The sequence below is a fragment of the Nitratireductor sp. ZSWI3 genome (genome assembly GCF_024655565.1).
In the GTDB taxonomy this organism is placed as follows: domain Bacteria; phylum Pseudomonadota; class Alphaproteobacteria; order Rhizobiales; family Rhizobiaceae; genus Nitratireductor.
In genome coordinates, this window is record NZ_JANKOF010000023.1 from 1 (window position 1) to 56,037 (window position 56,037).

General features: G+C 63.8%; 53 protein-coding genes and 1 tRNA gene. 31 read left to right on the top strand and 23 right to left on the bottom strand.

From position 1 onward, the window contains the following. A partial coding sequence (locus tag NUU27_RS09700; protein ID WP_257761898.1) for a flagellar biosynthetic protein FliO occupies positions 1-504 on the bottom strand: 504 nt, incomplete at its 3' end. A 234-nt stretch (positions 505-738) separates the two neighbouring features. On the opposite strand from NUU27_RS09700, the gene cckA reads away from it, so the two are divergent. Further along, positions 739-3,321: a cell cycle histidine kinase CckA gene (cckA, locus tag NUU27_RS09705; protein WP_257761899.1), complete on the top strand. Its 2,583-nt coding sequence runs from the start codon at positions 739-741 to the stop codon at positions 3,319-3,321. Positions 3,322-3,386: 65 nt separating this feature from the next. On the opposite strand, the gene pncB is transcribed toward cckA, so the two are convergent. Further along, positions 3,387-4,691 carry a nicotinate phosphoribosyltransferase gene (gene pncB, locus NUU27_RS09710; RefSeq protein ID WP_257761900.1) on the bottom strand — a complete coding sequence of 435 codons (1,305 nt, stop codon included), beginning with the start codon at positions 4,689-4,691 and terminating at the stop codon, positions 3,387-3,389. A gap of 229 nt (positions 4,692-4,920) precedes the next feature. Here pncB and NUU27_RS09715 point away from each other — a divergent pair, with 229 nt between their 5' ends. Beyond that, positions 4,921-5,262, top strand: coding sequence for a hypothetical protein (locus NUU27_RS09715; protein WP_257761901.1), 342 nt, complete (start codon positions 4,921-4,923; stop codon positions 5,260-5,262). 28 nt (positions 5,263-5,290) lie between these two features. On the opposite strand, the gene NUU27_RS09720 is transcribed toward NUU27_RS09715, so the two are convergent. Both NUU27_RS09720 and NUU27_RS09725 read right to left on the bottom strand, forming a co-directional pair. Next, on the bottom strand, positions 5,291-6,823 hold the full coding sequence (locus NUU27_RS09720; protein WP_257761902.1) for an acyl-CoA carboxylase subunit beta: 1,533 nt from the start codon (positions 6,821-6,823) through the stop codon (positions 5,291-5,293). Positions 6,824-7,016: 193 nt separating this feature from the next. Next, a complete protein-coding gene (locus NUU27_RS09725) occupies positions 7,017-7,457 on the bottom strand; it encodes a VOC family protein (protein ID WP_257761903.1) in 441 nt (146 codons plus the stop codon). A gap of 226 nt (positions 7,458-7,683) precedes the next feature. Here NUU27_RS09725 and NUU27_RS09730 point away from each other — a divergent pair, with 226 nt between their 5' ends. The 4 genes from NUU27_RS09730 to NUU27_RS09745 all read left to right on the top strand — a co-directional run bounded on the left by NUU27_RS09730 (position 7,684) and on the right by NUU27_RS09745 (position 10,483). After that, positions 7,684-8,280 carry a cold-shock protein gene (locus NUU27_RS09730; protein ID WP_257761948.1) on the top strand — a complete coding sequence of 199 codons (597 nt, stop codon included), beginning with the start codon at positions 7,684-7,686 and terminating at the stop codon, positions 8,278-8,280. A gap of 91 nt (positions 8,281-8,371) precedes the next feature. Then, positions 8,372-8,827 carry a DUF192 domain-containing protein gene (locus NUU27_RS09735; RefSeq protein ID WP_257761904.1) on the top strand — a complete coding sequence of 152 codons (456 nt, stop codon included), beginning with the start codon at positions 8,372-8,374 and terminating at the stop codon, positions 8,825-8,827. A gap of 35 nt (positions 8,828-8,862) precedes the next feature. Continuing rightward, positions 8,863-9,627 carry an alpha/beta fold hydrolase gene (locus tag NUU27_RS09740; RefSeq protein ID WP_257761905.1) on the top strand — a complete coding sequence of 255 codons (765 nt, stop codon included), beginning with the start codon at positions 8,863-8,865 and terminating at the stop codon, positions 9,625-9,627. After that, positions 9,617-10,483 (top strand): alpha/beta fold hydrolase, encoded by an 867-nt coding sequence (locus NUU27_RS09745; protein ID WP_374566281.1) that lies wholly within the window; start codon positions 9,617-9,619, stop codon positions 10,481-10,483. The genes NUU27_RS09740 and NUU27_RS09745 overlap by 11 nt, the downstream gene beginning before the upstream one ends. Before the next feature lie 3 nt (positions 10,484-10,486). Here NUU27_RS09745 and NUU27_RS09750 read toward each other — a convergent pair whose 3' ends face one another. Continuing rightward, positions 10,487-11,287, bottom strand: coding sequence for an enoyl-CoA hydratase/isomerase family protein (locus NUU27_RS09750; RefSeq protein WP_257761907.1), 801 nt, complete (start codon positions 11,285-11,287; stop codon positions 10,487-10,489). A 108-nt stretch (positions 11,288-11,395) separates the two neighbouring features. Here NUU27_RS09750 and cysE point away from each other — a divergent pair, with 108 nt between their 5' ends. Further along, positions 11,396-12,238 (top strand): serine O-acetyltransferase, encoded by an 843-nt coding sequence (gene cysE, locus NUU27_RS09755; RefSeq protein WP_257761908.1) that lies wholly within the window; start codon positions 11,396-11,398, stop codon positions 12,236-12,238. 155 nt (positions 12,239-12,393) lie between these two features. Continuing rightward, positions 12,394-12,600 carry a DUF3126 family protein gene (locus tag NUU27_RS09760; RefSeq protein WP_257761909.1) on the top strand — a complete coding sequence of 69 codons (207 nt, stop codon included), beginning with the start codon at positions 12,394-12,396 and terminating at the stop codon, positions 12,598-12,600. Positions 12,601-12,767: 167 nt separating this feature from the next. Here NUU27_RS09760 and NUU27_RS09765 read toward each other — a convergent pair whose 3' ends face one another. After that, the gene (locus tag NUU27_RS09765) at positions 12,768-13,478 is read right to left on the bottom strand and encodes a hypothetical protein (protein WP_257761910.1); all 711 of its coding nucleotides are present in this window, start codon (positions 13,476-13,478) and stop codon (positions 12,768-12,770) included. 262 nt (positions 13,479-13,740) lie between these two features. Between NUU27_RS09765 and NUU27_RS09770 the strand changes: the two genes are divergently transcribed. After that, positions 13,741-14,271: a gamma carbonic anhydrase family protein gene (locus NUU27_RS09770; RefSeq protein ID WP_257761911.1), complete on the top strand. Its 531-nt coding sequence runs from the start codon at positions 13,741-13,743 to the stop codon at positions 14,269-14,271. 287 nt (positions 14,272-14,558) lie between these two features. Here NUU27_RS09770 and NUU27_RS09775 read toward each other — a convergent pair whose 3' ends face one another. Beyond that, on the bottom strand, positions 14,559-15,173 hold the full coding sequence (locus NUU27_RS09775; RefSeq protein ID WP_257761912.1) for a transglutaminase-like cysteine peptidase: 615 nt from the start codon (positions 15,171-15,173) through the stop codon (positions 14,559-14,561). Between the two features lie 231 nt (positions 15,174-15,404). On the opposite strand from NUU27_RS09775, the gene NUU27_RS25480 reads away from it, so the two are divergent. Next, on the top strand, positions 15,405-15,905 hold the full coding sequence (locus tag NUU27_RS25480; RefSeq protein WP_308219958.1) for a class I SAM-dependent methyltransferase: 501 nt from the start codon (positions 15,405-15,407) through the stop codon (positions 15,903-15,905). Next, positions 15,906-16,169, top strand: a complete 264-nt coding sequence (locus NUU27_RS25485; protein ID WP_308219959.1) for a hypothetical protein — start codon at positions 15,906-15,908, stop codon at positions 16,167-16,169. Between the two features lie 15 nt (positions 16,170-16,184). Here the strand turns inward: NUU27_RS25485 and NUU27_RS09785 are convergent, their stop codons facing one another. Together NUU27_RS09785 and NUU27_RS09790 are read right to left on the bottom strand one after the other, a co-directional pair. Continuing rightward, the gene (locus NUU27_RS09785) at positions 16,185-16,802 is read right to left on the bottom strand and encodes a PilZ domain-containing protein (RefSeq protein ID WP_257761913.1); all 618 of its coding nucleotides are present in this window, start codon (positions 16,800-16,802) and stop codon (positions 16,185-16,187) included. Positions 16,803-16,898: 96 nt separating this feature from the next. Then, entirely contained in the window at positions 16,899-17,537 is a 639-nt protein-coding gene (locus NUU27_RS09790) for a PAS domain-containing protein (RefSeq protein ID WP_257761914.1), read from the bottom strand. Positions 17,538-17,845: 308 nt separating this feature from the next. Between NUU27_RS09790 and NUU27_RS09795 the strand changes: the two genes are divergently transcribed. Then, on the top strand, positions 17,846-18,586 hold the full coding sequence (locus NUU27_RS09795) for a rhomboid family intramembrane serine protease (protein ID WP_257761949.1): 741 nt from the start codon (positions 17,846-17,848) through the stop codon (positions 18,584-18,586). 78 nt (positions 18,587-18,664) lie between these two features. Further along, positions 18,665-19,096, top strand: a complete 432-nt coding sequence (locus NUU27_RS09800; RefSeq protein ID WP_257761915.1) for a CBS domain-containing protein — start codon at positions 18,665-18,667, stop codon at positions 19,094-19,096. 39 nt (positions 19,097-19,135) lie between these two features. Here NUU27_RS09800 and NUU27_RS09805 read toward each other — a convergent pair whose 3' ends face one another. Next, positions 19,136-19,393 (bottom strand): YjhX family toxin, encoded by a 258-nt coding sequence (locus tag NUU27_RS09805; RefSeq protein ID WP_257761916.1) that lies wholly within the window; start codon positions 19,391-19,393, stop codon positions 19,136-19,138. A 273-nt stretch (positions 19,394-19,666) separates the two neighbouring features. On the opposite strand from NUU27_RS09805, the gene gatB reads away from it, so the two are divergent. From gatB to NUU27_RS09830, 5 genes are all read left to right on the top strand, one after another. Beyond that, a complete protein-coding gene (gatB, locus tag NUU27_RS09810; RefSeq protein ID WP_257761917.1) occupies positions 19,667-21,169 on the top strand; it encodes an Asp-tRNA(Asn)/Glu-tRNA(Gln) amidotransferase subunit GatB in 1,503 nt (500 codons plus the stop codon). Beyond that, on the top strand, positions 21,162-21,668 hold the full coding sequence (locus NUU27_RS09815) for an N-acetyltransferase (RefSeq protein ID WP_257761918.1): 507 nt from the start codon (positions 21,162-21,164) through the stop codon (positions 21,666-21,668). Before gatB ends, NUU27_RS09815 begins: the two co-directional genes overlap by 8 nt. Further along, positions 21,659-22,132, top strand: a complete 474-nt coding sequence (locus NUU27_RS09820; RefSeq protein WP_374566310.1) for a GNAT family N-acetyltransferase — start codon at positions 21,659-21,661, stop codon at positions 22,130-22,132. Before NUU27_RS09815 ends, NUU27_RS09820 begins: the two co-directional genes overlap by 10 nt. Before the next feature lie 102 nt (positions 22,133-22,234). Then, positions 22,235-22,633: an NADH:ubiquinone oxidoreductase subunit NDUFA12 gene (locus NUU27_RS09825; RefSeq protein ID WP_257761920.1), complete on the top strand. Its 399-nt coding sequence runs from the start codon at positions 22,235-22,237 to the stop codon at positions 22,631-22,633. A 252-nt stretch (positions 22,634-22,885) separates the two neighbouring features. Then, complete coding sequence (locus tag NUU27_RS09830; protein WP_257761950.1) at positions 22,886-23,287, top strand: DUF2155 domain-containing protein; 402 nt, start codon at positions 22,886-22,888, stop codon at positions 23,285-23,287. A gap of 114 nt (positions 23,288-23,401) precedes the next feature. Here the strand turns inward: NUU27_RS09830 and aat are convergent, their stop codons facing one another. The 7 genes from aat to NUU27_RS09865 all read right to left on the bottom strand — a co-directional run bounded on the left by aat (position 23,402) and on the right by NUU27_RS09865 (position 31,613). Beyond that, positions 23,402-24,019 (bottom strand): leucyl/phenylalanyl-tRNA--protein transferase, encoded by a 618-nt coding sequence (gene aat / locus NUU27_RS09835; protein WP_257761921.1) that lies wholly within the window; start codon positions 24,017-24,019, stop codon positions 23,402-23,404. Between the two features lie 44 nt (positions 24,020-24,063). Continuing rightward, positions 24,064-25,407 (bottom strand): acetyl-CoA carboxylase biotin carboxylase subunit, encoded by a 1,344-nt coding sequence (gene accC, locus NUU27_RS09840; RefSeq protein WP_257761922.1) that lies wholly within the window; start codon positions 25,405-25,407, stop codon positions 24,064-24,066. A gap of 16 nt (positions 25,408-25,423) precedes the next feature. Beyond that, positions 25,424-25,897, bottom strand: coding sequence for an acetyl-CoA carboxylase biotin carboxyl carrier protein (gene accB / locus NUU27_RS09845; protein WP_257761923.1), 474 nt, complete (start codon positions 25,895-25,897; stop codon positions 25,424-25,426). Positions 25,898-25,918: 21 nt separating this feature from the next. Next, positions 25,919-26,362 carry a type II 3-dehydroquinate dehydratase gene (gene aroQ / locus NUU27_RS09850; protein ID WP_257761924.1) on the bottom strand — a complete coding sequence of 148 codons (444 nt, stop codon included), beginning with the start codon at positions 26,360-26,362 and terminating at the stop codon, positions 25,919-25,921. 141 nt (positions 26,363-26,503) lie between these two features. Next, entirely contained in the window at positions 26,504-27,295 is a 792-nt protein-coding gene (locus NUU27_RS09855; protein WP_257761925.1) for a DsbA family protein, read from the bottom strand. Between the two features lie 63 nt (positions 27,296-27,358). Then, a complete protein-coding gene (locus NUU27_RS09860; RefSeq protein ID WP_257761926.1) occupies positions 27,359-28,756 on the bottom strand; it encodes a M48 family metalloprotease in 1,398 nt (465 codons plus the stop codon). Positions 28,757-28,937: 181 nt separating this feature from the next. Further along, the gene (locus NUU27_RS09865) at positions 28,938-31,613 is read right to left on the bottom strand and encodes a ribonuclease E/G (protein WP_257761927.1); all 2,676 of its coding nucleotides are present in this window, start codon (positions 31,611-31,613) and stop codon (positions 28,938-28,940) included. A 646-nt stretch (positions 31,614-32,259) separates the two neighbouring features. Here NUU27_RS09865 and NUU27_RS09870 point away from each other — a divergent pair. From NUU27_RS09870 to prfB, 3 genes are all read left to right on the top strand, one after another. Beyond that, complete coding sequence (locus tag NUU27_RS09870; protein ID WP_374566295.1) at positions 32,260-33,468, top strand: N-acetylmuramoyl-L-alanine amidase; 1,209 nt, start codon at positions 32,260-32,262, stop codon at positions 33,466-33,468. 424 nt (positions 33,469-33,892) lie between these two features. Further along, positions 33,893-36,349 (top strand): penicillin-binding protein 1A, encoded by a 2,457-nt coding sequence (locus NUU27_RS09875; RefSeq protein ID WP_257761929.1) that lies wholly within the window; start codon positions 33,893-33,895, stop codon positions 36,347-36,349. Between the two features lie 114 nt (positions 36,350-36,463). Beyond that, positions 36,464-37,595, top strand: a protein-coding gene (prfB, locus tag NUU27_RS09880) for a peptide chain release factor 2 (RefSeq protein WP_257761930.1) whose coding sequence is annotated in 2 segments (ribosomal slippage) — positions 36,464-36,532 and positions 36,534-37,595 — 1,131 coding nt in all. Because the reading frame shifts where the segments join, the coding sequence is not laid out codon by codon here. 72 nt (positions 37,596-37,667) lie between these two features. On the opposite strand, the gene NUU27_RS09885 is transcribed toward prfB, so the two are convergent. Next, the gene (locus tag NUU27_RS09885) at positions 37,668-38,975 is read right to left on the bottom strand and encodes a M23 family metallopeptidase (RefSeq protein ID WP_257761931.1); all 1,308 of its coding nucleotides are present in this window, start codon (positions 38,973-38,975) and stop codon (positions 37,668-37,670) included. A 187-nt stretch (positions 38,976-39,162) separates the two neighbouring features. Continuing rightward, positions 39,163-39,642, bottom strand: coding sequence for a peroxiredoxin (locus NUU27_RS09890; RefSeq protein ID WP_257761932.1), 480 nt, complete (start codon positions 39,640-39,642; stop codon positions 39,163-39,165). A 215-nt stretch (positions 39,643-39,857) separates the two neighbouring features. On the opposite strand from NUU27_RS09890, the gene NUU27_RS09895 reads away from it, so the two are divergent. Beyond that, positions 39,858-43,106 carry a DUF3971 domain-containing protein gene (locus NUU27_RS09895; protein WP_257761933.1) on the top strand — a complete coding sequence of 1,083 codons (3,249 nt, stop codon included), beginning with the start codon at positions 39,858-39,860 and terminating at the stop codon, positions 43,104-43,106. A gap of 137 nt (positions 43,107-43,243) precedes the next feature. On the opposite strand, the gene tyrS is transcribed toward NUU27_RS09895, so the two are convergent. Together tyrS and NUU27_RS09905 are read right to left on the bottom strand one after the other, a co-directional pair. Continuing rightward, a complete protein-coding gene (gene tyrS, locus NUU27_RS09900) occupies positions 43,244-44,497 on the bottom strand; it encodes a tyrosine--tRNA ligase (protein WP_257761934.1) in 1,254 nt (417 codons plus the stop codon). A gap of 79 nt (positions 44,498-44,576) precedes the next feature. Further along, positions 44,577-45,251, bottom strand: coding sequence for an alpha/beta hydrolase (locus NUU27_RS09905; RefSeq protein WP_257761935.1), 675 nt, complete (start codon positions 45,249-45,251; stop codon positions 44,577-44,579). 263 nt (positions 45,252-45,514) lie between these two features. On the opposite strand from NUU27_RS09905, the gene NUU27_RS09910 reads away from it, so the two are divergent. The 8 genes from NUU27_RS09910 to NUU27_RS09945 all read left to right on the top strand — a co-directional run bounded on the left by NUU27_RS09910 (position 45,515) and on the right by NUU27_RS09945 (position 53,103). Further along, complete coding sequence (locus tag NUU27_RS09910) at positions 45,515-46,678, top strand: cysteine desulfurase family protein (protein ID WP_257761936.1); 1,164 nt, start codon at positions 45,515-45,517, stop codon at positions 46,676-46,678. A gap of 289 nt (positions 46,679-46,967) precedes the next feature. After that, positions 46,968-48,491, top strand: coding sequence for a Fe-S cluster assembly protein SufB (gene sufB, locus NUU27_RS09915; RefSeq protein ID WP_257761937.1), 1,524 nt, complete (start codon positions 46,968-46,970; stop codon positions 48,489-48,491). Between the two features lie 27 nt (positions 48,492-48,518). Beyond that, entirely contained in the window at positions 48,519-49,274 is a 756-nt protein-coding gene (gene sufC / locus NUU27_RS09920) for a Fe-S cluster assembly ATPase SufC (RefSeq protein ID WP_257761938.1), read from the top strand. Between the two features lie 10 nt (positions 49,275-49,284). Further along, positions 49,285-50,553, top strand: coding sequence for a Fe-S cluster assembly protein SufD (sufD, locus tag NUU27_RS09925; RefSeq protein WP_257761939.1), 1,269 nt, complete (start codon positions 49,285-49,287; stop codon positions 50,551-50,553). 81 nt (positions 50,554-50,634) lie between these two features. Then, positions 50,635-51,876 (top strand): cysteine desulfurase, encoded by a 1,242-nt coding sequence (locus tag NUU27_RS09930; protein WP_257761940.1) that lies wholly within the window; start codon positions 50,635-50,637, stop codon positions 51,874-51,876. A 5-nt stretch (positions 51,877-51,881) separates the two neighbouring features. After that, positions 51,882-52,274, top strand: a complete 393-nt coding sequence (locus NUU27_RS09935) for an SUF system Fe-S cluster assembly protein (protein WP_257761941.1) — start codon at positions 51,882-51,884, stop codon at positions 52,272-52,274. Positions 52,275-52,384: 110 nt separating this feature from the next. Further along, positions 52,385-52,765, top strand: a complete 381-nt coding sequence (gene sufA, locus NUU27_RS09940; RefSeq protein WP_257761942.1) for a Fe-S cluster assembly scaffold SufA — start codon at positions 52,385-52,387, stop codon at positions 52,763-52,765. Between the two features lie 11 nt (positions 52,766-52,776). Continuing rightward, positions 52,777-53,103, top strand: a complete 327-nt coding sequence (locus NUU27_RS09945) for a TfoX/Sxy family protein (RefSeq protein ID WP_257761943.1) — start codon at positions 52,777-52,779, stop codon at positions 53,101-53,103. A 210-nt stretch (positions 53,104-53,313) separates the two neighbouring features. On the opposite strand, the gene NUU27_RS09950 is transcribed toward NUU27_RS09945, so the two are convergent. Together NUU27_RS09950 and NUU27_RS09955 are read right to left on the bottom strand one after the other, a co-directional pair. Next, positions 53,314-54,771 carry a DEAD/DEAH box helicase gene (locus NUU27_RS09950; protein ID WP_257761944.1) on the bottom strand — a complete coding sequence of 486 codons (1,458 nt, stop codon included), beginning with the start codon at positions 54,769-54,771 and terminating at the stop codon, positions 53,314-53,316. 143 nt (positions 54,772-54,914) lie between these two features. After that, the gene (locus tag NUU27_RS09955) at positions 54,915-55,688 is read right to left on the bottom strand and encodes an NAD kinase (RefSeq protein ID WP_257761945.1); all 774 of its coding nucleotides are present in this window, start codon (positions 55,686-55,688) and stop codon (positions 54,915-54,917) included. Between the two features lie 162 nt (positions 55,689-55,850). On the opposite strand from NUU27_RS09955, the gene NUU27_RS09960 reads away from it, so the two are divergent. Then, positions 55,851-55,926, top strand: a tRNA-Thr gene (locus tag NUU27_RS09960). Positions 55,927-56,037 lie beyond the last annotated feature (111 nt).

Here is a 56,037-nt window from a genome sequence, read left to right on the forward strand (position 1 = left end):
CCACGCCTCGGGAGCGCGGTCCGGCGGCACCTGCGGCTCGGCGGCCGGTGGCGCAGCGGGGCGTGCCGGTGCCGGACGTGGTTGCGGCTCGGCAGGCCTTGCCGGTCTCGGTCCGGCCGCCGGCGCCGCAGTCGGCGCGGGCACGGCGGGTGCCTTCCTTTCGGCCTTTTCGGCCGGCGAATGGGCCGAAGCCTGCTCCGCCGGCTCGAACGCCCGAATGTTGCTCTCGACCACCACGTCGCTTGGCCCGCCGATGAGGATCAGATGTTCGACATCGTCACGGCGCACGAGCACCAGGCGCCGGTGATTGTCGACGGGTGTCGCATCGGTCACGGCCAGACGTGGCTGGCGGCCACGCGCGCCGGAAATGAAGGTCCCCGGGGTCATTCCCCGGGTGATGCGCAGGATAACCCAGAGCAGAATTGCAACTGCGACAAGAACAACAACCCAGAACGCCGCCTCAGCATATGCCTCCCCGAAGATGTCGACCAGCAGACCGCGCATTGAATCGCTCCAAAAAAAGCTCAATCCCGACACAGTAGGCGCAGTGTCACGGGGCGGCAACCCGCCTGAGCCGCTTATCCCTTAACCGTCTTTGCCATTTCGCGCACAATCAAGGCCGATTTGCCGTTGGATTACCGGTGTCCGCTTGCAGATGGCGGGTGCCCTGATATATCCGGAACGGATCGGGTCTGCGCAAGAACCCGGCGACGATTGGGCTCGACAGACGGGAAACGCATGGCCAAGCAAACTGGCGGAGAGATCCACGCGGCACCTATCATTGACCAGAGCTCGCGTCCCGGAGCCATCACGCGGCTCATCATCTTCATCGCGGTTCTGACCGTATCGGCAATCGCGTTCTCGGTTTTCCGCGACAGGCTGGGGGACCCGTTCCTGCTCGGCATTCTGGGAATGCTGGCGATGATCGGCGTCGGGTTCCTGTTCGCCACGGCGATCGGCTTCGTCCAGGTGGCGCCTCGCTCGGCGGGTAGCGAGCTGTCGCGGGCGTTCGTCGATTCCATGGAGGAAGGCCTCGTCGTCGCCGATGCGAAAGGGCGCATCCTTTATGCCAATAACGCTTATGCCCAGATGACCGGCGCAACCTCGGTCGCCGACGTCAAGACGGTCGACAGCCTGCTCTCCGACAATCCGGAGGCCGCGCCGATCGTCGAGCGGCTGGCGGCAGGCCTGCGCGACGGGCGGGCGGGCGATGGCGAGTTTCGCCTGGCGCGGTCGATCCGGCCCGGTGCCGAGCTTGGTGCCCGCTGGTACCGGGCCTGGGCGCGCATCTTCAAGCTGCCGGGCCACCGCCAGCCCGTATCGGCATGGCAGATCGCCGACATTTCCACGGAGCGCGCCGAACAGGAGCGCTTCTTCCTCGATTTGCAGAAGGCGATCGATCATCTGGATCACGCGCCGGCCGGCTTCTTCGCCGCCGATCCGGACGGGCGCGTCACCTACATCAACGCGACGCTCGCGGAGTGGCTGGGGATCGATCTTGCCAATTTCGTGCCGGGCGCAGTGCGGCTGCCGCAGATCGTCGCCGGCGACGGCATGGCGCTCATCAACGCGGTCAAGGCCGAGCCGGGCACGGCGCGCAACGCGGTGATCGATCTCGACCTGTCGACCATGGAGGGGGAGGTCCTGCCCGTGCGTTTCATGCACCGGGTGACGTCGAGCCGCGACGGATCGGCGGCCCCGACGCGGACCATCGTCCTCAACCGCAGCCACGGCGAGGACGCCTCGGCGGATCTGCGTGCGTCGGAAGTCCGCTTCACCCGCTTCTTCAACTCCACGCCGATGGCCATTGCCTCGGTGGATCACGAAGGGCGGATCCTGCGCACCAACGCGCCGTTCCTGTCGCTGTTCTCGCGCGTCGTCGACAGCGGCGCCGTCGAGCGGCACATCAGGCTCGACACGGTCATCCACGAGCGGGACCGCGAGGCCTTCGCCCTGGCGCTGGAGCGCGCCAAGCAGCGGCAGGCTGAGATCGCGCCCATCGATACGGTCCTGCCCGACGACGCGGAGCGGCATGTGCGCTTCTATGTCAGCCCGGTGGTCGACCATGCGGGCGGCGAGGGCGCCGAGGAGGCGGCCATCGTCTATGCCGTCGAGACCACCGAGCAGAAGGCTCTCGAGGCGCAGATGGCGCAGAGCCAGAAGATGCAGGCGGTGGGCCAGCTGGCCGGCGGTATCGCGCACGATTTCAACAACGTGCTGACCGCCATCATCATGGCGTCCGATCTGCTCCTGACCAACCATCGCCCGTCCGATCCGTCGTTCCCGGACATCATGAACATCAAGCAAAACGCAAACCGGGCGGCTTCACTGGTGCGGCAACTGCTCGCGTTCTCGCGGCGCCAGACGCTCAGGCCGGAGGTGCTCAACCTGACGGATGTGCTGGCGGATCTGCGCATGCTGCTGGCGCGGCTGGTCGGCAACGACATCGGGCTGACGGTCGAGCACGGCCGCGACCTGTGGCCGGTGAAGGCGGATATCGGCCAGTTCGAGCAGGTGATCGTCAATCTGGCGGTGAACGCGCGTGACGCGATGCCCGACGGCGGCGCGTTGACGGTCAGGACCAGAAACGTCGCGTCCGATGAATGCGCCGGGTTCCCCTACCGCGAGCTCACCGCCGCGGACTATGTCGTCGTCGAGGTGGAGGACACCGGCAGCGGTATCGAGCCGGAAACGATCAAGAAGATCTTCGAGCCGTTCTTCACGACGAAGGAAGTGGGCAAGGGGACCGGCCTCGGCCTGTCGATGGTGTATGGCATCGTCAAGCAGACGGGCGGCTTCATCTTCTGCGATTCCGAGGTGGGCAAGGGCACGACGTTCCGCATCTTCCTGCCGCGCCACATCCCGACGGAAGCCGAGAAGGCCGCCGAGACCAACGGCGCGGCCGAGGAGCAGGCGCGCCGGGCCAAGGAAGAAAGCCGCGACCTTTCCGGCTCCGCGCGCGTGCTTCTCGTCGAGGACGAGGATGCGGTCCGCATGGGCAGCGTGCGCGCGCTCTCATCGCGCGGCTATGAGGTGCATGAGGCAAGTTCGGGCGCCGAGGCGCTGGAGGTCTTCAACGCCCTCGACGGCAAGGTCGATATCGTCGTCTCGGACGTCGTCATGCCGGAAATGGATGGGCCGACCCTGCTTGGCGAATTGCGGAAGATGCAGCCCGACATCAAGTTCATCTTCGTGTCGGGCTATGCCGAGGATGCCTTCGCCAAGAACCTTCCCGAGGATGCGCAGTTCGGCTTCCTGCCAAAACCCTTCTCGCTCAAGCAGTTGGCGACAGTCGTCAAGGAAATGCTGGAAGCCGACTGACGGTTTCAGACTGGTTTTCCGCATTTATGCGGACGTCAGGTGATTCCACCTGACTGCAAAATGCTCTAGACGGAAACGGCGCGGCGCACCCGGTTTTCGGCCCCGAAAATCTTCAGGTAGCGCTCGATCTCGGCAGGGTCGCCGGTGGCCTTCTCGGGATTGTCGGATAGTTTCACGGCCGGCCTTCCGTTCGCTTCGCTGACCTTGCAGACAAGCGAGATGGCTTTCAGGCCATCGATCTCGCGCGGCGCGCAGTCCTCGAAATCATTGGTCAGGTTGGTGCCCCAGCCGAACGCCATCCGCACCTTGCCGTCGAAGTGGCGGTAGGTGCGTTCAATCGTGTCGACGTCGAGGCCGTCGGAGAAGATCAGCAGCTTGTCGCGCGGATCCTTGCCGTGCCGGCGCCAGAACTTCATGATCCGTTCGCCGCCCTCGATGGGCGGGGCGCTGTCGGGCCGGAAGCCGGTCCAGTCCGCCACCCAGGGCGGCGCATCGCGCAGGAACGATTCCGTACCGAAGGAGTCCGGCAGGACGATCAGCAGGTTGCCGCCGTAATAGCTTTGCCAGTCCTGCAGCACCCGATAGGGCGCCTCGCGCAATTCAGCCTCGGTGTCGGCGAGCGCCGCCAGCACCATCGGCAACTCGTGAGCGTTGGTGCCGAGTGCCTCCAGGTCGGTGTCCATGGCCAACAGGACGTTCGACGTACCGGTGAAGGCGTCCCCGATGCCCTCCTTGAGCGCCTCAACGCACCAGCGCTGCCAGAGAAACGAATGCCTGCGGCGGGTGCCGAAGTCGGAAATCCTGATGTCCGGGAGCTTCTTCAGGCGCTCCACCTTCGACCAGACCTTGGCCTTGGCGCGCGCGTAGAGAACATCGAGCGCGAAGGGGCCGAGCGAGCGCATGGCGGCCCTCGAGCGCAGCTCATTGATGATGGCGAGCGCCGGAATCTCCCACATCGTGGTTTCCATCCAGCGGCCGTGGAAATGCAGCTCGTACTGTCCGCCGCGGCGCGTCAGCTCGTATTCGGGAAGGCGAAAATCGGCCAGCCAGTTCAGGAACTCCGGCTGGAAAATCTGCTTGCGGCCGTAGAACGTGTTACCGGCGAGCCAGATCATCTCCTTCTTGCCGAAGCGGATGGCGCGGGCATGGTCGAGTTGTTCCCGCAACTCGCCCTCATCGATCTCCTCGGCCAGAAGAACCTTCTTGTTCCGGTTGATCAGCGAGAAGGTCGCATCGACCTTGGGATAGAGACCCCAGATCATCTGCAGCATGAGGAGCTTGTAGAAATCCGTGTCGAGCAGGCTGCGGCAGATCGGATCGAGCTTCCAGGTGTGGTTGTATACGCGTCGCGCGATATCCGTCTTCGGCATGTCTCGGGTCGATCCTGCAGGTTGCGCCGCAGCGCTTGTTTCAGGAGAGGCAGACGACACCGGGAGAGGGGCGTTTGTCAATGAGGTAGCAAGGGGAGGCAGCAAGGGGAGGCAGCAAGGGAACGCAGCAACGGCGAAGGGAGCGCTTTAAATTGCGTTAACGCGCTTAACGTTCCGTTAACCATTCGGGCGAACACTCTTCAACGGGAGGAGATCCGAGGAGACGATCATGTCCAGCTCAGGGTCCGTTCCACTGTTTCGGGCGTTTGCGGGCGCCCTGGTTCTCACAATCTTCCTGTCCGGCCAGCATCAGACGGCCTTGGCCCACGAAGCCGCGTCGGGATGGCGTTATCCCTATGCCTGCTGTTCGGACCGGGATTGCCGCGAGGTGAAGGATGCGGCCGTTTCGGAGATACCGGAAGGCTATCTGATCGAGGTCACCGGCGAGATCATCGGTTATGCCGATGATCGGGTGAAGAATTCGCCGGACGGCGTCTTTCACTGGTGCTCGGTCGCGGGAAAGGACGATTCCCGGACGATCTGCCTGTTCGTGCCGCCGCGCAGCTACTGAGGTTGCCCTGGTTCGGCTTGCCGGCCGGTCACAACGGGATGTTGTCGTGCTTCTTCCAGGGATTCTGCAGATCCTTGTTGCGAAGCATGCGCAGAGCCCGCGCGACGCGCTGACGGGTGGAATGCGGCATGATCACCTCGTCCACATAACCGCGCTCGGCGGCCACGAAGGGCGACAGAAAACGGTCTTCATACATTTTGGTGTGCGCGGCGATCTTCTGCGGATCGTCGATGTCCTTGCGGAAGATGATCTCCACCGCGCCCTTGGCGCCCATCACGGCGATCTGCGCCGACGGCCAGGCGTAGTTTATGTCGCCGCGCAGGTGCTTCGAGGCCATCACGTCGTAGGCGCCGCCAAAGGCCTTGCGGGTGATGACGGTGATTTTCGGCACGGTCGCTTCCGCATAGGCGAAAAGCAGCTTCGCGCCGTGCTTGATCAGGCCGCCATACTCCTGAGCCGTGCCGGGCAGGAAACCGGGCACGTCCACGAAGGTCACGAGCGGGATGTTGAAGCAGTCGCAGAAGCGGACGAAGCGGGCGGCCTTGCGCGAGGCGTCGGAATCCAGCACGCCGGCCAGCACCATCGGCTGGTTGGCGACGAAGCCCACCGTCCGGCCTTCGATGCGGCCGAAGCCAGTGACGATGTTCCTGGCGAATGAAGACTGGATCTCGAAGAAATCCGCCTCGTCGCAGGTTTTCAGGATCAGTTCCTTGATGTCGTAGGGCTTGTTCGCATTGTCGGGCACGAGCCGGTCGAGCGAAAAATCCTTGTCGGCGACGGACTGATAGCACTCCACCTCCGGAATCTCGGTCGTGTTGGAGGTGGGCAGGAAGTCGATCAGCCGGCGCATCTGCAGGAGCGCCTCGATGTCGTTGTCATAGGCGCCGTCGGCGATCGAAGACTTCACCGTGTGGACCGAAGCGCCGCCGAGCTCCTCCGCCGTCACCGTCTCGTTGGTGACCGTCTTCACCACATCCGGTCCGGTGACGAACATGTAGGAGGTGTCGCGCACCATGAAGATGAAATCCGTCATCGCCGGCGAATAGACGTCGCCGCCGGCGCAAGGCCCCATGATGACCGAAATCTGCGGGATGACGCCCGAGGCCAGAACGTTGCGCTGGAAGATCTCGGCATAGCCGCCCAGCGCCGCCACGCCCTCCTGGATGCGGGCGCCGCCGGCATCGTAGAAGCCGATGATCGGCGCCCGGTTCTTCAGCGCCATTTCCTGGACCTTGACGACCTTTTCGGCATGGGCTTCGGACAGGGAGCCGCCGAAAACCGTAAAATCCTTGGCGAACACGAACACGGTGCGCCCGTTGACCGTTCCCCAACCGGTCACCACGCCGTCGCCGGCGATGCGCGTCTTCTCCATGCCGAAATCCGTCGAACGATGTTCGACGAACATGTCAAACTCTTCGAAAGTGCCCTCGTCGAGAAACGTCTCGATGCGCTCGCGCGCCGTCAGCTTGCCCTTGGCGTGCTGCGCGTCGATGCGCTTCTGTCCGCCGCCCTCGCGTGCGACGGCACGGCGGCGTTCCAGTTCGAGAAGCACTTCCTTCATGCGTGTCTCCCCCGTTGGCGATGGTGCTGTTACCGCTGTTGGAACGGTTCATCGTTTCACGGAAACGATGAACCGTTCTATCTCATTGTTTTTCCGCATTTATGCGGTCGTCAGGTGATCCCACCTGACTGCAAAATGCTTTAGCACGCCGGCGCGTCCGCGCAAACGGCGAGCCGCGCCGGCCAATCAAGGATCACCAGCTTCCGGTATTCTCCATCGATGCCCAGGGCTCTGCCGGGGCCTTGGCCTCGCCCTTCTGCAAGAGCTCGATCGAAATGCCGTCCGGCGAACGCACGAAGGCCATGCGTCCGTCGCGGGGCGGACGGTTGATCGTCACGCCCTTCTTCATCAGGGTCTCGCAAAGCGCGTAGATGTCGTCGACCTCATAGGCAAGGTGACCGAAATTGCGCCCGCCCTGATAGTCCTCGGGATCCCAATTGTAGGTCAGCTCGACCAGCGGCGCCTGTTCGTTCTCGCCGCGCGTCTTGTCTTCCGGAGCTGCCAAAAAGACCAGCGTGTAGCGTCCCTTTTCGTTGCTGGAGCGACGCGTCTCGATGAGTCCAAGCTTATCGCAGTAAAAATCGAGCGCTTCGTCGAGATCCTTAACGCGGACCATTGTGTGCAGGTAACGCATGTTCTTCCTCGCTGTCTTGTTTACGTAAATGATGCCGGACGTCTACCCTTGCCGACTGTCTATGGTGACCGTTAATCGATTGTTCAAACGCGCTGAACTCCTTCAAATCCCAGTGTTTGCACCTTTTGTTGAAAATCGGAAACTGGGTCTTGCTATGGCACAAAGCGCGAATGTTATCCTGAATCTCGACAGTGAGTCGGGCGGACTTGAAAAAAGGCTTATCGGGATGGAAGACAAGTCCTCGGCAACCAGGGGATATGGGGCGAGCGACCTGGCGACGCACGAAGACGACGCCAAGGACGGTGGGGAGCTTATCGAGATTTCCGGCGCGATCAAATGGTTTGATGTCGCCAAAGGTTATGGTTTTGTCCTGCCGGACGAAGAGGAACATGGTGATGTGCTGCTGCACGTGACCTGTCTGCGCAAGGACGGCTTCCAGACCGCGCTCGAAGGTGCGCGGGTCGAATGCCTGGCCCGCCAGGGAGACAAGGGGCTGCAGGCGTTCAAGGTCATCTCCATCGATCTGTCGACGGCCGCTCATCCGGTCGAGGACCAGGCTCCGCGCACACATGTGACCGTGACTCCCGAGAGCGGGCTGGAGCGGGCCCTTGTGAAGTGGTTCAACAGGACCAAGGGATTCGGGTTTCTCACGCGCGGCGAGGGGACCGAGGACATCTTCGTCCATATGGAGACGCTGCGCCGTTACGGCGTCACCGAACTGAGGCCGGGGCAGGTGGTCCTCGTCCGCTTCGGTCGCGGCGAGAAAGGTCTTATGGCCGCCGAAATCTATCCGGATAAGGGCACTCTGGCGGCTGCGCATTGAGCGGCGCCTTCCTGTCGTCGATGGTGTGCCCATGATTTCTCGTGCCAGTCTTGCCTTCGCAGCCGCTTGCAGGTGGGCCCGGGCGGCTTTCGTGCCGCTCTTCCTGTTCGCCGGCGTCTTGGGTGCGGCCGCGCAAACCACCGTCATGCGCCTGCCGGTCGATCCCGATCCACTGGTCATCGAGACCGCGGCCGGCGAGAGGCAGTTCCGCATCGAGATCGCCGACGAGGCGTCCGAACGTCAGCGCGGCCTGATGTTCCGCCAGTCCATGCCGGACGATCGCGGGATGCTCTTCATCTTCCCCGCCGAAAGCCGGCAGGGGTTCTGGATGCAAAACACGCCGTTGCCGCTCGATCTCCTGTTTATCGGGGCCGACGGCGTCGTCCGCGCGATCGGCAAGGGCGTCCCGTTTTCCACCGAATCGATCTCACCGGACGTCGAATCCCAGTTCGTGCTTGAACTTGTGGCCGGAACTGCGCAGAAATCGGGGATCGAGGTCGGCGATCGTCTGCGCCATCCGCGCATCGAGGCGCCTGCCGGCCGGTAATTTCCCATCGTTCCCAACAGGCTTTTCCAGTCGGCATGCAGTTTTTCTCCCACGACGGTTTCGAGCTGGCCTTCATCGACGAAGGCGAGGGCGACCCGATCCTTCTGATCCATGGCTTCGCATCCACGCATTTCGTGAACTGGGTCGCGCCCGGCTGGGTGAAGACGTTGCGGGATGCGGGTTTCCGCGTCATCGCACTCGACAATCGCGGTCACGGCCGATCCTCCAAGAGCCATGAGAAGGCCGACTACACCCCGAGCAGAATGGCCGGCGATGCTGCTGCCTTGCTCGACCATCTCGGCATCGCCCGTGCGCATGTCATGGGATATTCCATGGGCGCAAGGATTTCGGCCTTCCTCGCGCTGGAGCATCCGGAAAAGGTCGCGACCCTGATCTTTGGCGGGCTCGGCATCGGCATGATCGACGGCGTCGGCGAATGGGATGAGATCGCCGAGGCGCTGCTGGCGCCCGATCCGGCTGCCATCACCTCCGAGCGCGGGCAGATGTTCCGCAAATTCGCCGACCAGACGAAAAGCGACCGCGAGGCGCTGGCAGCCTGCATCGCGACGTCGCGCGAGCTGCTCTCGCAGGTCCAGGTCGCAAGCATCGAGCAGCCGACACTCGTGGCGGTCGGCACACGCGACGACATCGCAGGCTCTCCCGACATGCTGGCGGCGCTGCTGCCGAACGGCGCGGCCTTCGCGATCGAACGGCGCGACCATATGCTGGCCGTCGGCGACCGCAGCTTCAAGGCAAGGGCGCTGGCCTTTTTGGAGGAGCATCCGCTTGATGGAGCGTAAGGCAACATCCTTCGTCGGCGCCGAGGGCAACCGGCTGGCCGCCGACCTGTGGGACGGCGGCGGGCAGCCGGTGATCTTCCTGCATGGCGGCGGCCAGACGCGGCGCGCCTGGGACGCGACGGCACGGGAAGTGGCGCGCCAGGGGATGCGGGCGATCTCGATCGACCAGCGCGGCCATGGCGAAAGCGCCTGGGTGGAGAGCGGGAATTACGGTTTTCGCCATTACGGCGAAGACGCCGCGGCCGTCATCAGGCAGGTTCAGGAGCGTTTCCACCTCCGCCCGTCGGCCGTCGGCGCGTCGCTGGGCGGCCTTGCCGCGCTGACCGCGGAAATGCAGGGCGGCCCGCTGCTTGAAGCGCTTATCCTGGTGGACATCACGCCGCGCCTCGATCCCCAGGGCGTCGACAAGATCCAGGGTTTCATGAGCGAGCGCATGGAGGAGGGGTTCGGCTCGCTCGAGGAGGCTGCCGGGGCGATTGCGGCCTATCTGCCGCACCGGGCGCCGCGCCGCTCTCTGGAGGGGCTGCGCAAGAACCTGCGCCGCGGTGAAGACGGGCGCTACCGCTGGCATTGGGATCCGGCTTTCATCAAGGGGGCGCAGAACATCAACCGCGGTGCGGAGGCGCTGATGCAGGAGTTGATGGCCGGACTGCCGCAACTGCATCTTCCGGTGCTGCTCGTGCGCGGCATGCGCTCGGAGCTGGTCCAGGAAGAGCATGCGCGCGAATTCGTTTCGCTGGCCCCTTCCGCTTCCTATGTCGATGTCGGCGGTGCGGGCCACATGGTCGCCGGCGACCGCAACGACGTCTTCGCGGCGGAAATCCTCAAATTCCTGAGCCGCGACCAGGCGGCCTGACGCTCATCTGCCGATGAATCTGGCGGTGCGCCGCTCGTGAAAGGCCGCCCGGCCCTCGGCGTAATCGGCGCTCTCGAACGTCTCGTCGCCCAGCGCCTGGGCGCGCGCCGCATCGTCCTGCCGGCCCGTCAGAGCGGCTGCGATGGCGGCCTTCGAGGCGCGGATCGACAGGGGAGCGGCGCCGGCGAGCAGGCCGGCGATCTCGGCGACACGAGCCTCAAGTGCGCTCGCCTCGACAATTTCGAGCAGAAAGCCGCAATCGAGCGCCCGCTGCGCGTCGATGCTCGCGCCGCTGAAGGTGAGATAACGCGCCATCTGGGCGCCGACACCGGCGACGATATCGCCCATCGCCTCGACCGGGTAGGCAAGGCCGAGACGCGCCGCGGGCACGGCGAACCTGGCGTCCGGCGTGGCGATGCGCAGATCGCAGGCCGCCGCGAGGCCGAACCCTCCACCAAAACAGACACCGGAGATCGCCGCCAGCGTCGGCTTGCGGCAGTTGCGCAGGGCGGCGAAGGCGGCCGCGTTCAGAGCCTCGTAGGCGCGTGCCGTCTCTGCGTCGCGGCGCACCGTCTCGAATTCGGCGATGTCGGCCCCTGCGCAGAAGTGATCGCCGGCGCCGCTGACGACGATCACCCGGGCCGCCTCGTCGTTGCCGATCCGCTCGACGGTTTCGGCCAGGTCCTGCCACATGGCGCGGGTGACGGCGTTCCTCTTGTGCGGCCGCTCGAGCCTCAGGCGGACGATGCGGTCGTCGGTCGAGACGGAGAAGCCGCGCTCTTGTGCCGGCATGTCGGCGGCCATGGATCAATATCCCTGCAACGAAGGTCAAGGTTTTTTCGGTTCAATTGAAATGGCTTCTGGCGTATGTTTTTGCGCAACGCAAGTTCCAAGCTCTGTCGGAGATCGCCCATGGCTGCCCGCAACGCGGTTCAGGAAAGCAGCATCACCAAGGACATGCCCCAGCCGGTCGATCCGATCTGGCGCGCCGTGCGCAGCGAGGCGGAGGCGGCCGTCGCCAACGATCCGCTGCTGGCGGCATTCCTCTATGCGACGGTGCTGAACCACGACAATCTGGAAAGCGCCGTCATTCATCGCGTCGCCGAACGGCTGGACCATCCCGACATGGGAGCGGACCTGATCCGGCAGACCTTCCATCTGATGCTGGTCGACGAGCCGGAATGGCGCAGCACCGTGCGGGTCGACATCCAGGCCTATTACGATCGCGATCCGGCGTGCGACCGGTTCATCATGCCGGTGCTTTACTTCAAGGGCTTCCATGCCATCCAGACGCATCGCCTGGCGCATTGGCTGTGGAAGCAGGGACGCAGGGATTTTGCGCTGTATCTGCAAAGCCGCTCCTCCGCCGTGTTCCAGACGGACATCAACCCGGCCGCGCGTCTCGGCAAGGGGATCTTCATCGACCACGCGACCGGTGTCGTGATCGGCGAGACCGCGGTCGTGGAGGACAATGTGTCGATGCTGCACGCCGTCACGCTGGGCGGTACCGGCAAGGAGACGGGTGACCGGCATCCGAAGATCCGGCATGGCGTTCTGATCGGCGCCGGCGCCAAGATCCTCGGCAACATCGAGGTCGGCCATTGCGCACGGGTGGCGGCGGGCTCCGTTCTGCTGACCTCCATTCCCCCGAACAAGACCGTTGCGGGCGTGCCGGCAAGGGTGGTGGGCGAGTCGGGCTGCCGCGAGCCTTCCCGCTCCATGGATCAGATACTGCACGGCGGCGAGGAGGCTTGAGCCGACCGCCTGGCCGTCTTGGCGCGGCTCGGGTCTGCGGGAAACCCTGTTGACCTGTCGCCGCTTCAGGGGCGATATCTCCTTTGAGGGTTTACATCTTGGCGGGGCCCGTGCCAGAAGCCCCGTTCCATTGCCAAAGCCATCGGAGACGTTTCTTGAAGCCCGAAGAAATCAGAAAGCTCGAAGCTTATTTCAAGCGCACCTTCAACAATCCGGCCCTGTCGGTGAAGGCGCGCCCGCGCAAGGAAGATTCCTGCGAGGTTTACGTGGGCGACGAGTTCCTCGGCATCATCTTCAAGGATGAGGACGAGGGAGAACTCTCCTACAATTTCTCGATGGCCATTCTCGACATCGATCTTTAGCCAAGGCGGCCGCCCGTTCGGTGTTGTCTTGCTGATCGAGAACCGATGGAGCCCTGGAGATCGATGCTGATCTCAGGGCTCTTTCTTTATGTTGGCCTCGGGTGCGCGTTTGGGGAGGCCAATAATCGTAGCTGACGTCAGAGCGTCAGGTGGGATCATCGGCGCCGTCACTCGGTTCTCAGGTAGGATGCCGCCTTCCCGCGTATGGCCCGGTCCAGTTGCCGCCAATCTCCGAGAAGAGCGGCTGGAAAGCGATAGGTCAGGCTGAGATTCCGGCCGATCGCCACATCGCGCTCGCAAGGCGCGAGGGATTCCCGTGCGGCTTGCCCGCTGAGGCAACGGGCCACGAATGGCGGGGCGGCGTCGCTCCCTGCGGCGACGGCAAGCACCTCGTCGCCGTAGCCCGCATCCTTCCTGAAGCGATGGAAAACGATGCCGTTCGGCCCGGCAACGCCGTTCGGTTCGATGAGACGCTTGTAGATCGGGGCGAAACGGCCGCTCATGTCGCGCGACATCAACCGCTCTTCGATGGACAGGAAGACGAGCCGGCGCGAGCCGTCGACATGATTGAAATCGTCGCGGGTCGCCTGCCGGTAGCCGCCGAGCTCGGGCCAGCGGAGATAAAGGTCGAGGCGGCGGGCGACGCCGTCGCGCCGTGCGTTCTCGAAACGGATCGCATTGGCCGGGACGGAGAGAACGTCGTTGCCGATGACGATTTCCTTGATCTCGGTGGAGTCGCTGTGTCCGCCGGTCGCCAGCGTTTGCCCCAGCCATTTTCCGCCTGCGGCAAGGACAGCGGAGATCAGCAAAAGCAGAAAGCAGGCCTGGGAGAAGCGCAGCGCGAAACGCGGGCGTAACGCCCTTCGATCCGGCTCCATACCGACGGTTCCTGCTTCCGCTGCCACCTTCGCCCTCGCAAGCCGCATCCGACACGGCGGATCGAGAATCAGCTCCCCGATCTGCAATTCCCCGATCGACCCTTGCGGCAACATGGTAAACGGGCGGTAAAAATTGCCGGTGGAGCGACCCCGCAAGCCCGAGGAGATTCGCCATGGCGGGCCGAATGCTTGGGGAAAACCGGTTCCGAACTCCGGATCTCATGCTGTAGGGTGGCGGCATCCAGCGGAGAGGATATCGCAAATGCCCATCTATGAACTCGCCGGTGCGCGCCCAGTTCTCGATGATCCGGAAAGCAACTGGATCGCACCGGACGCCTCGCTCATCGGCCGCGTCCGGCTGGCCCGCAATGCCGGCATCTGGTTCGGCGCAGTGCTGCGCGGCGACAATGAGCCGATCGAGATCGGTGAAGGCAGCAACATCCAGGAGCATTGCGTGCTGCACACCGACAAGGGCTTTCCCTTGACGGTCGAAGCGGGCTGCACGGTGGGGCACCGGGCCATCCTGCATGGCTGCACGATCGGCGAGAACACGCTGATCGGAATGGGGGCGATCGTCCTCAACGGCGCCCGCATCGGCAGGAACTCGCTGGTCGGCGCGGGGGCACTCGTCACCGAGGGCAAAGAATTTCCCGACAATTCCCTCATCGTCGGCTCGCCGGCCAAGGTGGTGCGAACCCTCGATGAGGCCGCTGAAGCGGGGTTGCGGCTCTCTGCAGAGCATTATGTGGAAAATGCCCGCCGCTTCATAACGGGCCTGAAGCCGGTCCCGTGAAGGAGGCGGAGCCGACCCAGAGGCTGGGCCGGCTCCTGAACCCGGTCGTTGGGGACGGGGAGGTGGGGACTCGACCGGGTGTCCCGTGTCGGGCGATCACCGCGGCGTTGCGCCGGCCGGACGATCAGGCCCGTTTCTTCGGTGATCGCGACGGACGCCCGCCAAGGCGCGCCAGATCTCCTGTTTCAGGCAGGCTCATCGTTCCAGGGGGGCGATGAACCTGTCCAACTCTCTGATTGTGCGCATTCATGCGGATGGCAGGACATGTCCTTCGATTGCAAGATGCTTCAGCGATTGGAGGAAACGCTGCCGACGGCGATCGCGCGGCCGTCATTGACGCTCACCCACTTGCCCGAGCTCGCGGCCGACTGCCGCTTCAGGTAGGTGTAGTCCGTATCCGTCCACACGAGGACGCGGGCTTCCAGATTGTCGAGGATGTAGTCGCCCATGTCGGTGACGACCGTCAGGACGGCGTGGCCGTCGCCATTGGGCTGCCGCACGACGGTGATGAGCAGGTTGCCTGCCGGTACGCCGGCATTGATCAGCAGCCGACGCTTCTCGAGCACATAATCCTCGCAATCGCCGAACGTGTCAGGATAGGACCAATACTCCTCGACGCCCCACATTTCCGCATCCGTGCGCGGCATGACGGCGGTGTTGACCGCGTTGTTGACGTCGACCAGGATGTTCCAGAGCGAGCGGGTCAGCGCAACGGGGCGTGGGTTGTCGGTCGTCTGCCGGCATTCGGAAGGAAGACGCTGACACAGTTCGTAATGACCGATCGGCTGCGTGGTCAAACCGCCCGTCTTCATGTAACTCGGCGCGGCATGGGCACCGACCCCGAGCGAAACCAGCAGTGCCGTCGCAGCTCCGATAAGCCGCAGAATGGTTGAAGTCCCCATCGACTTGTCTCCCCGTTTGCGGAGACAATGACATGGCCGGATTTATCCGAGGCAAAATCTCGAAGTATAACTTTGCCTAAATTCGAGATCTATTTTCGGAAAACAAATATAAAAACTGAATTTCTTTTGATTTTAATTCGAGTCGAATTTTCCTAAAATTTTAGCGACTTCCGGACGAGTCGAGCGGCGGTCGTTTCGGATTCCGTTGAAGGCAGTGATGGAGGGGCTCGATTGACTGAAGCGACAGGAGGAGCCGTGGAGCGGCTTTATGGAGAGGCGGAGCTCGCCCGCTTCTATGACATGCGCGGGACGGACAGGGACGACTTCGCATTCTGCCGAAGGCTGGCGCAGGATGCTACGTCGATCCTGGATCTCGGTTGCGGGACCGGTGCATTGGCCGCCGAACTGGCGGCCGACAGGATGGTGGTCGGCATTGATCCGGCATCCGCCATGCTCGACATCGCGCGGGCGCGACCGGGCGGGGACCGGGTTCGATGGCTGGTCGGGGACGCCCGTTCGGTGAGGCTGGATCAGCGCTTCGACCTCATCGTGATGACCGGGCACAGTTTTCAGGTCTTCTTGGACGACAAGGACCAATCGGCCGTTTTCCAGACCATAGCCGCGCATCTTCAGCCAGCGGGCAGGTTTGTCTTCGACAGCCGAAATCCAGACTTTCCGGGGCGCAAGACTCGCAGCAGGGACGAGACCCTGCATCTTGACGAGCATCCATAGTTGGGGATGGTCGAGGCATGGAACGAATCCGCCTATGACGACGCACGCGGAATTCTGACCTATGAGAACGGCTATCGGATTCTGCGGACCGGCGAGGTCTTCTCGGCGAGCGCACGCATACGCTACACGCCGCGCCATGTGCTTGCAAGGCTGATGGGGGAGGCGGGGCTTGTCGTCGACGAATGGCTGGGGGACTGGACGGGGGCGGTTTTCCACCAACGGTCGCGTGAAATCATTCCCGTGGGGCGCCTGGCGGGCCCTTGAGGTGGGGCGCTCGGATCAGGCGTCCGGCTGCAGCGAGAACTCGGCGTCGAGCGCCTGCCGATCCTGGATGCTGGCGAATTCTATGGCGATGCCGTCGTCGAAGTGACGGACCACCTGGCCGCGCAGCGTCCCCAGATGCACCTGGGCACCCTTTTCGGGACGCACGTCGCTCTCGACGGCGGCTCCGGAAAGCGACAGGTCGATGATCCGGCAGCGATATTGGCGCCCGTCCGGCAGGCGCAGCGTGCTGATTGGGTTGCGCGGCGTGATGCGCTCGTGCCGGCGGTCTTCCGGCAGGTCGAGCTCATGCTTGTTGGCGAGCCAGGTGAGCTGTGCCGCAAGCTTGTCGCGCTTGCGCTCGGAGGCGGAGATGGTCATGGCGAAGCCATCTTCATGCGTCCGGGAGATCATCCCTTCGATGCGTCCGATATGGTCGAGATAGGCGATCACCTTTTCGCCGGCGCGTCCGGAGCGATCGGCGACGAGCGAGGCGTTGCCGGGCGACATGTCGGTCACGCGGCACGCATGCTCGGTGCGGTCCTCGAGCATGAAGCGGCCGTAGATCGTCACCCGGACGCGCTGAAAATTGCGTCGCTCGCTTTGCAGGGGAGCCGGGGTGATTGCCGCTGACATCGTCCTCTTCCGTGCCCTCGCGCCGGTGGAGCCGGCAACCTTGAAAGGGCGGTTCAAGATTACACCGTGGCGGTTAACAAGCGGTAAGAAACGACCTCAGTCGGACCGGCCGCCCTCGAACACCACGAGGTGGCGAAACCGGCGACCCTGGCCGGGCTCGATCAGGCTGTCGGTGATGGAGCGCCCGTTGGGCGCCAGGGGAGGCACGGTCACCGACGGCCGATCGGCCACGAACACCGGATCGCGGTCCGGATCGATGATTCGCAGCGATGTCATACGGCATTCGACGACCGCTTCGGCGCCGAGCCAGAAGGGCCGCTCGCAGGGGATCAGGGAGCCGAGCGCGCGCGGACTTTCGATGCCGCCGTCGAGCGGCAGAAGAAGGAGTTCGAAGCTCACCGCGTCGTCTTTCGCGGTGTGTCCCTCGAAGCAGAAGGTGACGACGGATTTCGCGTCGAAGGCGCTGCGCGCCAGCTTGCCGGCAACGGTCTGGTCGCGGCCGGCCCACAGCGAGGCAAAGGACAGTCCTTTCAGCTCCTTGCCGAAGATGGCGCACAGGCGGGTGCCGGCGAGGCGGAACACGGCTTCGCCACGCGCGTCCTTTTCCAGAATGAACGTGTCCGCCAGCAGCGTCTTGATGTCCGCAGGCTCGACCTCGGTGCGCTTGGGCGCCGGGCGATTGCCACGCAACCTGTTCCAATATTGGAACAGTGCGACAGATCCGTCCTGTTTCATGCCTCTCGGCTCCTTGCTTGCGGCCCGGGCCTGTCCCATAGGCGGACAGGCGAAGGCGTTTTCAATAGCGACATGTGGATGGGTGCAGATTGCGTGCCAGGCAGGCCCCGGTTGTTCACGCGGCAGTGCCGTTAAGGTTAAGAAAGCCTTAAGGGCCGGCTGAGGAGCGGCCGCCGGTGAACCGGGCGCGCCGCAACGCTCGACGGCGGGACGTTCGTCATCCCTGTACGGCTTTTTTCTTGCCGCGGCCTCTGCTACCGAGGGCCATGAGCTATGACGACGATCAGAACGCCTCGCCGCCGGCCGATATGGAGCCCCAGGAAACGTCTAAGGACGATGACGGGGGGCAGGGGCGGGAGCCCGTCTTCAATCTCGCGCCGGCTGTGGTCGCCTTCGGGTTCGCCTGCATCGCGATCTATCTCGTGCAGAGCCTGTGGCTGGGGTTGCAGGGACAGCTCTGGCTCACCGTGCGTTTTGCGTTCCTGCCGATCCGCTACACCGGGCCGTATCCGCTGGATCTGTTTGCCTTTGTCAGCCCCGTCGCCTACTCCCTCCTGCACGGCAGCATGGCGCATCTCCTGGTCAACATGATCTGGCTCGCCGCCTTCGGTTCACCGCTCGCCAACCGCATCGGCACGCTGCGTTTCGTTCTTTTCTGGGTGGCCGGCGCACTGGCTGCCGTGGCTCTCCATTTTGTTCTCCATCCGACGTCGGCGGCACCGCTGGTCGGCGCGTCCGGGTCCATCTCGGCGATGATGGGAGCGGCCGCACGGTTCGCCTTCCGTGTCGATCGCCGCCAGCCCAAGCCATCCTTCGCCGGGCCCGTCCTGCCGTTCTCCGCAGTTTTGAGATCGCGCACGGTGCTGGTTTTCCTGGCGGTCTGGATGGTGGTCAATCTGGTGACGGGGCTCGGGATCGGAGCGTCGGCCGGCGCGCCGCAAATCGCCTGGGAAGCGCATATCGGCGGATTTCTGCTGGGTTTCCTCGGCATTCGCCTGTTCGACAGGCCCCATGGTGACGCGGCTGCCGGCGCGCCCGGGCGGCCGTGAGCGGACGCCTTGCGATGGGCTTGCAAACGGTGAGGGCTCGGCGCAACATTGTCGCGTGTATGGAAAGAGGAGACTGCCATGACGGTTAAGGCCATTCTCGATTCCAAGGGGCGTGACGTGGTGACGATCAGCCCCGACAGGAGCCTCGCCGAGGCTGCAAAGCTTTTAGCTGATCGTGGTATCGGTGCCGTCGTCGTGACACAGGATGACGGCCGGATAGCAGGAATCCTTTCCGAGCGCGATATCGTACGGGCCGTGGGCCAGGAGGGCGCTGCCGCGCTCTATCAGCTCGTTTCGGCGGTGATGACGCCGAAGGTGCACCGCTGCAAGGAGCATCATACGGTGAACGAGGTCATGCAGATCATGACCGAGCGCCGGTTCCGCCATCTCCCGGTCGAACATGAGGGCCGCATCGCCGGCATCATCTCCATCGGCGATGTCGTGAAGAAGCGCATTCAGGAAGTCGAGCGCGAAGCGGAAGACATCCGAACCTACATCGCCACCGCCTGAAGCCAAGGCGAGGCTGCCCCTGCGGGCAGCCTCTTTTCCTCAACGGTTGTCGAGTTGCGAACGCACCAGCTCGAGCCCGCGTCGCGTGATGCGATACGGACCGCTGTTGCGCGACTGGATGGCGCGCTTGCGTTTGATCTTGCGGAAAAGATCGAGATCCAGGCCGGGATAGCTCCAGCCGTCGCGTGTCATGCAAGAAAGTTCGATGATGTTGCCGCGATCGTCCTTCTCGACGTCGATCCGGCCACCCTGCGCCAAGATGTGCAGGATGCGCTGTTCCGCGCGTGAAATGTCCATTTTGAAGTCCTGGGAAAACCGTCGGCCAGCGGCCGACATGAAACGCCGCGCTGCCTGTCGGCAGCACGTGGCTCAAGGTTTTCTCGCCCCGATCCTGACGTAAAACAGGCCGGGGCCTCAGCGGGACTCAAAGCTGGTGGACATGAAAACTCCAATCGAGGCGTGTTTCTTAGCGCAAAGTCCTGGCGGAATAAAGACGCTCGGCTTGCCACGGATGGACGATTGGTCTAGCCAATGCGCAGTCCAATCTCGAACAATCCGACCGCACGGCCCATGACAATCATCGACACGCGCACGCCCGATCCCAAGCGTTTCATCTCCGGCGCTACCGGCGACTGGGAAATCATCGTCGGCATGGAAATCCACGCCCAGGTGACGTCCGAATCGAAGCTGTTCTCCGGCGCTTCGACCGCATTCGGTGCGGCGCCCAATGCGAATGTCTCGCTGGTCGACGCGGCCATGCCCGGCATGCTGCCGGTGATCAACGAGGAGTGCGTGAAACAGGCGATCCGCACCGGCCTCGGCTTGAAGGCGCAGATCAACCATCGCTCCGTGTTCGATCGGAAGAACTACTTTTATCCCGACCTGCCGCAGGGCTACCAGATCTCCCAGTACAAGCAGCCGATCGTCGGCGAGGGCAAGGTCACCGTCTCCGTTGGCCCGGCCAAGGACGGTTCCTTCGAGGAGATCGAGGTCGGGATCGAGCGGCTGCATCTCGAGCAGGATGCCGGCAAGTCGATGCACGACCAGCATCCGACCATGTCCTATGTGGATCTGAACCGGTCCGGCGTGGCGCTGATGGAGATCGTGTCCAAGCCCGACATCCGCTCGGCCGACGAGGCGAAGGCCTTCCTGACGAAGCTGCGCACCATCCTGCGCTATCTCGGCACATGCGACGGCAACATGGACGAAGGCTCCATGCGCGCCGATGTGAACGTTTCCGTCCGCCGCCCCGGCGGCGCCTTCGGCACACGATGCGAGATCAAGAACGTCAACTCGATCCGTTTCGTCGGGCAGTCGATCGAATCGGAGGCGCGCAGGCAGATCGCGATCCTGGAAGACGGCGGCAGCATCGACCAGGAAACGCGCCTCTTCGATCCGGTCAAGGGGGAGACGCGTTCGATGCGCTCCAAGGAAGAGGCACACGACTATCGCTACTTCCCCGATCCGGATCTCGTGCCGCTGGAGTTCGACCAGGCCTATGTGGACGCTCTTGCCGCCGGCCTGACCGAACTGCCGGACGAGAAGAAGGCCCGCTTCATCAAGGCCTATGGTCTTTCCGAATACGACGCTTCCGTGCTGATCGCCGAAAAGGCGACGGCCGAATATTTCGAGAAGGTCGCCGAGGGGCGCGACGGCAAGACTGCCGCCAACTGGGTGATCAACGATCTTCTGGGAGCCTTGAACAAGGCCGGGCAGGATATTGAAAACACGTCCGTTTCGCCTGATCAACTCGGTGCGGTCATCGACCTCATCAAGGAAGGGACGATATCGGGCAAGATCGCCAAGGACCTGTTTGAGATCGTGCTTTCCGAGGGCGGGGATCCGCGCCGGATCGTCGAGGAGCGCGGCCTGAAGCAGGTCACCGACACCGGCGCCATCGAAAAGGCTGTCGATGAGGTGATCGCCGCCAATCCCGACAAGGTCGAGCAGGCCAAGGCCAAGCCGACGCTGGCCGGCTGGTTCGTCGGACAGGTAATGAAGGCGACGGGCGGGAAGGCCAATCCCCAGGCCGTCAACGCGCTGGTCAAGGAGAAGCTCGGCATCGATGAGTAGTGCGGACGGCTATTTCGTCAGAACCGCGGGGCGCCGGGACCTGCCGGCGATCCGCGCGCTTCTGGTGGAGACCTGGCACGATACCTACGATGCGGTCTACGGCGCTACCCGGGTGACGCAGATCACCGATGATTGGCACAGCCTTCGCGCTCTGGAAGTGCGGCTCGACAACCCCAATTCCGAGTTCCTCGTCGCCGACAATGGGACCGCGCTGGGCGGAACGGCTTTCGCCTGCGCCGAGGACGGCGGCAGGACGGTGATGCTGCGGCAGCTCTATGTCCGGCCCGCCTGCCAGGGACAAGGCATCGGAACGGCCCTGCTTGGCGAGATCGAAGCGAGCTTTCCCGAGGCGCGCGACATCAGGCTGGAGGTCGAGGAAGCCAATGAAGGGGCGCTTCGCTTCTATGCGATGCATGGCTTCTCGCGCATCGGCGAGACGGGCAATTGCGGCACCGACGCCTCGGGCATGCCGGCGCTGATTCTGGGGAAATCTCTTTGACGAACGCGGCCGTCACCATTCGGGAGGCTGAAATCGGTGACGTGCCGGCTATCGTCTCCTTGTTCGCCGCCGATGAGATGGGCGGGCACGGCGACACGACGGCCCCGGAGGCGGCCGGCGATTATCTTGCGGCGTTCGAGCGCATCCGGCAAAGCCCGAACGACACTCTTTTCGTCGCCGAGCTCGACGGCGAGGTGGTGGGCACCTTCCAGACGACGATCATCACCAGCATGAGCGGGCGCGGTGCGCCGAGCCTGACCATCGAGGCCGTGCAGACGCGTGAAGACATGCGCGGGCGCGGTATCGGCGCGCTGATGGTCCGGCATGCCGTGGAGAGGGCCGAGGAGGCGGGGGCACGCCTCGTGCAATTGACGTCGAACAATGCACGCCAGCGGGCGCATCGCTTCTATGAACGGCTCGGTTTCGCCAAGAGCCATGCCGGCTTCAAGATGAAACTCAAATGAGGTCTGGGCATCGCCATCCGGGCCTTGCCTTCTCGGCTCGTGGACGCCATAACGCAAGCCGAAGCCACATCGGACGATGACAGCGAGCGACTAGAGGAAGCCATGAAGAAGTTCCTGCTTCAGTTCTTTACCTGGTGGAACGGCCAGACTCTGGGCACCCGCTTTCACACCTGGCGCAAGGGCACGCGCGTCGGCGAGGACGAGTTCGGCAATGTCTATTACGAAGGCGGTAAGGATTCGGAAGGCCGCACACGCCGCTGGGTGATCTACAACGGCATTTCCGATGCCTCGCTGGTGCCGCCCGGCTGGCACGGCTGGCTGCATCACCGCGTCGACGTCGCGCCGGCGAACGAGAACTACACGCCCCGCGAGTGGCAGAAGCCGCATCTGCCGAACCTCACCGGAACGGCGGGGGCCTACCGGCCGAAGGGCTCTGCGATGACGCCGCAGGACCGTCCGCGCGTCACCGGCGATTACGACGCCTGGACGCCCGGCGGCTGACGCCGCACGCGTTTCTTGCCATAATTGCCGTCTAGAGCGGGATGAGGAAAAGTGTGAAGCGGTTTTCTGCCTGCATCCCGCTCTCACTTTTGGAATCGATCGCGATGATTTTGGATTGATTCAATCCAAAATCATCGCGATCCAGTCAAAGGCTTTCCATGGACTCGGCGATTCCGCCGGGGTATCCCGGATAAACCACGGATGAGTCGGGTGTCGAGCCACATGATTTCAGCCCAAGACAAGAAGCGCGGCATGCTGCGTGTGCTCCTGCCTGTTTTAGCCCTGGTGATGGCATCGGCCCTGCCGGTGCAGGCCGAGCGGCTGAAAAACCCGGTGGCCGAGTTCACCGGCATCGACAAGATCACCGGCCGCATCATTTCTTTCGACGTCTATATGGATGAGACGGTGCAGTTCGGTGCCCTGCAGGTGACGCCGCGTGTCTGCTACACCTCGGCAGAAACCGAGGAAGCGCGTACCGATGCCTTTGTCGAGGTGGACGAAATCACCCTGGACCGGGAGATTCGCCGGATCTTCACCGGCTGGATGTTCGCAGAAAGCCCGGGCCTCAACGCCGTCGAGCACCCCGTCTATGACGTCTGGCTGAAAGCCTGCAAGCAATCCTCCGACGTGCCGCCGCCCGACCAGACCAACTGAGCCGGCAGCCATCCAGACCGGCTCATCGTTTCATGGAAACGTTGTCCCGTTCTATCTCTTTGTTTTTCCGCATTTATGAGGACGTCAGGTGATTCCACCTGACTGCAAAATGCTTTAGGGAAAGAAGCTTGCGTCTCCGCGAATGGCCTCCTGCAGCAGTTGCTCATAGCGGCTGCGGGGAATGTCGATCGCACCGAATTGCTTGAGATGCGCCGTGGTGAACTGCGTGTCGAGCAAGACGAAGCCGCGCTCGCGCAGGCGTTCCACAAGATGCACGAGGCAGACCTTCGAAGCGTCGGTGCGGCGCGAGAACATGCTTTCGCCGAAGAATGCGCGTCCGAGGGTGACGCCGTAGAGGCCGCCGACCAGCTCTCCGCCGGCCCAGGCCTCAACCGTGTGGCAGTGGCCGCTCTCGAAGAGAAGCCCGTAGGCCTGGCGGATCGGCTCGTTGATCCAGGTGTCCTCGCTGCCAGCCCGGGCTTCCGCACAGCCTTCGATGACACCCTCGAACGTGGTGTCGAACGCGATGCGGAACGGATTGCGCCGCAGCGTCTTGCCGAGACTGCGGGGAATGTGGAAACCATCGAGCGGGATGATGCCGCGCGTCTCCGGCCGCACCCAGAACACTTCCGGATCCACCGCACTCTCGGCCATCGGGAAAACCCCGGTGGCATAGGCCCGCAACAGGAGATCAGGCGGAATCTCGAACCCTGGGGCGAATGGTCGTGCCATGGAGCGAACCGGATTCAGCGCCGAACAACGACCGGGCGAGGGTGTCAGTGTCCCTTCGCCAGGTAGTTCTCCAGCCAGTGGATGTCATAGTCGCCGTTGGCGATGTCAGGATTGCCCACCAGATCCTGGAACAGCGGCAGCGTCGTCTTGATGCCGTCGACGACAAACTCGTCGAGCGCGCGGCGCAGGCGCATCATGCATTCGACGCGGTTGCGCCCATGCACGATCAGCTTGCCGATCAGGCTGTCGTAGTAGGGCGGTATGCGGTAGCCGGAATAAACGCCCGAATCGACGCGCACGCCAAGCCCGCCCGGCGTGTGGAAATGGCTGATCGTGCCCGGCGAGGGCGTGAAGGTTCTGGGATCCTCGGCATTGATGCGGCACTCGATGGCATGGCCCTCGAAGCGCACGTCCCCCTGGCTCGACGACAGACCGCCGCCGGAGGCCACGCGGATCTGTTCGTGCACCAAATCGATGCCAGTGATGGCTTCGGTCACCGGATGCTCCACCTGCAGGCGCGTGTTCATCTCGATGAAATAGAACTCGCCGTTCTCGTAGAGGAACTCGATGGTTCCGGCGCCCGAATAGCCGAGATCGGCCATGGCCGTGGCCACCGTCTCGCCGATCTTCATGCGCTGCTCGACATTCAGCGCCGGGGAGTTTGCTTCTTCCCAGACCTTCTGGTGGCGACGCTGCAGCGAGCAGTCGCGCTCGCCCAGATGGATCGCGTTGCCGGCGCCGTCGCCCATCACCTGAACCTCGATGTGGCGGGGCTTTTCGAGATATTTCTCGATGTAGACCGCATCGTCGCCAAAGGCCGCGCCGGCTTCGCTGCGCGCCGTGGAGAGCGCTTCCGAAAGATCCGCTTCCGTGCGCGCCACCTTCATGCCGCGGCCGCCGCCGCCGGCCGACGCCTTGATGAGAACCGGATAGCCGATCTCGGCGGCGATGCGCTTGGCGTCGCGGTCGTCGGTCACCGCGCCGTCGGAGCCGGGGACGACGGGAATGCCGAGGTCGCGCGCCGTTCTCTTGGCGGTGATCTTGTCGCCCATGATGCGGATATGATCAGCCGAGGGGCCGATGAAGGTGATGTTGTGTGCGGCCAGTATGTCGGCGAACTTGGCGTTCTCGGAAAGAAAGCCGTAGCCGGGGTGGATCGCGTCGGCTCCCGTGATCTCGCAGGCGGCAAGGATCTGATGGATGTTCAGATAGCTGTCGCGAGAGGGGGGCGGTCCGATGCAGACGCTCTCGTCGGCCAGCCGCACATGCATCGCGTCGGCATCGGCGGTGGAATGCACGGCGACGGTCTGAATGCCGAGTTCCTTTGCGGCGCGCAGGACGCGTAGTGCGATTTCGCCGCGATTGGCGATGAGGATCTTGTGAAACATGCGCGGCGGTCCCGGGCTATTCGATCACGACCAGCGGCTCGCCATACTCGACCGGCTGGGCATCCTCGAAGAGGATTGCCGTTACGGTTCCGGAGCGCGGCGCCGGGATCTGGTTCATGGTCTTCATCGCTTCGATGATGAGCAGGGTCTGCCCTTCCTTCACCGGCTGGCCCACCTCGATGAACGGGTTGGCGCCGGGTGCGGGAGATTTGTAAGCCGTGCCGACCATGGGCGAGGGGACGGCATTCTTCGAATCCGCCTGGCTCGCCGCCTTCTCTTCCACGGCGCGGGGGGCGGCCGATTGCGCGGCGGGGGTCGGTGCGGCAGCGGGCGGCGCATAGGCCTGCATGGCAGCCGCCGCGGCCTGCTTGGAAACCCGGATGCGCAGTTCGTCCTGCTCGACCTCGATCTCGGTCAGGTGCGTCTCATTCAGGATCGCTGCAAGCTCACGAATGAGCTGCTGATCGATTCCCGTCTTCTTTGTTGACATGTTTTCGTCCTGCTTTTTTTCTCAGCCCTGCAAGTGGGCGGCGAGCGCGTCAAGCGCGAGTACATAACCGATTGCGCCCAAACCGCAAATCATCCCTTTCGCGGCAGGCGCGATCATCGAGACATGGCGGAAGGACTCGCGAGCGTGAATGTTTGATATGTGCACTTCGATCACGGGAAGGGGGCTGACCGCCCGCACGGCATCATGCAAGGCGATCGAGGTGTGCCCGTAGGCACCCGGATTGATGACGACGCCCACCGCCTTGTCGCCGGCCTCGTGTATCCAATCGACCAGGTCACCCTCGTGGTTGGACTGGCGGAAAACGATCTCGAAACCCAACTCCGCGGCCCTGCGGGTGCAGGACTCTTCGATCCCCGCCAGCGAGAGGGAACCGTAAATTCCCGGTTCCCGTTTGCCGAGCGCGTTGAGATTGGGTCCGTTCAGAATGAAGACTGTCTTAGCCATAGGTCCCCTTGGCCCCATCCGGCGCCCTTCCAAGCTCCTCTATAGAGGGCTTAGACCGTGCCGCAAAGATCGCAAGGGGCTTCTTTCGCTGTCCACAAAGGGCTGGCAGCTCGCGCCGCCGCCCCCAATCGTCCGTTTATCTCAGCATTGCGTGTCGAGACAGGCTCGCGCCTCCTCGATCTTTTCCAGAAGGGCGTTCTTTCCGAGCGCTCCGAAGACGACATTCTTGCCGATCACATAGGCCGGCGTGCCGGTGACCGCGAGCTGATTGGCAAGCTCATAGGTCTTGGCGAAACGCTGCTGGATGCTGGGGTCGCCCATCTCGGCACGCAATTTCGCCTCATCGACGCCGATTCCGGTCGCGATCTTCATGGCCACGTCGCCATTGGCGCGCGTCTCGCCGCCGAGCAGCTTCTCGTGGAATTCAGCGTATTTCTCCGGCGCGATCGCATGGACGGCCATCGAGACCACATGGGCGTCGCGGGATTCCGGCGAAAGGATCGGGAATTCCTTCAAGACGAACCGCACGTCGTCGTTTTCTTCGACCAGCGCCTGCATGTCGCCCAGCGCGCGCTTGCAGAAGCCGCAATTGTAGTCGAAGAACTCGACCACCGTGATCGGGGCTTCGGGATTGCCGAAGATGCCGTCGAACTCGCTGTTGAAGATGGCGTCGCTCTGCTTCTCCAGAACCTGGCGCTGTGCCACCTCCTGCTCTTCGCGCTGTTTTTTCTCGAGGGCGTCCTGCATCTCGAGCAGGATCTCGGGATTCTGGAGCAGATAATCCCGAACGATCTGTTGCACGGCGGCGCGGTCGGTGTCGGCCGCTGCGGACGCCCCGCTGCTTTCGGCGAATGCGGGGGCAACACCCGGCAAGGGGGCCAGCAGCAGCGCGCTGGCCGTCAGGAGTACGCCGGTTTTTCGGAGAAATTGCATGGTCGGTTCCAATTCGTGGACGTCGCGGGGTTCAAGTGTCAGTGTCTTGTGTTCCAAAAAGGTTCACGACCGCTCACCGGGCTGCTTGTACTGGATGATGTCCTGCGCCCGCAGCCAGCCCGGAGACCCCGGTTTCAGCCTTTTCTGGGCGCGGATCGCAAACAGCTTGGCATCCCTGTACTGGCCGGAGTGGAAATGGCCTTCGGCGGTCGCAAGCTCGGCGGCGGCGACGTCGCCCAACTGCCCGTAAGCCTGGGCGAGATAGCGATAGCCGTTGGCGAATTCCGGCTCTCGGGACAGGCCGGTCTGCAGCTCGGAGGCAGCCTTCCTGACGAGGTCCGGCTTGCCGGTCGCCATGAGCGCCTGGCCATATCCCACCTGCAGGAGGCCGGGCGTTCCAGGAGCCAGGGAAAGCGCCTTCGCATAGGCATTTGCGCCGTCTTCTGCCCGGTTGAGCTTGATCAGGATGTCGCCGCGCAGCTCGTGGAGGTAGGGATTGCGCGGCAGGGCCGCTATCAGTGCGTCCGCCTTCTTCAAGGCATCGCGCGGGTTTCCGTAGAGATAGGTTGCGATGGCACTGCCGTAGCGGGCGGGGATGCCGCCCGGATCGCTCCGGAACAGGCGCGAAGCCGCGTTCGCTCCCTCGGTATAGGCGGCGATCTTGGCCCGCATCATGTCGTGCCGCAACTGCAGCTCGGGCGGGTCCTTGCGGTCGAAATAGCGGCTCTTGCGCGCCAGTTCCTCAAGGTTGGCGATCCGCTCGCGCGGCAGCGGATGGCTGATCTGGTAGGGATCGACGTTGACGCCCGCCAGCGCCAGGCCACCGGCCAGCCGCTCGAAGGTGGTCAGCATGCCCTTCGCGGACTGCCCGGTCTTGTTGAGGTAATCGATCGCGGTGCGGTCGGCGGTGGCCTCTTCCGAGCGCTGGTAGCCCAGCAGGCCGCGACGGGCCATCTCGGCACCGCCGGCGGCAAGGCCGACGCCGGCCTGGGCCAGCCCGCTCGTCTTCGAGGCGGCGCCCGCAACGCCGGCGCCGATGCCCAGCAGTGCGGAGACGACCGCCATGGTCTGCGCGCGCTCGATCTGCTGGCGCAGCCGCTCCTGATGACCGCCGGCGATATGCCCCGTCTCGTGCGCGATGACACCGATGATCTCGTTCGGCGTCTCCGCCTCCATCAGCGTGCCGGTATGGATGAAGATGCGTCGTCCGGCGACGAAAGCGTTGAAGCTGCGGTTGTTGACGAGGATGATGTCGATCCCCGAGCGGGACAGGCCCGCCGCCTTGAGGATCGGCTGTGCATAGTCGAGGACCAGCGCCTCGATCTCCGCGTCGCGCACCACGGCAACGCGTCGCTGTGCGGCTGCCGGAGGCACCGAAAGGACCACGAAGTGCGCGGTGATCAGAAGCAACGCAGCAATGCGTGTCGACACGGCGCCTGATATGAAGCGTTCTGCAAACATGGCTGAGATTGGTAGACGAGCATAAAGGCGATGGGAAGGCCAAACGCGGACCGATCATAGAGTTTTGATCGGTCCATGGTTTCTGCGGTGACCGGTGCGTCCAGCTTCCTCTTGAAGCAAAAAGCCGGCGCATTGCGCCGGCTTTTCTTGTGAAAGTCTATGCCGATCTTCAGGTGACGGCTCAGAAGAACCCCTTGCGCTGCCACCAGCCGGTCTTGCGGGGCGCATCGGTTTTCTCCGGTTCCGAGGACGAGACGACCACCGGCTCGAGCTTGGCCGCGGCCTCGTCTTCGCTCTTTGCGGCCTTGCGCCTGCTGGGCCGCTTCTTGGGCGCGGCTTCCGGCTCCTCGGCGGGCGCCGCCTCGACCGGGGCAGCAGGCTCTTCGGCCTCCGCCTGCGCGGCCGCGGCGCTTTCCGGAGCGGGGGCCTCTTCGTCCTTGGCCGTGCTCTTGCGGGCGCGGCGGCGCGGTTTCTTGGCGGGCTTTTCTTCCGCCGGAGCCTCTTTTTCGGCAACCACGGAGGCGGGGGCCGGAGCCTCGTCCTCCTCGGCGGGCGCGATTTCCGCGGTCGCCGTCTCGGCCGGAGCCTCCTGGGCTATCGCCACCGGCTCGCTTGCGGCTTCCGCGCCATCCTCTTCGGCGGTGGCCGAAGCTTCGTCGGACTGCTCCTCCCGGCGATTGCGGCGTCCGCCGCGCTTGCCGCGATGCCGCTTCTTGCGGTCACCATTGCCGGCTGCCTCGGCGTCTTCGGATGCCAGCGCTGCTTCGGTCTCGGTTTCAGCCTCGGCGGTGTCGGCGTCCTGGGCGGTCTGCTCGTCCTGGAAAGCCTCGCTCTGGGCCTCGCCGTGGGCCGCAGCGCCGTTGCCGCCGCGGTTGCGACCGCCGCGCCGCTTGCGCCGGCGCCGGCGCTTGCGGGAATCGCCGTCCTCGCCTTCGCCTTCGCCACCGTCGGCAGCGGTCGGCGCGACATCCTCTTCCGCCTCGACCGGTATGGCCACGGGAGCCTCGACGGGCGCGTGTGCGGACTTGTCTGCCAGCTGGCGTTTGACAATGGCGAAGTGCTGGTGGCCGACCTCGTCATCGGCCTCGACCATGATGGAAACCCCGAAACGGCCCTCCATCTCGATCAGGTTGGCGCGCTTCTGGTTGAGCAGATAGAGCGCCGTGGAGGACGGGGTGCGCACCACGATGTCGTTGCGCGAATCCTTGAGAAGATACTCTTCGATCGAGCGGGCGACATAAAGCGCAACGGAGGATTCGGAGCGGATCTGGCCGGTCCCGCCGCAATGGGGGCAGGGCTGCATGGTGCTTTCCAGCACGCTCGCCCGAATGCGCTGGCGTGACATCTCCAGCAGGCCGAAATGCGAGATCCGGCCCACCTGAATGCGGGCGCGATCGTTCTTCAGGCAGTCCTTGAGGCGCTTCTCCACCGCACGATTGTTGCGGTTCTCTTCCATGTCGATGAAGTCGATGACAATCAGGCCCGCCATATCCCGCAGGCGGAGCTGGCGGGCCACTTCCTCGGCCGCTTCCAGGTTCGTCTGCAGCGCGGTGTCCTCGATCGAGTGTTCCTTCGTCGAGCGGCCCGAGTTGACGTCGATCGCCACCAGCGCTTCCGTCTGGTTGATGATGATGTACCCGCCGGATTTCAGCGTCACCTGCGGTTGCAGCATGCGGTCGAGCTGGGCCTCGATGCCGTTTCCGGCAAAGATCGGCGTGACCTCGCGATAGGGCTGAACCACCTTGGCGTGGCTCGGCATCAGCATGCGCATGAAGTCCTTGGCTTCGCGATAGCCGTCTTCGCCGGCCACCAGGATCTCGTCGATGTCCTTGTTGTAGAGGTCCCTGACAGACCGCTTGATGAGGCTGCCTTCCTCATAGACCAGGGCCGGAGCAGTCGATTCCAGGGTGAGGGTGCGCACCTTCTCCCAGAGCCGCATCAGGTAGTCGTAGTCGCGCTTGATCTCCGCCTTGGTGCGGTTGGCGCCCGCCGTGCGCAGGATGACACCCATGCCGTCGGGAACTTCCAGATGGCGCACCACGTCCTTCAGACGCTTGCGGTCCTGGACATTGGTGATCTTGCGCGAGATCCCGCCGCCGCGCGCCGTGTTGGGCATCAGCACCGAATAGCGCCCGGCCAGCGAAAGGTAGGTCGTCAGGGCCGCGCCCTTGTTGCCGCGCTCTTCCTTGACCACTTGCACCAGAAGGATCTGGCGCCGCTTGATAACTTCCTGGATCTTGTAGTTCTTGCGCATGGGGCGACGGCGGTTCTGCGCCTCGTCGAGCGCATCCTCGGCGCCGACCGTGTCGACGTCTTCCTCCTCGGCCTCATTGTCGTCGGCGTGGGAGCCGCGGCCGCGCAGCTCTTCCGAAATGGTCTCGCCGGCCGCTTCAGCAGCCATGGCCGCCGTTGTCTCGCCGGCATCGAGATCGACGCCTTCGGCATCGTTCTCGTCGTTCGACTGGTCGCCCTTCTTCGCAGGTTTCTTGGCGTTGGCGCGCCGGCGCTTGCGTCCGCCCTTCTGCTTGGAGCGCGCTTCCTTCTCCTCGTCCTCCTCCTCGGCCTGGGCTTCCTGCGCCTCGGCCTCGATCAGCGCCTGACGGTCGGCCACCGGGATCTGGTAGTAGTCGGGATGGATTTCACTGAACGCCAGGAAACCATGCCTGTTGCCGCCGTATTCGACGAAGGCGGCCTGCAGAGAAGGCTCCACGCGCGTCACGCGCGCCAGGTAGATGTTTCCCCGAAGTTGTTTCTTGTCTTGCGATTCGAAATCGAATTCTTCGATGCGGTTACCGCGAAGGACGACGACCCTTGTTTCCTCCGGATGGGAGGCGTCTATCAGCATTTTGTTCGGCATAAATTCTTGTCTCCCCGGCACCGAACGATTGTCGGGCTGCGGCATGTGAGGCTCGCCTCAATCCGTTTCGACAGTCTGTGCCGGATAATCTGAGGTTCGCCAGCGTTGGCGGCCGCGCGAAAGAAGACCGGAACACCGTCGATGCGGTGTGTTGTCGTCCGGATCTTTTCCCAATCGCGCCTGAAGCCATTACATCGCCCGGCAGAACCGTTTCAACCAAGGCCCGAGGAGCGGGCCAGCTTTTGCTCACAGCGAGCCGGCGCGGGCATTGCCCGGCCGTTTTCCAAAGTCAGAGCTTCCATCGTGGGAAGGTGCCCTGAGAAATTCCTCTGAATCACCGCCCGTGCTGGTTTGCGGCGGCTGAGATGGTTTCCATCACTCATCGCCGGTGTCGGCTGGGACTCAAACCGCGGACGAATAGCGCGATGATTCAATGATGCTTTTATGATTTGACAAATCCATTGGCAACCCTGATTTCAATGCCGGGTCGCGAGAGGGTGATCGAAGAAGCGCGGTTTGCCGTGCCTTGGCTGTTTGCCTATCATGGTCCGGCGTCGCAAAACGGGCGCATCCATTTGCGAATGATTCGGGAGGCGGGCGGTTGTTTCCTGCCGTTCCGAAGGCCCTTGATGCGGCGAAGTTGCTCATGATTCACCGGGGAAATGCGGTTTTGCACAAGCCAGCGATCCTTTTCGCCGCTCTCTTCTGCATGATCCTCCTGGTTGTCGAGGGGGTGTCGGCCGAGCCGCCGCTCAAGGCCCATGGCTACAAGATGGCGGGCGACAGCCAATATACCCGCATCGTCATGCATTTTGATCGGGCGCCCGAGGTGAACTGGTTCCTTCTGCGCGACCCCTATCGGCTGGTCCTCGATCTGCCGGCGGCCGAATTCGCCTTCGATCCGCAGGAACTCGAGCCGCGCGGGCTCGTGAACGGCGTGCAGTACGGCCCGCTGGGCACCGGGCGGGCGCGCATCCTGTTCATGATGGCCGGCCCCTTCTCGGTCGAGACGGTGGAGACCGTCAAGAACGAGGCTTCCGAGGGATACCGCGTCATCGTGGAACTGCGGGCGGCGTCGACGGACGATTTCGACATGGCGCTGCGTGCGAGCATGGGGATCTCTGCCAGGCAGGCCTCGGCTGACGGCGGGCCGGCGCGCGACAAGCGCTTCACCGTCGCCCTCGATCCCGGCCATGGCGGCGCCGACGGCGGTGCCCGGGGCATCAACGGCACCGTCGAAAAAACCATCACCCTGATCTTCGCGATGGAACTGGCGAAAAAGCTGGAAGAGACAAAGCTCTACGACGTCGTCCTGACGCGGGACAAGGATCGTTTCCTGCGGCTGGACGAGCGTGTCCGGATCGCGCGGGAGAAGGGGGCGGACCTGTTCGTCTCCATCCATGCCGATGCGATCGGCATCGGCAGCATGCGTGGCGCCACGGTCTACACCGTGTCCGACAAGGCGTCAGATGCCGCCGCCGCGGCCACCGCCGCGCGCGAAAACCTGTCGGACGCGATCGCCGGCAAGGTCATCGAGGAAGAGAAGGACGAAGTCGAGGACATCCTGGTCGACCTCATCCGGCGCGAGACGCACGCTTTCTCCATACGCTTCGCGCGAACTCTGGTGGGCGAGTTGTCGGATACGCTGCACATGGTGAGAAACCCCCATCGCTATGCGGGTTTCCGCGTCCTGCGGGCCCCCGACATACCGTCCGTCCTGTTGGAACTCGGTTATTTGTCGAATCCAAGCGACGAAGCGCAATTGCGGGATCCCGAATGGCGATCCAGGACCATGGATGCGATCGTCACCGCCATAGGCTATTTCGCCAAGGCGCGGGTGGGGGCAGGTGGTTGACGGGGAGACGGCGGAGCATTTTGCGGTCAGGCGCAACGCCTGACGTCCGCACAAATGCGAAAATCAAAAAGACAGCGCGTCCTTTGTGACGCACGACGCTCCAGCGTTGCATGTCTGCAACGTCGCGTGGTTTAATGACGAAGCATTTCATGTGCGATTCAGTCGCCGCAATTTGCCCACAAGGCTCGGGCAAAAACAGTAGTGATAGATTTGTCGGACAGTTTGTCGGTCGTGCCTGCGGTTGCGCGAAAAGCGCCATGGTGCGACAGCGGTCCGGCAGGAGCAGGCCTATGCGCTGGCGCGGCGAAAGCGCATTCGGGGGCGGTCCGGCTGTTGGCGGTGCGGCACCTGCGAAAGATGAGGACGACCCTTGCAGCGTTCGCCGTGGCCGGCCAGAACGCGCGAGGCTTGAATTGGAGCGGGCATGATACGTCTGATCGGGTATTTCTTTGGCGTCGGCATCGTGCTTGCGCTGCTGGTTGCGGCGGGCGTTGCCATCTATGTCGGTGATCTGACGAAGGATCTGCCCGACTATGAGGTTTTGGCGAAATACGAGCCGCCGGTGACGACGCGCATTCATGCCACCGACGGCGCGCTGATGGCCGAGTTCGCCCGCGAGCGGCGCCTTTACCTGCCGATCCAGGCGATTCCCGACCGCGTCAAGGCTGCGTTCCTCTCGGCAGAAGACAAGAATTTCTACACCCATCCCGGTGTCGACGTGACCGGCCTGATGCGCGCCGTGCTCACCAACATGCGCAATTTCGGATCCGGCCGCCGGCCCGTCGGCGCCTCGACGATCACGCAGCAGGTGGCGAAGAACTTCCTGCTCAGTTCCGACCAGACCATGCAGCGCAAGATCAAGGAGATGGTGCTCGCCTTCCGCATCGAGCAGGCCTATTCCAAGGATCGCATCCTCGAGCTTTATCTCAACGAGATCTTTTTCGGCCTCGGCGCCTACGGTATCGCCGGCGCGGCGCTCACCTACTACGACAAGTCGGTGAACGAACTGACACTGGCCGAGTCCGCCTATCTTGCGTCGTTGCCGAAGGGGCCGTCCAACTATCATCCCTTCCGCAACACGCAGCGCGCCATCGAGCGCCGCAACTGGGTGATCGACCAGATGGTCGCCAACGGCTATGCGACGGAGGACGAGGGCGAAAAGGCAAAGGCCACGGGTCTCGAGGTCAAGCCGCGCCGGCGCGGGAGCTATCTGTTCGCCGGCGAATATTTCACCGAGGAGGTGCGGCGCGACATCATCTCGCGTTACGGCGAGGACGCACTCTACGAAGGCGGCCTGTCGGTCCGCACGACGCTCGATCCGAAGCTGCAGCTTTATGCGCGCACGGCGCTGCAGAACGGTCTGCTGCGCTACGACACGCTGCGCGGTTTCCGCGGTCCCGTCACGACGATCGACGTGTCGGGGGACTGGGGCGTGCCGCTTGGCGAGGTCGAGGCCCTGAGCGACGTTCCTGAATGGCAACTGGCCGTGGTTCTGGGAACGGAAGACGGCAGCATCTCCATCGGATTGCGCCCCGACCGCGACGTCTCGGGAGAGCTTTCCAAGACCCGGCAGACGGGAATCATCGCCGCCGAGGACATGCGCTGGGCGATGCGCCACGTGGTGGACGGCAAGCGCCTCAAGGCGAACGCGCCAGAGGAGGTGCTGAAGCCGGGCGACGTCGTGTTCGTCGAGAAGAAGGCGGATACGGAACGCTCGTGGACCTTGCGCCAGGTTCCCGAGATCGGCGGCGCGCTGGTTGCCATGGATCCGCATACCGGCCGTGTGCTGGCCATGGTCGGCGGGTTCTCCTATGCCGAATCGCAGTTCAATCGCGCCACGCAGGCCTATCGCCAGCCCGGTTCCTCGTTCAAGCCCATCGTTTATGCGGCCGCGCTCGACAATGGATACACGCCGGCCTCGGTGGTTCTTGATGCGCCGATCTCTATCCAGGTCGGCAACGACGTGTGGGAGCCGAAGAACTACGGCGGAAAGTTCGCGGGACCGTCGACCTTGCGCGCCGGCATCGAGCGTTCCAGGAACCTCATGACCGTGCGCCTCGCCAAGGACATGGGCATGAACGTCGTTGCAGAATATGCCGAGCATTTCGGCATCTACGACAAGATGTTGCCCGTGCTTGCCATGTCGTTGGGCTCCGGCGAGACGACGGTGATGCGTATGGTATCGGCTTATGCGGTGATGGCGAATGGCGGCAAGCAGATCACCCCGTCGTTGATCGACCGCATCCAGGACCGCTACGGCAAGACCGTCTACAAGCACGACCGGCGCGAGTGCGACGCCTGTGTCGCCAGCGAATGGGAAGGGCAGGGCGAACCCGAGGTGATCAATGATCGCGAGCAGGTGCTCGATCCCATGACGGCCTACCAGATCACCTCCATGATGCAGGGCGTGGTGCAGCGCGGCACGGCAGTGACGATCTCCGAGCTGGGCCGGCCGATCGCCGGCAAGACCGGCACCACCAACGACGAGAAGGACGCCTGGTTCATCGGCTACACGCCGGACATCGTGGTCGGCGTCTTCATGGGATACGACACGCCGCGCCCCATGGGCCACGGCTCGACGGGCGGTGGCCTGGCTGCCCCGATCTTCAAGGAGTTCATGGCCAACGCGCTGAAGGACATGCGCCCGGTCGACTTCCAGGTTCCCGAGGGAATGAAGATCATCCCGATCGACCGCAAGACGGGCATGCAGGCCAGTGCCGGCCAGCCCGGCGTGATCATGGAGGCGTTCAAGCCGGGCACCGGCCCTGCCGACAGCTATTGGGTGATCGGTATGGAAGATCTGGAGAACGCCGGCGGCCCCCGCGCGATCTCGCCGCAGGCCAACCGCGCCGTCAATTCGGGTGCCGGCGGGCTCTACTGATCGTGTAACGACGGGGGCATGCCCGCTTTACACGGGCCGGCATGCTCCCTATGTTCCGGGCCGATTCATAGGCTGACCCACAGCAATCCTTTCAATCCGAGGTGTCTATCTGCCATGCGTGCGGAAACCGAAAATCTTGTCGACGAAATCAAGCAGGCCATAAGCCTGCTGAGGAGGCATCTTTGACTGGGATGAAGCGGTAAAGCGGCTCGACTACCTCAACGCACGCGCCGAGGAAGCGGATCTGTGGAACGATCCGCAGGAGGCGCAGAAGCTCATGCGCGAACGGCAGATGCTGGAGGACGGCATCACCGGGGTTCGCGCGCTCACCCAGGGGCTCGAGGACAATATCGGCCTCATAGAGCTGGGCGAGGAGGAAGGCGACGAAGGGGTCGTGCGCGAGGCCGAGGCCGCCTTGAAGGCGCTTGGCGAGGAAATCGCGGCGCGCCAGGTGGAGACGCTGCTGTCCGGCGAAGCCGACGGCAACGACACTTATCTCGAAGTTCATGCGGGCGCCGGCGGCACGGAAAGCCAGGACTGGGCACAGATGCTCCTGCGCATGTACACGCGCTGGGCGGAGCGCCACGGCATGAAGGTCGATGTGCTGGAAATGCACGACGGCGAGGAGGCGGGCATCAAGTCGGCGACGCTGCAGATCAAGGGGCGCAACGCCTATGGATGGCTGAAGACGGAATCGGGCGTGCACCGCCTGGTTCGCATCTCGCCCTTCGACAGCAATGCGCGCCGCCACACCTCGTTTGCCAGCGCCTGGGTTTATCCGGTCGTCGATGACACGATCGAGATCGACATTCCAGAGTCCGAGGTGCGCATCGACACCTATCGCGCGTCCGGCGCCGGCGGCCAGCACGTCAACACGACCGATTCCGCCGTCCGCATCACGCACATCCCCTCGGGCATCGTGGTCCAGTGCCAGAAGGAACGCTCGCAGCACAAGAACCGGGCAACCGCCTGGGATATGCTGCGCGCACGCCTCTATGAGGAGGAACTGAAGAAGCGCGAGGATGCGGCCAACGCCACGGAAGCGGCCAAGACCGACATCGGCTGGGGCCATCAGATCCGTTCATACGTGCTGCAGCCCTATCAGCTGGTGAAGGACCTGCGCACCGGCGTCGAGAGCACCAGCCCGCAAGACGTGCTCGATGGCGAGCTCGACGCCTTCATGGAGGCTTCGCTTTCGCAGCGCGTGCATGGCGCCGACGCCGGCGAGGTTCAAGACCTTACTTGATGTTTCGGCGCCGGATGGGAACACCCGGCGCCGGGATACTGGGATGAAACGCGGAATCCGGCGGCCGGCGGCTCAGCGGCTCGCCTTCATGTAGCCGGCGATCCTTCGCCCGGCGGAGAGGAAGCGCGACGGGTTGACGGCCGTCCCCGAATTGCGGACCTCGTAATGCAGATGCGGCCCGGTGGAGCGCCCGGTCGAGCCGACCTTGCCGACCACCGTTCCCGCCGAAACCGCCTGTCCTTCACGGACCAGAATCCTGCTCATATGCGCGTAGCGGCTGGTCAGGCCGTCGCCATGGTCGATTTCGACCATGCGCCCGTAGCCGCCGTTCCAGCCGGCCTTGATGACGGTCCCGGCTCCGGTTGCATGAACCGCGGTTCCGCGCTGGGCGCGGAAATCGACCCCGGTGTGATGCGCCGGACGACCCAGGAAGGGGTCGCGCCGCGTGCCGAAGGTGCTCGATACGCGGGCGCCGGGGGCCGGGTTTGCCAGAGGCAGGGCGCCCGCCTTGCGCTTGACCGTATTGAGCTTCGACAGGGCATCGTCGAGCTCGCGGACTTGGTCCTCGAACATGTCGCTGCCTGGATCCGCCGCCACCAGCAGCGGGCCGCCTATATCCTGCTCCCCGTAATTCTCGTCGATGGCGATGCCGGTCTCTTCGAGGGCGTCGGCGATCGCGCTTGCGGTCCTGTAGGCGTCTTCGGCGAGCGTCTTCACATTGTTCATCTGCTCGGCTTCGATCGACGCCAGCGCCTTGTTCAGTTGAACGAACAGCCTGTCGGTCCTGTCTGCCTGAGACAGGCTCGCGACTTCGCCCGACACGCCCTCGCGCAGGGGCCAGCGCACCGTGTCCGCCGGAACGGGAGCGAAGGCCGATGCGATGGTGCTCCCGGTTGCCGTCCTGTCGATCTCGGAAGAAGCATCGGCCTTCACGTCGGGGCGCGGCGTGGGCAGCGGCTTGCCGCTCTCAGCGCTCTCGCCGCCGTGGCGATCGAGGATCGGCCCGAGGCGGCTGCGCCGCTCGGTGAGCGCATCTTGCCGCGCGATCAGTTCACCGACCTTTTCCTGCATGAACTGCTGGTCGAGGATCTGCCGGCTGGTGACCCGGTCGAGCTGGGCCCGCAAGGCCGAAATGCGGTCCTCGTAGGCCTGCTGCACGCGCGCCTGCCGCGCCACGCTCGCTCCGATGAGATCGTCGCGCAGGACCAGGTATGTGGTGGCGAGAAGGTAGCCGGTCACCAGACAGGCAAGCGCCGCGCCGGCAAGAGCCACACCCCACGGCCGCACGGTGAAATGCCGTATCGAGTCGCCGCGCGCTATGATGACCGTATGAGGCTCTTTTCGTGTTCCGAAAACCGCGGATTGCTGTGGCTGCTGCACGAGATCGAACTTCCAGACAATAGAGAGAAGGTCGATTTCGATTACACTTGATTAGGGTTAACAAAGCCCTTCGCAGCATAATCGTTCTGCCCGAACCGGCAGCCTGCGCGCCTTGTACCGCCAGTGGTCTGACCGAGACAGATAGTATCCGTCTGTCTCGATAAGTCAGTCCACAAACCATTATGGGTCAGCCTTTTTCGGCGAGGGTTTTCACGGCCTTGAGGACCGCATCGGCGTGACCCGGCACCTTCACCTTGCGCCAGGCCTCCGCGATCCTGCCCTGCTTGTCGATGAGGAAGGTGGAGCGTTCCACGCCCATGTATTTGCGGCCATACATGCTCTTCTCGACCCACACGCCGTAGGCCTGCAGGGCTTCCTTCTCCTGGTCCGAGGCAAGGGCGACGCTAAGCTCATGCTTGGTCTTGAACTTGTCGTGGCTCTTGGGGCTGTCCGGCGACAGGCCGACGATCACGGCACCCGCCTTGTCGAACTCGGGCTTCAGCGCCGAAAAGTCGACCGCTTCGGCCGTGCAGCCGCTCGTATCATCCTTGGGGTAACAGAAAAGTACGACGATCTTGCCGCGAAAGTCGGATAGTTTGATGTTTCCGCCGCCATCGCTCGGCAGGGAAAAGTCAGGCGCTTCGCTTCCTTTGACGGGTTCGGTCATTTTCTTTCCCCTGTTTGTGGATAGGCGATTGGACGCAGAGATATAATGGTGGGAGTGGATTCGTCCATGGCTCGCGTGCATTAACGGAATTGGGTGTGGATCAAAACGGCGCATCACACAGAAAGGTCAGGTTCAGGCGCGGAGACATAGCGGCTCTCGAAAAATTCCCGTCGTCCCGAGGGTGCGTCCGCAATGCGCTGCGGCGGTCCCTTTTCGTGCGTTGGTGCCGTCGGTCGCTCTCCATCGTCGTGGGCATCGGCCTTCTTCTTGCCGCACTGATCCTCGCGGTTCAGTTCGTCGGGGTGGGGGCGATCGGACAGGAGCGGTTGCAGGCCGCGGCGCAGAAGGCGCTCACGTCATTTGCGGGGTTTGCGGTCAAGGCCGACATGGAAGAGCTGCGCCTCGTTCTGAGCGACCGCAGCCTCGTCGCGCTGGAAGTCAGGAAGCTCGATCTCGACAGGGCGGAAACGGGCGACACGCTGATCGAGGCGGATGCCTTGCGCTTCGGTTTCAAGCTTTGGCCGCTGCTGAGCGGACGGATCGAGGTCGGCAGCGTGGAGATCGAGGGCGCACGCATCGATCTGGCGCGTCTTTCCAATCGATCCGAAACCTCCCCGGACGATCCTTTCTGGGCCCGGCCGGTCGAGCCCGGCATGCTGCCGCAGCATGTCTTCAGCGGTCTGCGGCGCGCCTATGCCGCGGCGGAGCGGGCCGGCACACGCTACATCACGCTGCGCGACGTCGAACTGGTCGCGGCCGACAATCCGACGCGGCGGGCGACCGTCGATCTGCGCGCTTCGGTTGCGCCGGCCGGAAAGCTGGATTTCGACGGCACGGTGCATGTCGGCGGACGAGCTGTCGCGGTAACGGGACAGGCTCTGCGCCCGGTCAGGGACGGGCCGATACGGTCGCTTTCGGTTGCCCTGGAATTGCCGCGCGCCGGTTTTCTCGATGCGGCGATCGGCGGACGCGACGATGGGGCCGAGCGCGGCCAGAAGCTCGGTGCTCTGAGGCTGTCGCTGGAAGGCGCCGAAACGGAAGCCGGCAAGGGAAGCCTGGCCCTGGATCTGCGTTTCGAAGATGCCGCCATCGGTCTCGGCGAGGACGGCACCCTGTCGGCCACCGGAAACCTGAGCGCCAAAGTCGACGATGCGGCCGATGCGATCACGATCAGCCGGGCAAATCTGTCGGTGGGCAGGTCGCTCTTTAATTTCGTCGGCAGCCTGGGGCTGCAGGACCGCGACGGCGAGGGCCCGCCGATCTACAGCTTTGATCTGATGAGCCGCAGATCGATCGTGGCGGCCGCCGATTCACCGGAAGCGGACGTTTCTTTTGCCGCCCGCGTGACGGGGCGCATCGAGCCGGCCGGCGGCCGCATCGTCGGGGATGCGGTCCGCATCGTCACCGCGGCCGGACAGGTGTCGGCAAGCGCGGCGGTCACACTCGAGGCGGGCAAGTCTCCCGGCCTGTCCCTTGCCGTCTATGCGAGCGATCTGCCGACCAATGAAGTCAAGCAGTTCTGGCCATGGTTTGCCGCACCTGGTGCTCGCAACTGGGTGCTTTCCAACCTGTTCGGCGGACGGGTCACGGAGGGCAACCTGCGTTTGCGCGTGCCGCCGGGGCGCCTTGGCAACGGCCAGCCGCTGGACAACGACGAGGTCAGTGGCGAGTTCCGGGTCGCCAATGCCCGCTTCGACATTGCCGGTCACATCCCGCCGGTCAGGGACGGCATCGGCATGGTCAAGTTCCAGGGGGCCGACGTCGACGTCTTCATCGATTCGGGCACCGTCTACATGCCGAGCGGACGGACGGTCGCCGCCAGCCAGGGAACGCTGAAGATCCGCAACGCTCACATCCGTCCGCGAATAGGCAAGCTGGAGATCGACGTGGCCGGCGAGGCGCCGGCGGTCGTGGAACTCGCGTCCTACGAGCCGATCGACGTGTCGAGCGTCATCGGCCTGAAGCCGAAGGAGGTGAGCGGCGACGTCAAGGCGCATGTCGCGGCGGATATCCCTTTGAGCAACGGGATCCCGCGTGACATGCTGCGCTGGCGCGTCGCGCTCGACTACGAGAACCTCTCCTTGTCGAAGCCTTTCGACGGACAGACGATCACCGATGCAAAGGGCGTGGCCGTCATCGAGCCCGAAAAGGCGGACATCTCCGCTTCGGCCAAGCTGAACGGTGTGCCGGCCAAACTCGACCTCGTCGAGCCTCTTGGCCAGAACAAGGCGCAAAAGCGCCGCAACGTCACCCTGACCCTCGACGACAAGGCGCGGCGCAGGATCCTGCCGGGCCTCGACGACATCGTGGCCGGGACGAGCGAGGTCAGATACGAGGAGCTCGAAAACGGACTGAGGAAGATCAGCGTCAAGCTCGACGCGGCAGAGCTCATGCTGCCCTGGATGAACTGGCGCAAGGGCACGGGCATCCCGGCATCGGCTTCGTTCGTGATGGAGCAGAAGGAGAACGAGATCGCTCTGCGCGATTTCAATCTCGAGGGCCAGACGTTTGCCGCCAGCGGCCGCCTGACGATCGCCAATGGCGAGCTTGCCTTTGCGCGCTTCGACGGCGCCCGCCTCAACCGCGGGGACGATTTCACGATCACCATCGAGCGGAAGGCGAAGGCCTATGCAATCTCGATGCGCGGCGCCGCTTTCGATGCGCGCTCGGTGATCAAGCAGTATCTGGGCACGCAGGCCGATGCCGGCGATGCCGGAGGAGGCGGTTCGGTCGGCGTCGAGCTGAACGCCAAGCTCACCAGGCTGTCCGGCTTCAGCGGAGAGGTGTTGCGCGACGTCTCGCTGACCTATGTCAGCGACGGGCGGAGTTCCGGCCGCCTCGAGACCTCCGCAACCACCCACAACGGCGGCACCATGACGCTCTCGCGCAACGGCGGGACGATCGGCGCGAACTCGAACGACGCCGGCGCCATCATGCGGTTCCTCGATTTCTATCCGAACATGGAGGGCGGGCAGATGCGGGTCGCCCTTCGCGAGAACGGCCGGACCTTGTCGGGATCCGTCGCGGCGCAGGACTTTTTCATCGTCAACGAGCCGCGCCTGAGGTCCCTTGTTGCCGCGACGGAGACGGGCGATGACAGCCAGGTGGACGTGAGCCGCGTGCGCTTCGACCGCGGCTACGCCAACATCCACAAGTCCGGCGGCAGTCTTGAACTGCAGAACGGGGTGTTGCGCGGGCCGCTGATCGGCACGACGTTCCAGGGCCTGCTGTTCGATGAAAACGACAACATTTCCATCACCGGTACTTTCATGCCGCTATACGGGCTGAACCGGATTTTTGGCGAGATCCCGCTCTTTGGCGAGATTTTGGGAAATGGCCGCGACCGCGGCCTGATCGGCATCACCTACCGCCTGATGGGCAAGCTCGACAGCCCTCAGCTCGAGGTGAACCCGATCTCGGCGATCGCCCCGGGCATCTTCCGGCAGATTTTCGAATATCGTTAGAGCGGTTCATAGTTTCATGGAAACGCTGGCGCGCTCTATCTCATTGTTTTTCCGCATTTATGCGAACGTCAGGTGATTCCACCTGACTGCAAAATGCTATAGGCACGGCCCGGACAATCAGCGCCCGGGCTGGAGCCTCAGACCGGCCGCAGCAGGACGTGCTTCTTCTTGCCGAGCGAGAGCTTGATGACGCCCTCGGGCGTTACGTCCGACAGCCCGACCGCCTGGCGCTCGTCGCTGACCGGCCGGTCGTTGAGCCGCACGGCGCCGCCCTTCACGTGCCGCCGCGCCTCGCCGTTGGAGGAGGCGAGGCCGGCGGTGACGAAAAGCGTCAGAACGCCGATGCCGTCCTGAAGCGCGGCTTGATCGACCTCGACGGTCGGCAGGGTCTCGGCGAGGGTGCCTTCCTCGAAGGTCTTGCGCGCCGTTTCCGCCGCCTCGTCGGCCGCGGCGCGGCCGTGCAGCATGGCGGTCACTTCCGTCGCCAGGATCTTCTTCGCCTCGTTGAGCTCGGCACCCTGCAAAGCACCGAGCCTGGCGATCTCGTCGAGCGGCAGTTTCGTGTAGAGCTTCAGGAAGCGCTCGACATCGGCGTCCTCGGTGTTGCGCCAATATTGCCAGAAATCATAGGCGCCGAGCATCTCCGGGTTCAGCCAGACGGCACCGTCTGCGCTCTTGCCCATCTTGGCGCCCGACGAGGTGGTCAGGAGCGGCGAGGTGAGGGCGTAGAGCTGCGGCGTGCCCATGCGATGGCCGAGATCGATGCCGTTGACGATGTTGCCCCACTGGTCGGACCCGCCCATCTGCAGGCGGCAGCCGTATCGCTTGTTGAGCTCGACGAAGTCGTAGGCCTGCAGGATCATGTAGTTGAACTCGAGGAAGGACAGCGACTGCTCGCGGTCAAGCCTGAGCTTCACCGAATCGAAGGACAGCATCCGGTTGACCGAGAAATGCCGGCCGACGTCGCGCAGGAACGCGACATAGTTGATGTCGAGAAGCCATTGGGCATTGTCGACCATCAGTGCGTCCTGCGGCCCTTCGCCGAAGGACAGATAGTTGGAAAACACGCGCTTTATGCCGGAGATGTTTTCGGCGATCGTCTCCGGTGTCAGGAGTTTGCGGGCCTCGTCCTTGAAGGAGGGGTCGCCGATCATGCCGGTGCCGCCGCCCATCAAGGCGATCGGACGATGGCCGGTCTGCTGCATCCAGTGCAGCATCATGATCTGGATCAGGCCGCCGGCATGCAGGCTCGGCGCCGTCGGATCGAAGCCGATATAGGCAGTGACCGTCTCGTTCCGGAACAGATCATCAAGGCCGGTCTCGTCGGAGACCTGATGAATGAACCCGCGTTCGCTGAGCGTGCGCAGGAAGTCGGATTTGAAGGCGGTCATGGTCTTTCAGGCTCTTTTTATCGTGGCGGGAGAGGTGCCGGTGCGCAAACGCCGATGCGGCACTCTCCCGCGAACTCTATTACTTCAGGCGTTTCGGGCGCGGTTCGGCGAGCTCACCGCGCAGGCGGCGGTCGAGATAGTCCGAGCATTCCTCGATCAGCGTGTCGACGGCATCGGTGTAGAAGTGATTGACGCCCGGAAGGGTCTTCTGCGTGATCGTGATGCCCTTTTGCGACTGCAGCTTGTCGACGAGGCCCTGCACGTCGGCCGGCGGGGCCACCTTGTCGGCATCGCCATGGATGATCAGGCCCGAAGAGGGGCAGGGCGCAAGGAACGAGAAATCGTAGAGGTTGGGCTGCGGGGAGATGGACATGAAGCCCTCGATCTCCGGCCGGCGCATCAGCAGCTGCATGCCGATCCAGGCGCCGAAGGAATAGCCAGCGACCCAGCAGTTCTTGGAATCGGGATGCAGGGATTGCACCCAGTCCAGGGCGGCGGCGGCATCGGAGAGCTCGCCCGTGCCGTGGTCGAAGGCACCCTGGCTGCGCCCGATGCCGCGGAAGTTGAAGCGCAATGTGGTGAAGCCGCGCTGCTGGAACATATAGAACAGATCGTAGACGATCTTGTTGTTCATGGTGCCGCCGAATTGCGGGTGCGGATGCAGGATGAGCGCGATCGGCGCGTTCTTTTCCTTCGACGGCTGGTAACGGCCTTCCAGGCGACCGGCAGGGCCGGCAAAAATGACCTCGGGCATGGGTACTCCACATTGGGCGTCGCAGCGCTTCGGGTTATAAGGATCCGCGTTCCTTGACCCTTGACGCGACGCCGACGCCTCCATAGAAGCTAGTTTAGAATTGTTCAAAAATGGCGGCCACGCGAATTTGACCACCATATCGGCAAGCCGGGTAGATAGGACGGCTCGTCCGGAAAATTCAAGGAAATTACGCTTCGCCGACCAAAGTTTGGCCGACCTTCTATGAACGAGACGACAGGAATCGCCGGGTAGATCCGAAGGACATGGCAGCAGACCGCGCATATCTCGACCACAATGCCAGCGCGCCGCTTCTGGATGAAGCGCGGGCGGCGATGCTCGACGCGCTCTCGCTGGCGGCCAATCCGTCGTCGGTCCATTCCGAAGGACGTGCCGCCCGGCGCATGCTGGAAGAGGCGCGCGCGCAGGTGGCGGCGCTCGTCAACGGCAAGCCGGAGCATGTGGTCTTCACCTCCGGTGCCACCGAGGCGGCGGCCACGCTTCTCACGCCCGACTGGACGATGGGCCGGGCGCCGCTCACCTTCTCGCGGGTGCTCGTCAGCGCCGCCGATCATCCCTGCGTGCTGAAGGGAGGGCGATTTGCCCCGCAGGCCGTCACAGAGATCGGTGTCACCGCCGACGGGGTGGTGGATCTCGACGATCTGCAGGCAAGGCTTGCCGCCCGCGGTCACGACGACGGCCTGACCCTGGTCGCGATGCATGCGGTGAACAATGAGACCGGCGTGATTCAGCCGCTCGCCGAGATCGGCCGCATCGCACATGCCGCCGGCGCCGTGACCGTGTTCGACGCGGTTCAGGCTTGTGGGCGCATTCCTCTCGATATTGCCAATGGTTATGCGGATTACTTCATCCTTTCCTCGCACAAGATCGGCGGGCCGAAGGGGGCAGGCGCCATCGTCGGCGCCGCCGATCTGATGATGCCGCGGCCCCTGATTCCCGGCGGTGGCCAGGAAAAGGGGCATCGCGCGGGCACCGAGAACCTGCCGGCCATTGCCGGCTTCGGCGCTGCAGCACGCGTTGCGGCGGCCGGCCTCAAGGATATGGCGCGCGTGGCGGCACGGCGTGACGGCCTCGAAAGCACGGTCCTCGAGCTGATTCCCGACGCGGTCATTCATGGACATGCGGCCCCGCGCGTGGCCAACACCAGCTTCTTCTCTATTCCCGGCATGAAGGCGGAAACCGCGCAGATCGCATTCGATCTTGCGGGTGTGGCGCTGTCGGCGGGGTCTGCCTGCTCCTCGGGGCGCATCGGCCCCAGCCATGTGCTTCAGGCCATGGGTTTCGGCGATCAGGCGAGCGCGTTGCGCGTGTCGATCGGCCGCAGCACCACAGACCACGATATCGAATGTTTCACCGCGGCTCTGGCAGGCATTGCCAAGCGCCGCAAAGGCAAGGCGGAGGCCGCGTAGCCCGGTCTTGCCGCTGGACCACGACCGCTGCAGATAATAATTGGAGAAAACCACACATATTTACTATGTGAACAGATGAAACCTCTGCTTCGAGGCACTACATGAAGGACGGCCGCTACAGCGCCGTGCATCCTTTTGGACGCATAAAGGACGCTGTAGGTTATTGAAGCGACGCATCGTGCTTTCCGAAAATCGAGTCCGATTTTCGGACCGATGCGCAGGCCGAACACGGTGTGTGCCGGATTTGAAGACGGCCGGGCCTTGACCCCGGCATGGATGGAGAACGCATATGCCTGCCGTGCAGGAGACGATCGACCAGGTCCGCATGATCGATGTGGACCAGTACAAATACGGTTTCGAGACGCTCATCGAGAGCGATCTCGCCCCGAAGGGGCTGAATGAAGACATCATCCGTTTCATCTCGGCCAAGAAGGACGAGCCGGAATGGATGACCGAGTGGCGGCTGCATGCGTTCAAGCGCTGGCAGGCCATGGAAGAGCCGACCTGGGCGCGTGTTTCCTATCCGAAGATCGACTTCCAGGACCTGCATTACTACGCGGCTCCGAAGAACCAGACCGGTCCCAAATCCCTCGACGAGGTGGATCCCGAGCTTCTCAAAACCTATGAGAAGCTGGGCATTCCGCTGCGCGAGCAGGAGATACTCGCCGGCGTGCGCAAGCAGGGCGAGCCGAGCTCGCTCGACGGCGAGGCCAGCGACAACGTCTACAGCTCCGGCCGCGTGGCAGTCGATGCGGTGTTCGATTCCGTCTCGGTCGTGACCACCTTCAAGAAGGAATTGGCCAAGGCGGGCGTGATCTTCTGCTCGATCTCGGAAGCCATCCGCGAGCATCCGGAGCTGGTCCAGAAATATCTGGGCTCGGTCGTGCCTGTTTCGGACAATTTCTACGCCACGCTCAATTCGGCGGTCTTCACCGACGGCTCCTTCGTCTATGTGCCGAAGGGCGTGCGCTGCCCGATGGAGCTGTCGACCTATTTCCGCATCAACGAGAAGAACACCGGCCAGTTCGAGCGCACGCTGATCATCGCCGACGAGGGGGCCTATGTGTCCTATCTCGAAGGCTGCACGGCGCCGCAGCGCGACGAGAACCAGCTTCATGCCGCGGTCGTCGAGCTGATCGCGCTCGACGATGCGGAGATCAAGTACTCGACGGTGCAGAACTGGTATCCGGGCGATTCCGAAGGCAAGGGCGGCATTTACAACTTCGTCACCAAGCGCGGCGACTGCCGGGGCCGGAACTCGAAGATTTCCTGGACCCAGGTCGAGACCGGCTCGGCGATCACCTGGAAATACCCCTCGTGCATCCTGCGCGGCGACAACAGCCGCGGCGAGTTCTATTCGATCGCCGTGTCGAACGGACACCAGCAGATCGATTCGGGCACCAAGATGCTGCATCTCGGCAAGAACACGTCGAGCCGCATCATCTCCAAGGGCATTTCCGCCGGCAAGTCGCAGAACACCTATCGCGGCCAGGTCTCCGCACACCGCAAGGCGGCCAATGCGCGCAACTTCACCCAGTGCGATTCGCTGCTGATCGGCAACGATTGCGGTGCGCACACCGTGCCCTATATCGAGGCGAAGAACGCCACGGCGCAGTTCGAGCACGAGGCTACCACCTCGAAAATCTCCGAAGATCAGCTCTTCTACGTGATGCAGCGCGGCATTCCGGAAGAGGAGGCCATCGCGCTGATCGTCAACGGCTTCGTCAAGGACGTCATCCAGGAACTGCCGATGGAGTTTGCCGTCGAGGCGCAGAAGCTGATTGGTATTTCGCTAGAAGGTTCTGTCGGCTGAGACCGGCGCAAGAGTTTGGAAGAAAACATGCTTGAGATCAGAAATCTGCACGCCCGCATCGCCGAGGACGGCACCGAGATCATCCGCGGCCTGAACCTCACGGTGAATGCCGGCGAAGTGGCCGCCATCATGGGGCCCAACGGCTCCGGCAAGTCGACGCTGTCCTATATCCTTGCCGGACGCGAGGACTACGAGGTCACCGAGGGCGATATTCTCTACAATGGCGAGTCCATTCTCGAGATGGACCCGGCCGAGCGCGCCAGCGCCGGCATCTTCCTCGCCTTCCAGTATCCGATGGAGATACCGGGCGTTGCCACCATGGAGTTCCTGAAGACGGCCATCAACGCCCAGCGCAAGGCGCGCGGCGAGGAGGAGCTGAAGATCCCCGATCTTCTGAAGCGCGTGCGCGCCGCCGCCGACGAGCTCAACATGGACATGAGCATGCTGAAGCGTCCGCTCAATGTGGGCTTCTCCGGCGGCGAGAAGAAGCGGGCCGAGATCCTGCAGATGAAGCTCCTGGAGCCGAAGCTGTGCGTGCTCGACGAAACCGATTCCGGCCTCGACATCGATGCGCTGAAGATCGTCGCCGAAGGCGTCAACTCGCTGCGCTCGCCGGATCGCGCCGTGGTGGTCATCACCCACTATCAGCGGCTGCTCGACTACATCGTGCCCGACAAGGTGCATGTGCTGTACCGCGGCCAGGTGATCAAGTCCGGCGACAAGGAACTGGCGCTCGAGCTGGAGAAGAACGGGTATGCCGGCATCATCGGCGAAGCCGCGTGAGGTGTCGCAGATGAACCTTCATGCACCCACCACCACGAGAACGGCCGCCGAAGCGGCGCTGATCGACGGCTTCGCCGACCGGATCTCGGATTTACCGGGCGATGCCGATGTCACGGTGCGCCGCGACGAGGCGCTGGAGCAGCTCAAGGCCGGATTGCCCACCCGCCGTGTCGAGGCATGGCACTACACCGATCTTCGCCGGCTGTTGTCTTCCGTTCCCGCCCACAAGCTCGAAACGGATGCGCAGGCCGTCGCCCCGCTGATCGACAGGGCTCTTGTCCTGCCGGTGGTGAATGGCGTTGCCGCCAATCCGACGGCGATCGAAGGCGTTTCCGTCTCGCGGCTGGCCGACCGGCTGATCGACGGGGATCTCACCCAGCGGCTTGCCGCGGCCGGTCCCGACGACACGGTGGGCGCCATCAACGCGGCGTTCGTTTCGGACGGCTACTGGCTGGAGATCGCCGAGAATGCCGAGCTCGAGCGGGCGCTCGAGTTGCAGAACGTCCATTCCGGGGGGCAGGTGCACAGCCGTTTTGCCGTGAAGGCGGGCGCGGGGTCGAAGTCGACCATCGTCGAGCGCCAGACCGGCACCGACGACGTGCTCGTGTCTTCGGTCAGCCATCTCGACGTCGGCGACGGCGCCGAGGTGCTGTGGATCGTGCTGCAGGAGCAGCCGGAGGCGGCATCGCATCTGGCCCAGTTCACGGCTTCCATCGGCAAGGACGCCAAGCTTACCGTGTTCATCATGAACAGCGGCGGAAAGCTGGTGCGCCAGGAGGTCAGGGTCGTGGCGACAGGCGAGGGCTCCGAGTTCCGCTTGCGCGGCATCAATCTCCTGGCGGGCGAGACGCATTGCGACGTGACGATGGTGCTGGATCACCTGGCGCCGTCCACCTATTCGACGGAGACGGTGCGCAACGTCGTTACCGGCAAGGCGAACGGCGTTTTCCAGGGGCAGATCCGCGTTGCCCGCGATGCGCAGAAGACCGACGCCAAGATGGCCTGCAACACGCTGCTCTTGTCCGACGAAGGCGGCTTCTCGGCGAAGCCGGAGCTGGAGATCTTCGCCGACGACGTGGCCTGCGGCCATGGTGCGACCGTGACGGAGATCGAGGCCGACCACCTCTTCTATCTGATGGCGCGCGGCATCGACGAGAAGACGGCCCGGGGCCTTTTGGTCAAGGCCTTCCTCGCCGAAGTGATCGAGGAGCTTGAGGACGAGGCGGTGATCGAGGCCCTGGAAGAAAAGCTTGCCGCCTGGTTCGCCGCGCACGGGTAAGGCTTTCGGCGCCGGGCTGTCGGTGCCTGGCGTCGCCCTGGATGCGGCGAGAGGCGAATAGTCGAACGGGAAGGTTGAGCAGTGGACCAGACGGTCGAAAACAAGAGCTACGATGTCGAGGCGATCCGCCGCGACTTTCCGATCCTCGCGCGCGAGGTCTACGGTAAGCCGCTGGTCTATCTCGACAACGGCGCTTCGGCCCAGAAGCCGCAGGCGGTGATCGACGCCGTGACGCATGCCTATTCGAATGAATATGCCAATGTGCACCGCGGCCTGCATTTCCTTTCCAATGCGGCGACCGATGCCTATGAGAAGGCGCGCGAGACCGTCCGCCGCTTCCTGAACGCGACGAGCATCGACGAGATCGTCTTCACGAAATCGGCCACCGAGGCGATCAACACCGTTGCCTATGGCCATGCCATGCCGCGCATCGGCGAGGGCGACGAGATCGCGCTCTCCATCATGGAGCATCACTCCAACATCGTGCCCTGGCATTTCCTGCGCGAGCGTCAGGGCGCAAAGCTCGCCTGGATTCCGGTCGACGAGGACGGCGTGCTGACGGTCGAGGCGTTCGAGCGGACGCTGACCGAGCGCACCAGGCTGGTGGCGATCACGCATATGTCCAACGTGCTCGGCACGGTCACGCCGCTCAAGGAGATCATCCGGATCGCCCATGAGCGCGGCATTCCGGTGCTGGTGGACGGCAGCCAGGGGGCCGTGCACCTGCCGGTCGACGTTGCGGCGCTCGATTGCGACTTCTACGTCTGCACGGGTCATAAGCTCTACGGCCCCTCCGGCATCGGTGTTCTCTACGGCAAGAAGGAGCGGCTGCAGGCCATGCGGCCCTTCCAGGGCGGCGGCGAGATGATCGAGGACGTGACGGTCGACAACGTCACCTACAACGATCCGCCGCACCGCTTCGAGGCGGGCACGCCGCCGATCGTGCAGGCGATCGGCCTCGGCGCCGCGCTGGAGTATATCGAGAGCGTCGGACGCGAGGCGATCGCCGCTCACGAGGCGGATCTTGTCCACTATGCGCATGAGCGCCTGGGACACCTCAATTCGCTGCGTATTTTCGGCAATGCGCCGGGCAAGGGAGCGATCGTCTCCTTCGAGCTTCAGGGCATCCATGCCCACGACGTGTCGATGGTGATCGACCGTGCGGGTGTTGCCGTGCGCGCCGGCACGCATTGCGCCCAGCCGCTTCTGAAGCGTTTCGGCGTGACCTCGACCTGCCGGGCGTCCTTCGGCATGTACAACACGCGAGCCGAGGTGGATGCCTTGGCCGAGGCGCTTGAGAAAGCGCGCACATTCTTCGGGTGACGACGATGACAGATGCACCACAGGACACCGAGACCGGAGCTGCCGCGGCGGGAGAGGCCGTGTTTTCGGCCTCCGCCATACCGCAGGACGAGCTCGCGCGGCTGACCGACGACATCATCAGCGCGTTGAAGACCGTCTACGACCCCGAGATCCCGGCCGACATCTACGAGCTTGGCCTGATCTACAAGATCGATATCGAGGATGACCGCTCGGTGAAGATCGACATGACACTGACGGCGCCGGGCTGTCCGGTGGCCGGCGAGATGCCGGGTTGGGTGCAGAACGCCGTCGGTGCCGTCGAAGGGGTGGGAGACGTGGACGTCGCCATGGTGTTCGATCCGCCCTGGACCCCCGACCGGATGTCGGAAGAGGCGCAGGTCGCCGTCGGCTGGTATTGACCGACATATTGATCGGCGCCCCGCCGGCCCTTGCAACGGCCGCGAATCTTGACCATCTTTGTGAGGAAACCCATCCGCGAGCCTTTCACTCGCCGTGCATGGAGAAACCGATGAGCCGATTTCAAGTGATGACCATGACCGACGCTGCGGCCGACCGCGTGCGCGAGATCGTCGCGGCAAGGCCGGGCGCACAAGGCGTGCGCGTCGGCATCAAGAAAGGCGGCTGCGCGGGGATGGAATATACGGTCGATCTGGTGACCGAGCCGGACCTCAAGGACGATCACGTCGAGCGCGAAGGGGCGCATGTCTATGTCGCTCCGGAAGCGGCGCTTTTCCTGCTCGGCACGGAGCTCGATTTCGAGGTGACGAAGCTGCGCACCGGCTTCACGTTCAAGAATCCGAATCAGACCTCCGCCTGCGGTTGCGGAGAGTCCATCGAGCTTCAGCCGGCGGATCTGAAGGCGCTGGCCGAGGCCCGCGGCGCGGCCTGAGACGCTCGCTGGTGGACGATGACGCCATTCGCGATCTGTTTGCGAGCCTTGGGCCGGTAACGATCAGGCGCATGTTCGGCGGCAAAGGCATCTACCATCGCGGCGTCGTCTTCGCCCTTGAAGTCGGCGGTGAAATCCTTCTCAAGGCCGATGCGCAGACGGCGGCGCTTTTTGCCGAAGCGGGCTCCCGCCAATGGGTCTACGAGGGCCAGAAGGGGCGGGGGCCGGTCGCGATGCCCTACTGGTCCATCCCCGATCCTGCAATCGACGATCCCGACGAGATGGCGCTGTGGGCGTTGCGGGCCTTCGAGGCCGGCATGCGATCCGGCAAGAAATAATCCCGATACGCGCTTGGGGCGCCGTGCGTCCTCTTGGACCCACAAAGGACGCTCCATCTGTTTGTTTTTCCGCATTTGTGCGGACGTCAGGTGAGTTCACCTGACTGCAAAATGCTATAGGGCCGCGCACAAAAAAGCCGCCGCAGGACCATTGCGGCGGCGGTCTCTCATCGAGCGCCTTTCCTGCGCCCGAACGGGCGCATCGGGCCTTCAGGTTTTCACGACGATCTTCATGAAGGCCGGCACGTCGTCGCCGAAGCCGACCGGCGTGTCCTCGTGCCGCTCGTGCCTGCTCGCCCGCCTGGGCGCCCGGTGCTGCTCCGCCTCGACGGCGGGTTCCTCGGCGGCAGGTTTCGCCTTGCGGTCGGCATTGTCCGACTTGATGGCGTCCTTGCGGGCCTTCCTGCCGCCACCCGACTTCTCGCTGCCGCCGGCATCCTTGCCGCCGCGCCTGGCGCCCCGGCCGCGCGGCTTCTCATCCGCCTCGTCCTCGATGTCGAGCGTCGAGAGGTCGCCGTCCAGCCATTCGGTTTCCCGGCCGATCAGCTTTTCGATCGCGTCGACATACCTCTTGTCGGCACGCGTCACCAGGGTGAAGGCCTTGCCCGAGCGCCCCGCGCGGCCCGTGCGGCCGATGCGGTGCACGTAGTCGTCGGCATGGATCGGCACGTCGAAATTGAAGACGTGGCTGACATCGGGAATGTCGAGACCGCGCGCGGCGACGTCGGAGGCGACCAGAAGCTTCAGCTTTCCTTTGCGGAAATTCTCCAGCATGGCCATGCGGGCGCGCTGGTCCATGTCGCCGTGCAGGGCGCCGGCATCGTATTCGTGGCGCGCCAGCGAGCGGAAGAGCGTCGCCACCTCGCTCTTGCGGTTGCAGAAGATGATCGCGTTCTTCAGCGATTCTCCCTCGTCGTCGATCAGCTTGCGCAGCTTCTCGCGCTTGGACCACGGCTTGGAGCCCGCCTTGACGAAACGCTGGGTGATGTTGATGGCCGTCGTCGCCGGGCGCGAGACCTCGACGCGCACCGGCGCCTGAAGGAACTGCTCGGTGAGCTTGGTGATCTCCGGCGGCATGGTGGCCGAGAAGAAGAGCGTCTGGCGCGTGAAGGGGATCAGCTTGCAGATGCGCTCGATGTCGGGGATGAAGCCCATGTCGAGCATGCGGTCGGCTTCGTCGATGACGAAGATGTCGACGCCCGTCAGAAGCAGCTTGCCGCGCTCGAAATGGTCGAGCAGGCGGCCGGGCGTGGCGATCAGCACGTCGGCCCCGCGCTCCAGCTTCTTCTCCTGCTCGTCGAAGGAGACGCCGCCGATCAGAAGGGCGATGTTGAGCCGATGGTTCTTGCCGTATTTGACGAAGTTCTCCTCGACCTGGGCGGCCAATTCGCGCGTCGGCTCGAGGATCAGCGTGCGCGGCATGCGCGCCCGCGCCCGGCCGCGCTCCAGCCTGGTCAGCATCGGCAGCACGAAGGAGGCGGTCTTGCCCGTGCCGGTCTGGGCGATGCCCAGCACGTCCTTTCCGGCGATGGCATGAGGAATGGCGCCGGCCTGGATCGGCGTCGGCTCGGTGTAGCCCGCGTCGGCGACGGCGGAGAGGACCTTCGGCGACAAACCGAGATCGGAGAATGTCAACGCTTCTTGAGCGGTGTCTTGTTCTGCTGGCACGTTTTGGCTGTCTTTATCCGTTGCGGCCCGGACGCCGCCTGTCTGAGGCATTTCACCTCGAATCTCTGGTGGGCCTACGGCTTGAAGCGCGCAATGTCAACACGGCACTTGCCGCAAAGGCAGGTTAGGGCCGGGACCCGGGCTCAATAGCGGAACTGTTCGGAAAGAATCCGCTCGTTCCAGGAATGGCTCTCGTCGAACAGGACGGTGACCGTTCGATTGTGTGATTCGCGCACCTCCACGGAAACCACCGATTTGATCTCCGTGTGGTCGGCGACGGCGTTGACGGGGCGCTTTTCCGGCTCGAGTATGTCGAAACGCACCGTCGCCTGGTTCGACAGCAGCGCTCCGCGCCAGCGTCGCGGGCGGAAGGGGCTGACCGGGGTGAGCGCCAGAAGCGGCGCGTCGAGCGGCAGGATCGGCCCGTGTGCGGAAAGATTGTAGGCGGTCGAGCCGGCCGGCGTCGCCACCATCACGCCGTCGCAGATGAGCTCCTCGAGCCGGACCTTGCCGTCGATCGCGATGCGGATCTTGGCGGCCTGGTAGGATTGGCGCAGAAGCGAGACCTCGTTGACGGCCAGCGCCTCGAAGACCTTGCCGTCGGCGTCGACGGCATGCATCTGCAGCGGGCGGATGGTTTCGGGGATGGCGGCGGCGATGCGCTCGCGCAGCCCGTCCTCCCTGTACTCGTTCATCAGGAATCCGACCGTGCCGCGGTTCATGCCGTAGATGCGCTTGCCCGAGCCCATGGTCTCGCGCAGGACCTGCAGCATGAAGCCGTCGCCGCCAAGCGCAACGATGACATCGGCATCCTCGACGCGCTCCTGTCCGTAGAGCGCCGAAAGGCGTGCCGCCGCCTCGAAGGCATCCTCGGTATCGGCATGCAGGAAGGAGAGGGCCTGTGAGTGTCGGGTCATGGCGGCTGGCGGGGACCTGTATGGATGCAACGGGTTATTCGGTTAGCATGTGGCAGCACGGCTGCAAAGGCATGCGGCCTGCGCATGGATGTGGGGATCGATCGGACACTTTGCCAGATTTGATTTCACTGCAGCGGCAATTGTGCTAACGGAGCGGCGGTTGCCCTTGTAGCTCAGTTGGTAGAGCACCTGATTTGTAATCAGGGGGTCGGCGGTTCGAGTCCGTCCGGGGGCACCAGTTTTCGGATTGTACGACCCGGAGACATAGGTAACAGGCTGTCCCCAAGAGATGGGTGACTCCCTCATGCCGAATGCGGCACGTCGGCCCTCCTGATTCCCCGCCACGCTC

Bases quoted from the DNA above. Each gene is read 5' to 3' on its own strand.
- cckA (WP_257761899.1), top strand. From the start codon at position 739: ATGGCCAAGCAAACTGGCGGAGAGATCCACGCGGCACCTATCATTGAC.
- NUU27_RS09890 (WP_257761932.1), bottom strand. From the start codon at position 39,642: ATGACCGAACCCGTCAAAGGAAGCGAAGCGCCTGACTTTTCCCTGCCG.
- NUU27_RS09770 (WP_257761911.1), top strand. From the start codon at position 13,741: ATGCCCATCTATGAACTCGCCGGTGCGCGCCCAGTTCTCGATGATCCG.
- NUU27_RS09955 (WP_257761945.1), bottom strand. From the start codon at position 55,688: ATGACCCGACACTCACAGGCCCTCTCCTTCCTGCATGCCGATACCGAG.
- NUU27_RS09865 (WP_257761927.1), bottom strand. From the start codon at position 31,613: ATGCCGAACAAAATGCTGATAGACGCCTCCCATCCGGAGGAAACAAGG.
- NUU27_RS09765 (WP_257761910.1), bottom strand. From the start codon at position 13,478: ATGGAGCCGGATCGAAGGGCGTTACGCCCGCGTTTCGCGCTGCGCTTC.
- NUU27_RS09745 (WP_374566281.1), top strand. From the start codon at position 9,617: ATGGAGCGTAAGGCAACATCCTTCGTCGGCGCCGAGGGCAACCGGCTG.
- pncB (WP_257761900.1), bottom strand. From the start codon at position 4,691: ATGCCGAAGACGGATATCGCGCGACGCGTATACAACCACACCTGGAAG.
- NUU27_RS09830 (WP_257761950.1), top strand. From the start codon at position 22,886: ATGCTGCGTGTGCTCCTGCCTGTTTTAGCCCTGGTGATGGCATCGGCC.
- NUU27_RS09815 (WP_257761918.1), top strand. From the start codon at position 21,162: ATGAGTAGTGCGGACGGCTATTTCGTCAGAACCGCGGGGCGCCGGGAC.
- NUU27_RS09740 (WP_257761905.1), top strand. From the start codon at position 8,863: ATGCAGTTTTTCTCCCACGACGGTTTCGAGCTGGCCTTCATCGACGAA.
- accB (WP_257761923.1), bottom strand. From the start codon at position 25,897: ATGTCAACAAAGAAGACGGGAATCGATCAGCAGCTCATTCGTGAGCTT.
- NUU27_RS09790 (WP_257761914.1), bottom strand. From the start codon at position 17,537: ATGAAACAGGACGGATCTGTCGCACTGTTCCAATATTGGAACAGGTTG.
- sufC (WP_257761938.1), top strand. From the start codon at position 48,519: ATGCTTGAGATCAGAAATCTGCACGCCCGCATCGCCGAGGACGGCACC.
- NUU27_RS09795 (WP_257761949.1), top strand. From the start codon at position 17,846: ATGGAGCCCCAGGAAACGTCTAAGGACGATGACGGGGGGCAGGGGCGG.
- cysE (WP_257761908.1), top strand. From the start codon at position 11,396: ATGGCTGCCCGCAACGCGGTTCAGGAAAGCAGCATCACCAAGGACATG.
- NUU27_RS09725 (WP_257761903.1), bottom strand. From the start codon at position 7,457: ATGCGTTACCTGCACACAATGGTCCGCGTTAAGGATCTCGACGAAGCG.
- sufD (WP_257761939.1), top strand. From the start codon at position 49,285: ATGAACCTTCATGCACCCACCACCACGAGAACGGCCGCCGAAGCGGCG.
- NUU27_RS09875 (WP_257761929.1), top strand. From the start codon at position 33,893: ATGATACGTCTGATCGGGTATTTCTTTGGCGTCGGCATCGTGCTTGCG.
- NUU27_RS09720 (WP_257761902.1), bottom strand. From the start codon at position 6,823: ATGAAGGAAGTGCTTCTCGAACTGGAACGCCGCCGTGCCGTCGCACGC.
- gatB (WP_257761917.1), top strand. From the start codon at position 19,667: ATGACAATCATCGACACGCGCACGCCCGATCCCAAGCGTTTCATCTCC.
- NUU27_RS09805 (WP_257761916.1), bottom strand. From the start codon at position 19,393: ATGGACATTTCACGCGCGGAACAGCGCATCCTGCACATCTTGGCGCAG.
- NUU27_RS09870 (WP_374566295.1), top strand. From the start codon at position 32,260: ATGATTCACCGGGGAAATGCGGTTTTGCACAAGCCAGCGATCCTTTTC.
- NUU27_RS09715 (WP_257761901.1), top strand. From the start codon at position 4,921: ATGTCCAGCTCAGGGTCCGTTCCACTGTTTCGGGCGTTTGCGGGCGCC.
- NUU27_RS09775 (WP_257761912.1), bottom strand. From the start codon at position 15,173: ATGGGGACTTCAACCATTCTGCGGCTTATCGGAGCTGCGACGGCACTG.
- NUU27_RS09935 (WP_257761941.1), top strand. From the start codon at position 51,882: ATGACAGATGCACCACAGGACACCGAGACCGGAGCTGCCGCGGCGGGA.
- aat (WP_257761921.1), bottom strand. From the start codon at position 24,019: ATGGCACGACCATTCGCCCCAGGGTTCGAGATTCCGCCTGATCTCCTG.
- NUU27_RS09800 (WP_257761915.1), top strand. From the start codon at position 18,665: ATGACGGTTAAGGCCATTCTCGATTCCAAGGGGCGTGACGTGGTGACG.
- NUU27_RS09730 (WP_257761948.1), top strand. From the start codon at position 7,684: ATGGAAGACAAGTCCTCGGCAACCAGGGGATATGGGGCGAGCGACCTG.
- NUU27_RS09785 (WP_257761913.1), bottom strand. From the start codon at position 16,802: ATGTCAGCGGCAATCACCCCGGCTCCCCTGCAAAGCGAGCGACGCAAT.
- accC (WP_257761922.1), bottom strand. From the start codon at position 25,407: ATGTTTCACAAGATCCTCATCGCCAATCGCGGCGAAATCGCACTACGC.
- NUU27_RS09905 (WP_257761935.1), bottom strand. From the start codon at position 45,251: ATGCCCGAGGTCATTTTTGCCGGCCCTGCCGGTCGCCTGGAAGGCCGT.
- NUU27_RS09855 (WP_257761925.1), bottom strand. From the start codon at position 27,295: ATGCAATTTCTCCGAAAAACCGGCGTACTCCTGACGGCCAGCGCGCTG.
- NUU27_RS09825 (WP_257761920.1), top strand. From the start codon at position 22,235: ATGAAGAAGTTCCTGCTTCAGTTCTTTACCTGGTGGAACGGCCAGACT.
- sufA (WP_257761942.1), top strand. From the start codon at position 52,385: ATGAGCCGATTTCAAGTGATGACCATGACCGACGCTGCGGCCGACCGC.
- tyrS (WP_257761934.1), bottom strand. From the start codon at position 44,497: ATGACCGCCTTCAAATCCGACTTCCTGCGCACGCTCAGCGAACGCGGG.
- aroQ (WP_257761924.1), bottom strand. From the start codon at position 26,362: ATGGCTAAGACAGTCTTCATTCTGAACGGACCCAATCTCAACGCGCTC.
- NUU27_RS09910 (WP_257761936.1), top strand. From the start codon at position 45,515: ATGGCAGCAGACCGCGCATATCTCGACCACAATGCCAGCGCGCCGCTT.
- sufB (WP_257761937.1), top strand. From the start codon at position 46,968: ATGCCTGCCGTGCAGGAGACGATCGACCAGGTCCGCATGATCGATGTG.
- NUU27_RS09750 (WP_257761907.1), bottom strand. From the start codon at position 11,287: ATGGCCGCCGACATGCCGGCACAAGAGCGCGGCTTCTCCGTCTCGACC.
- NUU27_RS09860 (WP_257761926.1), bottom strand. From the start codon at position 28,756: ATGTTTGCAGAACGCTTCATATCAGGCGCCGTGTCGACACGCATTGCT.